Origin of the sequence: Vibrio sp. 99-8-1 (assembly GCF_013114595.1) — a bacterium.
Taxonomy (GTDB): Bacteria; Pseudomonadota; Gammaproteobacteria; order Enterobacterales; family Vibrionaceae; genus Vibrio.
This window is the reverse complement of the sequence record NZ_VTXE01000011.1, coordinates 1-57,671: the sequence shown is the minus strand read 5'-3', so window position 1 is coordinate 57,671 and position 57,671 is coordinate 1. Positions and strand designations below refer to the sequence as shown.

Below are 57,671 nucleotides of genomic sequence, written 5' to 3'. Positions count from 1 at the left end.
TGCACGGCCTAGAGGACCACGTGGTAACATACCTTTAACAGCAAGCTCAAGAACCATCTCTGGTTTCTTATCAATTAGTTTTTCAAACGTAATTGATTTAAGACCACCAGGGAACTCAGAGTGACGGTAATACACTTTACCTTTAGCCTTGTTACCTGTTACAGCAACTTTCTCAGCATTGATAACGATGATGTAATCACCAGTGTCAACGTGAGGAGTGTATTCAGCTTTATGTTTGCCACGTAGGCGAGATGCAATTTCACTTGCTAGACGGCCAAGAGTTTTACCTTCAGCGTCTACAACATACCAGTCACGTTTTACTGTAGCTGGTTTAGCAACGAAAGTTTTCATGCTAATAATAACCCGTTAATTTAATTTTACACTTAAGGAGCTTTCGCTCCCACTGTCTAAGAGCCCATATCATCACCCCTTCGAGTGTTGGCACTCTCGGTCATATTAAAAAAAATAGACCTGCAGTAACGGTGGGTCGCAGGATTATAGAGAAGTGTGAGGGAAAAATCATCTATTTTTTAAGGAAATTTATAAATAATTCATTCTAAGAATTCACATCGAGTCCTTGAGTATAAAGGAGTGGACAGATGTCTCCGGGCAGAGTCACCAAGGAGAGCTAACCATCACCAAGTTAACTCCCCTTCTATCGATAATTAGGCGAGGTGCTCTTTAGCCAAATACTCGTGACTTTGCATTTCAACCAAGCGAGACAGACAACGCTTAAACTCAAACGTAAGTCCACCTTGATCATAAAGCTCTTGCGCCGCAACTTCAGCCGAAATAATCAACTTAACATTTCGTTCGTAAAACTCATCCACTAAGGCGATAAAACGACGAGCTGCATCATCTTGTGTCGCTGTCATCTGAATCACATCGGATAAAAGTACCGTATGGTACAGGCGAGAGATCTCAATATAGTCATTTTGGCTACGGGCCGTTTGACAGAGCTGAGCAAACGTCGCGTACAAAACCCCATCACACGCTTTGTTAATGGCAATATCTCGATGATTGATCTCGATTGAATGAGCAACGACTTTGCACTCACTAGTCAGTTGAGAGTAGTATTTATCGAGGTTTTCTGTAGCGGATTGATCCAAAGGAGAGTGGTAAATTTCTGCTTGCTCTAATGTTCTTAAACGATAATCAACGCCACCATCAACATTGATCACTTGGCAGTGCTGCTCTATAAGTTCAATCGCAGGTAAAAAACGTGCCCTTTGCAAACCATTTCGATACAGATCCTTCGGCGGAATATTCGACGTTGCAACAAGTACAATTCCTCGTTGAAATAGTGCTTGGAACAACGTCCCCAGTATCATGGCATCTGTTATATCTGAAACAAAAAACTCATCAAAACAGATAATGTCGGCTTCAGCAGTAAATATATCTGCTATATGTTCCAACGGGTCTGAAACTTCGCCAACGGTTTTTAGCTCATCATGCACTCTAAGCATAAAGCGATGAAAATGTACCCGCATAACACGGCTATTCGGTAAGGTTTCGCAAAACGTATCCATTAAGTAGGTTTTACCACGCCCTACTCCACCCCACATATAAATCCCTTGAGGCAAGGTAGCTTGCTCCACTTTTTTCCCAAGCAGCTTCTGCATGGTGGATAACTTTGCCACAGGGGCATCCAGATACGCTTTATAAGCGTGATAAAGCGCATCTAAAGCGGTTACCGCATTTTTTTGAGCAGTATCGATTTGAAAATTAAATTCACGTAGATCGCTTTCGTACTTTCTTAATGGTGTCATTACTAAATACCCAAGTTCCCTCTAACACATTTCCCGTTAACACATTTTTTCACTAACACATTGGTCGAATCTGTTACGTAATATCTTTATCAGATTGCTCAGTCATAGTAACATGCGCAAGAAACATGTGGTAAACAACATGTTAACCGACTCTATAATTAAGGAGCTTTTATGCCTTGGATTTTTGGATTATCAGGCTTATTAGTAGGCGCAATATTCGGCATTATTATTGCCCGCATTAAAACCCCTCAGTACAAAAAGCACCAACAGATGAAAAAAGAGCTGGAAACAGCCAAGTTTGAATTAGAACAACAACGACAAGAATTAACCGATCATTTCTCACAAACAGCAGAGATGCTCGATGTACTTGGAAAAGATTACACTAAGCTGTATCAACATCTGGCTAAGACATCTTCGGAGCTATTACCTAATCTTCCAGAGCAGGATAAGCCGTTTTCTAAAATCGTCACGCCACAAGAAGAACAAACGGAAGATCTTAACCTGCAACCTAAGGATTACGCGAATGGTGCGACTGGGTTGTTAACCCCTGAGAAAAAAGAGATCATCAAAGCACCTGACGTTGTAAAAACAGCATAAGTAAAAAAATTTGAACTAGATATAGGTTTTTTAGTCATATTCATCATGAGTAAAACGAGGAACATATGATGAAAAAACCTATGCTTGCATTCACTGCATTAGCGCTAAGTCTCAGTACAACACTAGCGCCGATGCCTGCAACCGCAGCTCTTCCCCTAAGCGTCGACAGTCAACAACTTCCAAGTTTAGCCCCAATGCTTGAGCAAGTTACACCCGCCGTAGTTAGCATTGCGGTAGAAGGCAAACACGTATCAAAACAACGTATTCCCGAAGCATTTCGCTATTTCTTTGGCCCAGACATGCCAGCAGAACAGACTCAAGAAAGACCATTTAGAGGTTTGGGCTCTGGTGTAATCATTAATGCTGACAAAGGACATATTGTCACGAACTACCACGTCATTAATGGTGCCGACAAAATCAAAGTACAACTTCATGATGGTCGTGAATATGATGCAGAGTTGATAGGTGGCGATCAGATGTCTGATATCGCCTTACTAAAACTTGAGCAAGCCAAAAACTTAACCGCGATTAAACTTGCAGACTCAGATTCCATTCGCGTCGGCGACTTTAGCGTTGCTATTGGTAACCCATTCGGTCTAGGACAGACAGTCACATCAGGTATCGTTTCAGCATTAGGCAGAAGTGGCCTTAATATAGAGAATTTTGAAAACTTCATCCAAACCGATGCCGCCATTAACAGTGGTAACTCCGGTGGTGCGCTTGTCAACTTACGTGGTGAATTAATCGGTATTAACACCGCCATACTTGGGCCTAATGGCGGCAACATAGGAATTGGATTCGCTATTCCATCAAACATGATGAAAAACTTAACGGAACAAATTGTTGAGTTTGGAGAAGTCAAACGCGGAATGTTAGGCGTACAAGGTGGTGAAGTCACCTCCGAGCTAGCAGAAGCTCTTGGCTACGAAGCGAGCAAGGGTGCCTTTGTTAGCCAAGTCGTAGCCGATAGTGCCGCAGATAAAGCTGGATTAGCCGCTGGAGACATCATTGTTTCCATCAACAAAAAAGAGATTGCGACATTTGGTGAGCTTAGAGCCAAAATTGCCACTCTAGGTGCAGGCAAGAAAGTCGCCATCGGTATTGTGAGAGACGGCAAGGCGATGAGCTTTGATGTGGTGTTAGGTGAAGCGGGTGACAGCAAAACCAAAGCAGATAAACTGCATGATGGCCTACAAGGAGCAGAGCTCAGCAATACGACTTCAGAAGATGAAGCTGAAGGTATTAAGGTAACCAACATAGAAAAAGGCTCTGCCGCAGAAGCGTATCAGCTGCAAAGTGGCGATATTATTCTTGGAGTGAATCGTAAGCGCGTCCGTAATCTTGGCGAGTTAAGAGCGATTCTGGAAGATAAGCCGAGCGTGTTAGCATTAAATGTACAACGAGATGGCAGAACCATTTATTTAGTTGTTCGTTAACTGTAAAACATTGATCACAAAAAGGAGCACGTATATATTCATTTATACGTGCTCTTTTTTTGTCATTGGTATTAAAAAAAGCAAAATGGTATCCTTGCCTGTTATATACACCAAACGATACTTTTCTGTTCTCCAGCATTGAGGAATACATGCTGAATTTTTTATTACGCTCAATTGGTTTAGGATTGGTCACCGCATTAGTCGTGCTGCTGGCATTCCCCTCTTTACGCTCAAATATTCTTCCCAACAATATTAACCCAACAGCAAACAACATTAGCGAACTGCAGATCTCATTCAATAATGCAGTAAGGCTTGCAGCACCTGCTGTGGTGAATATCTACAGTAGAAAATACACCTCTGAAGGGCAAAAAAACCTTCAAGTTCAAGGGCTGGGCTCTGGCGTTATTGTTAGTGATAAAGGCTATATCATTACTAACTTTCATGTGATTGCTCAAGCAGATGAGATTACGGTCGCCCTTCAGGATGGCAGAATTGCCAGCGGGCAACTGGTTGGTAAAGATCAACGCACAGACATTGCTGTATTGAGAATAGAAGAAAGCAACTTACCGACCATTCCATTGGATCCTAACTATAAAGCCAAAGTTGGTGATGTTGTTTTGGCCATAGGTAACCCATATAACTTAGGACAAACCACAACATTTGGCATTATCTCCGCCACAAGCCGTTCATCCATTAGCGCAGGCGGCCGCCAAGCGTTTATTCAAACAGATGCGGCAATTAACCAAGGAAACTCTGGGGGCGCACTGGTCAACACACAAGGTCAATTAGTCGGCATTAATACGGCTTCCTTCCAACAAGCGACCGATCTAGAAACTTACGGTATCTCGTTTGCGATTCCCTATGCATTAGCAAATAAAATCATGAACAAGATTATCGCTGATGGACGAGTGATTAGAGGCTATATCGGCGTTGATGGACAAGACGTCACCGCAATGACATCACGAATGTTAGGTGGCGACTATATTGGCGCAATTATCGTTTTAGGTATTGATGAGCAAGGCCCTGCAGCGTTAGCCGGATTCCAAAAAAACGATGTTATTATCAAAATAAATGGTCATAAAATTAGTGGCCGACAAAGCGTCATGGATACCGTCACCGATCTTCGTCCCGGCACAACGGTGGACGTCGATATTGTTCGTGATGGAAAAAGCATGACCTTGCCGGTTACCGTTGCAGAACTGCCTAACCCATAAAAAAGCCTACAAAAATCCCGACTCATTGGTCGGGATTTTTTATTATCTAGTTAAATAAATACCGTTCAGTACTTACTCATCTTCTGGCTCTTCTTTGCTCGCAACACTCGCCTGTTCAATTTCAATACTGGTCACGCGCTGTAACCCTCTTGGCAGCAATCCACCACGACGTCCGCGCTCACCTCTAAAGTTATCCAGATCAGCCGGTTTAAGCCCAAGTTTACGCTTACCTGCAAACAGAGTCACTGACGCTCCTTGAGGAATGGACAATAGGTGACAAACCATCTCTTCCCGGGCCTTAGATTTTGCTGCCGGAATATTAATGATCTTGTTACCTTTACCTTTACTCAATTGAGGTAGATCTTTGATTGGGAACAGCAACATCCGGCCAAGATTTGTTATAGCCAAAATCTCGTCATTATCTAAGTCTGCAATAGGGTTAGGTGTAATAACTGAGGAGTTCTCAGGTAAATTCACTAATGCCTTACCGCTGCGATTTTTCGACAGTAAGTCACCACCTTTACAAACAAAGCCATAACCTGCATCGGAGCCAACAAGCCACAGTTGAGTCTCCTCTCCCATAATAACCTGTCTTACATTCGTCCCTTCAGCGATGTTTAAGCGGCCTGTTATTGGCTCTCCTTGGCTTCTTGCCGACGGTAAAGAGTGAGACTCTAAAGAGTAACTTCGTCCATCAGAACCTAAGAAAACCGCTTGCTGATTACTCTTACCACACGCATGAGCAAGATAACCATCACCCGACTTATAGTTTAAGGAAGAGGCATCAACATCATGGCCTTTCGCATGACGAATCCAACCTTTTTCGGAAAGAACCACGGTGATCGCTTCACTTGGGATCAGATCTCGCTCAGTCAGTGCTTTGGCTTCACTTCGCTCAACCAATGGTGAACGACGGTCATCACCATATTTTTCCGCATCAGCTTTAATCTCTTTCTTGAGCAGTGTATTCATGCGACGCTCAGAACCTAGCAGCAGTTCCAGCTTGTTGCGCTCTTTCTCTAATTCTGACTGTTCGCCACGAATCTTCATCTCTTCTAATTTAGCAAGATTACGAAGTTTGGTGTCTAAAATAGCATCCGCTTGAATGTCACTGATACCAAAGCGCTCCATCAAAACAGCTTTGGGATCATCTTCGGTACGAATAATTTCAATCACTTCATCTAGGTTAAGATAAGCGATCAACAAACCTTCTAAAATATGTAACCGTGCTAGGATCTTATCTAGACGATATTGAACACGACGACGAACGGTTGCACGTCTAAACTCAATCCACTCAGATAAAATCTTGACCAAGCCTTTTACTTGAGGACGGTTATCTAGGCCAATCATATTGATATTGACCCTGAAACTTTTCTCTAGATCCGTTGAGGCGAACAGGTGATTCATCAACTGCTCACAATCCACACGGTTTGAACGGGCAACTACGACAATTCTGGTTGGGTTTTCGTGATCAGATTCATCACGAAGGTCATCAACCATCGGCAGTTTCTTCGCTCGCATTTGTGCGGCTATCTGTTCCAATAACTTAGCACCGGAAACTTGATGAGGCAGCGCGGTAATCACAATGTCATTACCTTCTTTATGCCATACCGCACGGGCTTTAATGCTTCCTCGGCCCGTTCTATATATTTTTTCCAGTTCTGATTTTGGTGAAATTATCTCAGCTTCAGTTGGGTAATCAGGCCCTTGAACATAGTTCAAAATATCAGGCAGTTGAGCCGATGGATGATCAATCAGATGAATGGTCGCTTCTGCCACTTCACGAATATTATGAGGTGGAATGTCTGTTGCCATACCAACGGCAATACCAGTAATACCATTCAGCAATATATGTGGTAAACGTGCCGGCAACATTTGTGGCTCTTTCATAGTGCCATCAAAGTTGGGTTGCCATTCAACCGTTCCTTGGCCTAGTTCACCAAGCAGCACCTCGGCAAACTTAGAAAGCTTGGCTTCGGTATAACGCATTGCCGCGAATGACTTAGGATCATCTGGCGCCCCCCAGTTACCTTGTCCATCGACAAGAGGGTAGCGATAAGAAAATGGTTGAGCCATTAATACCATGGCTTCATAACACGCTGAGTCGCCATGTGGGTGGTACTTACCCAGAACATCACCAACCGTACGAGCAGATTTCTTATATTTGGCCGCAGCAGAAAGACCAAGCTCAGACATAGCGTAAATAATACGGCGCTGAACCGGTTTTAAACCATCACCAATATAAGGTAACGCCCTATCCATAATTACGTACATAGAGTAATTAAGGTAGGCGTCTTCGGTAAATTTTCTTAGTGGCAGCTGTTCAACACCATCAAATGACATTTCTGTAGACATCAATTAAACCTCTGCTAAATCGCCGTTTGTTTGTAACCACGTCCGTCTATCATCGGCACGTTTCTTACCTAACAACATATCCATCATTTCATTAGTCAATTCACAATCATCAATGGTTAGCTGTACTAAACGACGAGTATTAGGATCCATAGTAGTTTCGCGCAATTGCAGTGGGTTCATCTCACCCAAACCTTTAAATCGCTGAACATTTATTTTCGCTTTCTTCTTACTCAAGCGTTCCAATACCCCTTCTTTTTCTTCTTCATCTAGGGCATAGAAAACTTCTTTTCCACAATCAATTCTAAATAGTGGTGGCATAGCGACATAAACATGTCCCGCCTCAACCAGAGCTCTAAAGTGTTTAACAAATAGGGCGCAAAGAAGCGTAGCGATATGCAAACCATCGGAGTCCGCATCCGCGAGTATACAAACTTTTCCGTAACGTAAACTTTCTAGATCATCACTATCCGGATCAATACCCAGCGCAACCGAGATATTGTGCACTTCCTGAGACGCTAACACCTGATCGGCAGACACTTCCCATGTATTTAGGATCTTACCGCGCAGCGGCATAATAGCTTGGAACTCACGGTCTCTCGCTTGTTTCGCTGAGCCGCCCGCCGAATCCCCTTCCACTAAGAACAGTTCTGTTCGGTTTAAATCTTGTACTGAACAATCCGTCAGCTTTCCTGGTAATGCAGGGCCTGATGCGATTTTCTTACGCACCACTTTCTTACTGGCTCGCATGCGTCGATGAGCATTGGCAATACACATCTCAGCCATCAATTCAGCGATTTGTGGTCTTTCATTTAGCCACAAGCTAAAGGCATCTTTCACCACACCCGACACAAATGCAGCACATTGACGAGACGATAAACGCTCTTTTGTCTGCCCAGCAAACTGAGGATCTTGCATTTTAATCGACAAAACATAAGAACAGCGGTCAAAAACATCATCCCCTGTTAGCTTAACGCCACGAGGCAGCAAGTTACGGAACTCGCAAAACTCTCGCATGGCATCTAACAAGCCTTGTCTCAAGCCATTTACATGTGTGCCACCAAGAGCAGTAGGTATCAAGTTAACGTAGCTTTCTGTAATCAGTTCGCCACCTTCCGGCTGCCAGATAATGGCCCAGTTGGCCGCTTCTGTTTCTGCTTTAAACTCACCCGTAAATGGCTGTTCTGGCAGTACGGTATAACCTTTTACACCTTCAGCTAAGTAGTCTTTTAAACCATCTTCATAAAGCCATTTATGTTCATTACCATTCACTTTATCGGTAAAAACAATCTCTAAACCGGGGCATAGAACGGCTTTTGCTCTCAAATTATTGATTAAGCGCGAAACAGAAAACTTAGCTGAGTCGAAATACTTGGCTTCTGGCCAGAAATGAACACTGGTACCTTTGTTGCGACGACCGCAGGTACCGATCACTTCAAGATCCGACACCTTATCGCCATGCTCAAAAGCAATGCTGTAAACTTGGCCATCTCTTCTTACCACCACTTCTACACGTTTTGACAAGGCGTTAACTACGGAGATACCTACACCATGCAAACCACCTGAAAACTGATAGCTTTTATTGGAAAATTTGCCACCAGCATGGAGCTTACAAAGTATCAATTCCACACCGGAGATTTTCTCTTCCGGGTGGATATCAACAGGCATTCCTCGTCCATCATCAATGACTTCCAATGATTGATCAGCGTGAAGGATGACTTGCACTTTAGAGGCGTGACCAGCCAAGGCTTCATCGACACTGTTGTCGATAACTTCTTGGCCTAAGTGGTTAGGACGTACGGTATCCGTATACATCCCTGGTCTGCGACGTACCGGCTCTAAGCCATTAAGAACCTCAATGGCTCCAGCATTATATTGTTCAGTCATAATACGGAATTATACTTCTTCAATTAGGGTTACTTTACCGTGAGAATATGATGTTTAAAACTCGGTCAGTTTCGCATTTAGCAGAAATGAGATTTTCTGAATATCGTTATTTCACGGGAAACAAGGAGAACATAGTCTGGAACAAGGCCGCTGTTGTCAAGCGCGTTGCTCACGGGATGGATATTTTTATGACCCATCCCCAATGCTTTTCATTTTAAAGCTGTAAAAAATTAACAATTTGTTGAGGGAATCGCTCAAATCCTTGAAAACTGTGGTCTCCACCTTTTTCAACGGTTTGCTTCGCATCGGCAAATTTATCCACCGCTTGACGATAATCGAGCACTTCGTCCCCTTCTTGCTGCAACAACCAAAAATCTTCAGCAGATTTTAGCTCTACAACATCTAAGCTTTTTAACGTGTCTATATGCTGCGCTTTCAAAACATAACGCTCATGGGTATAAGGGTTAACTTGTTCCCCAAGATAATCTTCTAACAACTCATACGGTTTGACCGCAGGATTTATCAATACGGCCTTAAAACCATAAAGGCTATTTAACCAAGTAGAGAGGTAACCGCCCAATGAGCTTCCGACAAGACCAATACGATATTCATCCTGATACTTTTCGACCAAGCTTATCAGCAACTCGCTGGCTTGCTCTGGAAAGCAAGGAAGTTGTGGGATAACGACCTTAATATCACGTCGGTGAGTCTCACAATAGCTTTTCATCTCATTCGCTTTCAACGATAACGGAGAACTATTAAACCCATGAATATAAAGTAACAGGGATGGCTTCATTAATAACCACCTGAAGTAAAGTCAGGAGAGAAGCGACCATTTTGTAGTCGAAAAACCTCGGTTTCTAATCGACCATCATCAAACAAATTTAGCATTCTCCAACCGGGAGAAAGCGCATCTAGAGCAAAATCGTCAGAATCAGGTTTAAATTGAACACAAGTTGAGGGGGTCGTAATCACTCTAACGCCATTATGGCGTTCATCATAGTCTTGGTGAACATGCCCGCTTAAAAGTGCTTTAACGTTGCTGTGCTTCGCCAGTATGGCCCAAAGATCCTGCGCTTCTGTCAATGTATGCTGATCCAACCAAGCACTACCGACAGGAATAGGATGATGATGCAAAAGTACTAACGAATGTAAAGAAGGGTTTTCAGACAGCTTATTATCCAAAAATTCCAGCTGTGTTTCACTTAGTCTACCGTGAGGAACACCCACAACTTGGCTGTCTAGCAATATCACTTGCCAATGCTCACCAGCAAAGAAATGATTCTCAGAACGAATTTGTTCAGAAGGGATAACACTATGCATACTTGGTTTAAAATCATGATTACCCGGTAACCAAAAGCAAGGTTTCTCCAGCGGCTCTATACCTTGCTCAAAGCGTTGATAAGACTCTACGCTATGATCTTGTGAAATATCACCAGTGGCGAGTATCGCATCAAAACTCTGCTTATTAAGCACAATTTCATCAACAACTGCGCGAAAGCTATCAAAAGTATTCACGCTCAATAAGCAGCCGTTTTTATCAGAAAACAGGTGAGTATCTGTAATCTGTAAAAGCTGTACTTTGTGATTATTTTTGCTTGCTGATAGTTTCAAAATAGTAAACCTAATGTTCCTTCAATCATTATAAATGCTGTTCTAGTTACTGCTACTGGCACAGATAGCTGTTTTTGCGTTTACTTTATAACGCCTATATTTCTAAAAAATCGGTGCCCGACTGATGCCATTTTTTAAACAAAATGATAACCAGTCACTTAAAAAACGATTTAGCTGAAGTTTCTCATCCTTCTGCATCATTTTTTTGTTTGGGTAATCATATCGGGCTTGTACCCTAGAGATCTGCTCACTAGCACACACTTCCGCAACTCTAGCATCATGATATAGCCTTACCGTCATCTTCGGCAGTGGAAAAACTGGATTTTCATCACACTGGCTAACATCAATCAAGGTGGTGTATTTGGTCACTTCCACAACATCAAGTTGATAAGAAAGCGCAATCACTTGATAAGAGCGACTATCTCCAACACTCGGTTGGTTAGGCAAAAGTGCGTTTAACTTTGCATAATTTGTTTCATATATCCGCATCAACTCAGCGAGATCAACATGATACGGTTTGCTTGACGCTAAATTTGCCATTGCGATAATAATTCTTCTCTATTCAATTCAAGCCATTGCAATGCAATTATTGAGGCACCATTCTCAATTTTTCCATTTTTCACCATAGAATATGCTTGTTCACGGCTCATAACATGGACTTGAATATCTTCATTTTCATACTCTAAACCATGAACACCGCTCGCGGTTGATGCGTCAACTTGACCGACGAAAACATCTAATCGCTCAGAGCAACCTCCCGAAGAAGGGTAATAATTGGTAATTGGCGAAAGTTGACGTACCTCTACTCCTGCCTCTTCCATTGCTTCTCTTCTCACTAAGTCTTCAACACTCTCTTCTGCATCCATGATCCCGGCAACAATCTCAAACTGCCATGGATTTTCATGCTCAAGAGCGCCAACACGAACCTGCTCTATCAATACCACTTCATCGCGAATCGGGTCATAAGGCAACATAGCCGCGGCATGACCTCGCTCAAACAGCTCTCTTTCTATAGGCTCGCTCCAACCACCAGCAAATAGCTTGTGTCTAAATGTCAGCTTAACCATTTGAAAGAAACCTCGGAATAACCTCTCTTTTGAGATAATTTCTACATCGTTCGGTGTATATTGAGATTTCATGATGAGTGTTAGATCCTATAGTTCATAATTGAGTTATTTAATCATAGAGTATCTTTCCCACCAATGATAAGCCTCAACTTTTTTAATAAATACTAAAAATTTCTTTGGGTAAACAAGATATTTATTGCACAACCGGACAATAAAGTGTAAAAAAGCGCAAAGATTAACGCCAAAACATGACAGTTTAGGTTAAACTCTTGAAGATTCGACTATAAATAAGGCAGGAAAAAACCGATGAAAAAGCTGCTACCTTTGATTATCAGCGTCACACTCAGTAGTGTTGCTAGCTACTCTATGGCAGATGATCTTGCTGGTATCTATAACCTAGCAAAAGAAAATGACCCAACATTATTACGTACAGCTGCTCAAAAAGATGCGGCATTTGAAGCGATAACGTCTAGCCGTAGTTCACTTCTTCCACAAATCAATCTTACGGCAAACTATGACATCAACCGTAGTGATGTAAATAGCCGAGAAAGTAACCTATTTGGTGCTGGCGTAGGGTTTACTCAACAGTTGTATAAACGCTCTAGCTGGATCACATTAGACACAGCAGAAAAAACCGCTCGTAAAGCTGATGCTCAATATGCAGAAGAGCAACAGGGTTTGATTTTACGTGTTTCTACTGCGTACTTTGAAGTATTAAGAGCGCAAGATAGCCTAGAATTTGTTCGAGCAGAAAAAGCGGCGGTTGGACGCCAACTTGAACAGACTAAACAACGTTTTGAAGTTGGCCTATCTGCCATTACAGATGTGCACGATGCTCAAGCTCAGTTCGATACTGTATTAGCCAATGAAGTCGTAAGCGAAAACGCTTTAATCAACAGCTACGAAGCGTTACGTGAAATTACTGGGCAGGAACATACTGATCTAAACATTCTCGACACGAAGAGTTTCTCCGCTGAAAAAAGCCAAGAATCACCTCAACAGCTGTTAGAGATGGCTCAAACACAAAACTTAACGCTACTGCGTGCTCGTATCGCTCAAGATATCGCTCGAGACAACATCTCTCTAGCGAGCTCAGGTCATTTACCAGAGTTATCTCTGGACGGTTCATACAGACGCTCAGATCAAACAGAAAGCGCAAATGACTTTGATGCTAACGATTTCAATATCGGTCTAAACTTAGCGATTCCACTTTACACTGGTGGTAACGTTACTTCTCAGGTTAAACAAGCTGAGTACAACTACGTAGTAGAAAGTGAAAACCTAGAAGCGAGCTATCGTAAAGTTGTCACTTCGGTTCGCAGCACCAATAACGATATTAATGCTACCATTGGTACTATTCGAGCTTATGAGCAGTCGGTTGTTTCTGCTAGGTCTGCTTTAGAAGCAACAGAAGCAGGGTTTGATGTAGGTACTCGTACTATCGTTGATGTACTGGATTCAACAAGACGTCTATATGATGCTAACCGTAATCTAGCTAACGCTCGTTACAACTACATTATTAGCGTATTAAAGCTTCGTAATGCCGTTGGTTCACTGAGTGAACAAGATATCATTGATATCAACGCCAGCTTGATGAAAGCAAATTAAAAGCACTTTAAATAGAAAAGGGGCCAGATAACTTATCTGGCCCCTTCTTTTTTAACTAAAATCTGTGCCGTGTAACCATCTACTCTTTGCCACCTTTGATGGCTTTAATGATTTCAGTAGTAGAAACACCCTCTTCAAAGTTAAGCACCTTAACTTCACCGCCAGCGGCAATAACTTCGTCACCACCCGCAATTTCGTGAGGTTTATAATCGCCACCTTTCACTAGCAAGCTAGGCAATACTTCAGAAATAAGACGTTGTGGCGTATCTTCTTCAAAAGGCACCACCCAATCAACGGCACCCAAACCGGCTAGAACGGCCATTCGTCTTTCTGTTGGATTAACTGGACGACCCGGTCCTTTTAATCGCTTAACGGAATCGTCACTATTTACAGCAACAATCAAACGGTCACCAAGTTCAGCCGCATGATTAAGATAAGAGACATGTCCGGCATGTAAAATGTCAAAGCAGCCATTTGTCATAACCACTTTCTCACCTTTTGAACGGGCTTTCTTCACCGCTTCAATTAAAGCGCTTTCAGTAATCACACCATAGTCAGTATCCTGACTACCGTGAATGGCTTCCGCAAGCTCAATAGTCGATAGCGTAGAAGTACCGAGTTTTCCAACAACAACACCTGCAGCTGCATTGGCTAATGCACACGCTTCATCAAGAGGCTTACCTGCCGCTACCGAAGCAGCAAGAACGGAAATCACCGTATCACCGGCACCGGTCACATCAAAAACTTCTTTGGCTAATGTAGGCAGATGAAAAGGCTCTTCGCCTTTACGCAATAGCGTCATCCCATGTTCGCTACGAGTCACCAGTAAGGCTTCAAAATCGTAACGTTCGATCAGGTCCAGTCCTTTTTCAACCAGTTGCTGTTCATCTTCTACTTTACCGACAACTAACTCGAACTCGGCCATGTTAGGGGTCAACAATGTCGCGCCACGATAGCGTTCAAAGTCTGCCCCTTTCGGATCAATAAACACAGGTAAACCAGCTGCGCGTGCCTTTTGGATTAAAGCTTGAACGTGCTCTAATGCGCCTTTGGCATAGTCTGATAGCACAACCGATTGTACATTTGGTAGTGCCGTCTCCATTTGCGCTAACATAAGTTCCGGATCAACACCTGTAAACTTATCTTCAAAATCTAATCGAATCATCTGCTGTCCACGGCTCATCACTCGTAATTTAGTGATGGTTGGGAACTCAGCCAATGGTACAAACTGACAATTTACTTTTAGTGAACTTAAGGTGTTGGTGAGAACCTGTGCTGGCTCATCTTCACCAACCAAACCAATTACCGTTGCCTTACCACTGAGTGCAGCAATGTTCATTGCCACGTTAGCTGCACCACCCGGTCGCTCTTCATTATCTTCAACTTTAACTACAGGGACGGGAGCTTCAGGTGAGATACGTCCCGTTGGGCCGTACCAATACCTATCTAGCATGACATCACCAATAATAAGCACACCCGATTGACTGTAATCCGGCAATATCGGTTTCATAAGGTTCTCCAAAAATAATTTGTGCCAATGTTAACTTATATACCCAAGTAACCTCAAGGCGCAGAACTTAACGCTGCGCTGTCACAGGGCAAGCTTTATGCTTTTGATTTCATTAAACGTTGAGATAATGCAACGACAATCTAACTCATCCAACGTTGCCACTGTTGCGTCACACACTCTCTTTCTTCAACAAAGCGTGATTTATCAACATCCGCTTCTTGATTAAGTAGATTTCTATGATGAATTTCATCTCTCAAAGTTGTGTATGCATGGTTCAGTCGCTGCATATCTTGCTCGGATACGATCTCTTGCTGAGCAAGAGATTCAAAAATACGTACATTGTCAGACCACCGAGTAAGAGAAATGTTCTCCGAGCTGTAACGAAGAACCAGATATTGAGCTAAAAACTCAATATCTGTAATTCCTCCGGTGTCTTGTTTGAGCATAAAACGACCCGCCTTTTTACCACCAAGGTGATCACGCATTTTTTCTCGCATATCAACCACTTGTTTTTTAAGCTCGCTCTCTTCTCTTGGTAACGCCAATACTTTATTACGAATATTACTAAACGCTTTCACCAAAGAGTGGTCACCATAAATTAGACGAGTTCTGACCAATGCCTGATGTTCCCACGTCCAAGCGTCATTTAACTGATACTCTTCAAACGCTTCCACCGGGCTGACTAACAAACCAGACGCACCAGATGGACGAAGTCTTGTATCCACTTCATAAAGGATGCCCGATGCCGTTCGAATAGAGAATATATGAATAATTCGTTGCGCTAAGCGAAGATAAAACTGTCGACTATCAATCTGTTTCTTCCCTGTGGTATAGCTCGAAACAGGACAGTCATGCATAAACACAATGTCTAGATCGGAATTGTAGCCAAGTTCCCAGCCGCCAACTTTTCCGTAGCCAATAACCGCTAGCCCTTTGCTGTGACTATCCTTTAAGTAATCCGGCTCACCATATTTCTCACTCAGTTGTAGCCACGCTTGGTTGATGACCGCTTCTACAATGGCTTCCGCTAAATAGGTTAAATGGTCACTCACCTTCATCACTGGCAGAGCCCCGGCAATATCAGCCGCGGCAATACGTAAAATACATATCTGCTTAAACTGCCTTAATCCCTCGATCTGCTGCTCCATATCATCTTCAGGGATACGAGCAAGGAAATCTCGTAACTCCACTTTATAAGAATCAAGGGCAATAGGGTTATAGAGTTGCTGCGGATCAAGCAGCTCATCAAGCAGTATTGGATGGCGGCTCAATTGCTCAGAAATCATTGGGCTAGCAGTGCATAAACGCACTAACTGAGTTAACGCCGCCGTATGTTCATCCAGCAACTCGAGATAGGTTGTTCGTGTTGAAATCTTGTGCAGCAACTGCAACACCCTAGGCAAGCCATATTGAGCATCCTTGTGCGCAAAAATCGCCTGAAACACTTTTGGCATCAGCTTATTAAGTACGTCTCGTCCTCTTGGGCCTAAGGTTTTTTTCGCCAAATCGGCTTTAAATTGAATAATGGTGTTGGCGTCTTTCTCTGCATCTTGGCTGTTAATATCTTCGCGCAATACATCTTGAATAACGTCCTCTGAATGGGCCATATCCCACAGTTCAGAGAAGTGTTTATCAACAGGCGTACTCTCTTCTTCAACATCCCCTATTAGATTCTCAAAAACAGTATGAACATTTTCCATGTGCTTGGCTGTTTTCTCTCGCATGACCTGCCAATTGTCCTCTCCCATCGCACAGGCAAGCATGGCTTGTTCTTCTTCTCCATCAGGAAGCGTTTGAGTCTGTTTATCCGCCATAGCCTGCATAAGGTTCTCTAACTTACGCAAAAAACAGTATGCCGTGTGAAGTTGTGTCACATCCTCACTATCCAACAAATTTAGCTCATCAATAGCCTGTAACGTCTGCAATAAACCGCGTCCACGTAAAGACGGTTCTCTGCCGCCTCGGATAAGTTGGAATACTTGTGCGATAAACTCTATTTCTCTAATGCCCCCAGCTCCCAGCTTAATGTTGTTACTAAGCTGCCGGCGACGAACTTCACTAGAGATCATCGACTTCATTCTTCGCAATGACTGAATCGCACTAAAATCAATATAACGACGAAAAACAAATGGCCGTAACATCTGTCGCAACTCTTGGTATTCTGGGTACATCTCGCGCCCCATTACCCGAGCCTTAATCATCGCGTAGCGTTCCCAGTCTCTGCCTTGTTCTTGATAATAGTCTTCTAAAGCAGCAAAACTCATTACCAAGGGGCCACTTTCCCCAAAAGGTCGTAACCGCATATCTACCCGATAACAGAAACCATCAAACGTCTGTTGATCCAACGCTTTAATAATTCTCTGGCCTAAGCGGGTAAAAAATTGCGCGTTAGCAATGCTTCGTCTTGCCCCTTGAGTCTCACCATTTTCCGGGTAAGTAAATATAAGATCGATATCCGAAGAAAAGTTAAGTTCTCCCCCACCCAGTTTTCCCATACCGATGATCAGCATAGGTTGAGCGTCACCATTCTCGTTGCAAGGTGTTCCCCACTCGCCACAGCAGATCTGATATTGCCACTGATAAGTCTCAAAGATCATCGCTTCAGCCAGCATAGAGAGGTGACTAAGGCTCTGCTGCAAACTCCAACTAGCCGAAAAATCTCGCCACGCTATGTTGACCATTTCTCGTCGTCGAAACTGGCGAAGCACTTTAAGCCCTGCGGCTTCATCGCGACACTCTTGCAACTGCGTACTCAATGCTTGTCGGTATTGTGGTGAACGGTCACTGTCTGCCAGCATAGAAGGAAGAAGTGAACAGAGTTCTTCATCTTGGCTCAGTGATTCACACACAAAACGGCTCAGGGGTAATACCCGCTTTGACTCTTCAACTCTTAACGAGGGCCACTCATTTATCACTAACTGGCTCTGTTCTGGCAACTGGTCAAACGATTTTTGATATTGTTGGGAAAGGCTATCTGGTCGCTGCATTACACATCCTTGCTCTGCATCAGTTCTGTATTTAGCCTCAACTGGGGATAAGAAAGTCAAAACTCCATATTTAATAATAAGTTAAGCTTTAACTAGGCGCAGTGCTGCTACTTTAGATGGATGACAAGGCAAAATTATAAGTGATAGTTATTCTATCACGTTGATTTTAACGAAGTCAGACACTATAAGAGCAGTACTGAGCGGCTTAAATTATCCCGAGCTGAGGTTATTTAGTTAATCTCACCACTCTAACAATAAAAAACGCCCGCTTAAACTAAGCGGGCGTCGTATTTTGATATCAAAATAGTTTGTGTATTAATTACACCTTAAATGACTGAATTTTCCCGTCCAGTTCTTCCGCATTACTTTGCATGATCTCTGAAGTCTCTAACAACTCAGTCACCACCACAACCGAAGCTTCAACCAACTCTCTAACATTATTCAAGTTTTGGTTCATCTCTTCAGCCACACTACTTTGTTGATCGGCGGCTGTGGCGATTTGGAAGTTCATATCATTAATATTGTTCACTTGCTCAACAATGCCATTCAACTCTTCACCCGCATTGGTAACGAGCTCGGCACCATCCGCCGCTTCCACAACACTTTTTTCCATTAACTCTACTGCCGAGTTAGCACTGCTTTGCAGTTGAGAGATCATCTCTTGAATTTCAACCGTAGCGGTTTGTGTGCTCTGCGCTAGATTACGCACTTCGTCAGCCACCACAGCAAAGCCACGACCCGCTTCACCGGCTCTCGCCGCTTCAATGGCCGCATTCAGAGCCAACAAGTTGGTCTGTTCAGAAATGCCCTGAATAGTACCCACAACGCTACCAATAGCCTCAACTCGTTCTTCAACTTGGTTTACTGCATTAGCAGACTGGCTAATATCGGTGGAAAGCTCACGCATTTTTTGCACACTGTCTTGCACAAAATTCTGGCCTGTTTTCGCTTGTTGTGAGGCATTCTCTGTCACTGACGACGCATTTTTAGCGTGCTCAGCAACCGTTAGAACTGTGCTGGTCATCTCTCCCATCGCCGTCGCCAATGAATCAATTTCATTAAACTCTTCTTGAGAGGACTCTTTTGTTTCAGACATGCTGAGTGTCATGATTTCCGTCATTTCTGACAACTCTTGCGAAGAGTTCACCTGAGCCTTAATCACGTCTTGAAGTTGTACGCGAGTCTTCTCTAACTCACGGGCAAGATCACCATATTCGTCTTTACAATCTAGCTCAACGGGCACAGATAGATTCTTACTGGCCATCATTTTTATGCTTTCAATTATATAGTTAGTCTGACGTAACATGACATGTGCCGCCCCTAATAAGACACCAACAAAGATCACGATCATCGCTAACGTCTGCCATATAATTTCGGTAACATAAGCATCATAGTATGACTGTGCAATTTGTGAGCTTTGCGATACCACCACTAACCAATTTGCATCTGCTAGCTTTTCAGCATGGAATAATGATTCACCATCGTTCAGCTCAAAAGCGACGCTTTTGCTGTTACCAGATAACAGCTGAGATAAAGCTCGCCCGTCATCTGTATTGCCACTAAACCCGCTGACTGTTTTAATCTTTGGATGCCCAGACACTTTTCCACTATCAAGATCAATCAAAAAGGTAAACTGACCTTGTTGATGTTTCGCATCTAATATCGCGAACGCTTTATCTACATCTATTTCACTATTATCTATCGCTAGCACTTTATCTAATATGCGAGCCTCAGCCATAGCAAAGCTCGCCGTTTGGTCTTTTTGTACTGACAGTACCGACTGATAAAAGGTGTTGGCATCCCATAACTGCTTAGCAATAATTAGGACGGTACTCAATACCATTAAAATAACTAATTTTGGCACCAAACGAATGTCGGTAATTAGTCTTTCCCACGGTTTAATCTTTATGCTTGCCATTACAAATTCTCCACGTATTCTTTAAGTACTGGCGCGAACGTCAAATAGTGATTATTAAAATAAGGTCACTGTTTATTCACTTGTGTCGATACTTTATTCCATTTATTTCGAGCTGCGAATGAAAAACAATCATAACAAAAATGACTTAAAACCCATGAGTCTTATGTCACTGTTACTCTCTTTTTTATCGCTATTTGTGATCTCTGGGTTGTTATTTATGACACTGGAGCCAAACACATACCGTATTCTTCTCGGTTTAGATACGCTCATCTGCTGTTTATTTCTTTTTCAGCTCACTATTGACCTAATACGTTCTAACAACCGTCGCAAATACTTGCAATCACATTGGATAGATTTTGTCGCGAGCATCCCATTGATCGAACCACTTAGATATGGGCGGCTGATGCAAATATTTAGAGTATTAAGAATTATCCGTTCGGGTAAAGAAGTTTGGCGACTGCTACAAAGAAACCGAAAAGAGGCCACCATAGCCTCCATCTTGTTTTTGTTAGTCATGTTACTCACCGTCGCGTCAACGCTGATTATTGCCGTTGAAGCAACGGATCCCTCTGCCAATATAACATCCACTGGAGATGCACTATGGTGGGCTTTTGTGACCGTAAGTACCGTAGGTTACGGTGACTACTATCCCGTCACAACCGTCGGTAAGGTTATAGCGACAGTCGTTATCATTTGTGGGGTGGGTATTTTTGGCATGATATCAGGTTTGATGACGTCTATTATTACCACTCCGGCACATCAACATCATCGTCCTAAAAGTGAAGATAACCATCAGTTGTTAGAGCAGATCTTGCATCAGCAACAACAGCTAGAGAAAAAGCTCGATAAATTAGAACAATCTGTTTCTCAAATTAAAAATAGCCAATAGGTCAGTATTGGCTATTCATTTATAAACCCTAAAGCTCATTGACCTCAGCTCAGGCAGGTTGCTACCTCTTATTAGTATGGCTTTGTTAACGTCTAACTACGCCAATAAGGTTCCGCTTCCACACCCATCATTCTTGTTTGCTCCATAGCGTGAAGAATGGACGATTCTTGACGAGCGATCCAACGTTGCAACTGACCTTTGTCTTCCTCTTCTAACTCTTCTACCAAAGACTGTAATGGTTCTAAAGTGAGAAGATCATCAATACCACTGGACAAATCTGCCCAAGGAAGACGAAATGAGTTGCGCTGCTCAATATCATAAATCGCAGCAAAGCAGATACCAGTATACAAGTTACGCATTAATCGATAACGTTGGTCGATAAACTCCTGACGAGACAGCTCTCTTTCCGGAGGGAAAGCTTCCATCAACTCAGCCCAAGTTCTGTCTAACTGCTTTTGTGAGAAACGACTAATACCTCTTGCCATTTTCTCTCTAGCGCTGTCATCCAAAAATGGCTGCCATCCTCTTGCCAATAACCAACGGCTAAGATCCAACAGCAACCCTGTATAACGAGCGGAGGTAAGCAACGTTACGACATCCTCTTCATTAGGCAACTGCTCTTTTTGTTGTTGCAAGCGTTTCAGTAGCTGTTTACGCGCATCAAGTTTACGCAGTGCATGTCCCTTATCTTCACAAAGGTCATCAATATAGTCAGCAGTTTTAAGCCAAGCCAACTCTTCATCAAGCCATTTAAGCTCTTGACGTAATATCGCGCTCGCTCGTCTTGGTACAATACCGCCAAATACCGTGAGTATTTGACGAATAAATGAAATGGAGTAACTGATTTGGTGAAGCGCAGGTAGCGACGTTTGTTCAAAATAAATTTGTTCATGACGATGCCAGTGGGCCAACGCATGTTCTAGTGACTTAACAAAACAGACTTCTACCGAATCGGCTTTGTTGGCAGCAACTAATGCCAATGGTTTCACTTCATCACTGCTGCTGCCTTGCGCTAAACGGTAACCTCGTGCGGCTTTACTCAAATTGCCTAACCGCATTCCTCCGTCTTCGCTCAATGTTCTTGCTAAAGTAAATAACGCATCCGCCTGACCAGACTTGAGTTCCAATTCAACTTCACAAATAGGTTCTTCTTTATCACCGGCAACAACAACACCTTGATCAAATGCCACTTCCACTTGGCTACCATCAGCCATTCCCACTAGCCATTGCTCTCTAGTGAAGTTTGTTGAAAATATGGGACTTAGCTCACTTTGCAACTGTAAAACATCTTTACCTTTCGGCCAGATATCTTCTGGATGAAGAGACAATTCAGGCTCATTGCAATTGTGTTCAGCGTTGTATTCAGGGCGTTGATGTAATCCCGCAACGACTCGGCCGGAGGTTTTCACTGTCTGAACAAAAACCTCGTCAAAGCGTCGAATACGTAAACCTATATCATGTTTACGCAACCAGTTGTCTTGAGTGTCAAAGTAGGTATTGCCTAGCTCTCTACAACTGTTCTGAAGTACTTTTGTTTGTGCGATCTTCTGCGTTAATATCTCTGAAAAATCTGGGGCAACAAAGAACTTCAGTTCTATTTCGGTTTCCATAGTTTTACCTTAAAAAGACGATACAGACAGGATATTGCCTATTTTCCACCACGGCAAGCGCCAAATTTCACACAACTGATGATCTAAATCAGTTTTAATGAGTAATTTATTAGGTTACCATGCGCCACTTTATAGCCCTATGGACACCGTGATAATGAAACATGGTGTATGTTTAAATTAGGTTTATATTTTTTTGAGTTTGAATACTATGCCAGTAAATACGATCATGGGATTGTTTGCTAAGTCCCCTATAAAACCTCTACAACGACATGTTGCAGTTGTGGATCGCTGTTGTTTCCGCCTGATTGACTTTTTTGAAGCTTGTAATCAGGGAGATTGGGAAAAAGCAGAGACCATCCGCTCTACAATATCAGAGTTAGAAAAAGAGGCTGATGTACTGAAGCGAGAAATCCGCCTCAAACTTCCTAGTGGCTTGTTTATGCCCGTTAGTCGTACAGATATGCTAGATCTGTTAAGACAACAAGATATGTTAGCTAACTTAGCTAAAGATATCGCCGGACGTGCGTTAGGAAGAAAATTACAAGTCCCAACCCCTATCTATGAAAACTTTATCGAATACCTAAAACGTTGCCTAGATGCCGCTGCATTAGCGCACAAGGTTGTTCAGGAATTTGATGAGTTACTAGAAACCGGATTCAAAGGCCGAGAAGTTGAACTAGTGGCCGACATGATTCATCAGTTGGACGTAATTGAAGATGATACTGACTCTATGCAGATTCAGCTTCGTCAAGATCTTATGGCAATTGAGCATGAATACAGTCCGATAGACGTCATGTTTTTATACAAAATTTTAGAATGGGTTGGCGAAATAGCCGACCAGTCGCAGCGCGTCGGTGCTCGATTAGAAATAATGCTTTCTGATTCTTAAAATTTAAAGTCACTATGTTCGTTCAGAAAATATACGCTGAAATGAGGCGTAGAAGGTAGTTACCCTTCAAGAAACTGAACAACTCAACTACTTAGGTACTAAGATGGATATCCTCGCTAACTACGGCACTGTCCTAATTATTATTGCTGCACTGTTCGGATTTTTAATGGCCATTGGTATTGGCGCAAATGATGTTGCTAATGCCATGGGAACCTCTGTAGGTTCTAAAGCGATTACCGTTAAACAAGCGATAATTATCGCAATGATTTTCGAGTTCGCTGGTGCGTATCTTGCCGGCGGTGAAGTCACCGATACCATCCGAAAAGGTGTTATTGAAACGTCACTTTTTGCAGATAAGCCTGATGTTCTTGTCTTCGGAATGATGTCTGCACTATTAGCTGCGGGAACATGGTTATTACTGGCCTCTTTTATGGGTTGGCCTGTATCCACTACTCACTCAATCATTGGTGCAATCATTGGTTTTGCCCTTGTTTCTGTTGGTTCAGAAGCCATTGACTGGGGCTCAGTTCAAGGCATTGTTGGCAGTTGGATAGTTACCCCTCTCATATCCGGTATTATCGCCTACTACATATTTCTCAGTGCGCAACGGCTGATATTTAATACTGAATCACCACTACAAAACGCTAAGCGCTTTGTTCCTGTGTACATGTTTATCACCACAATGGTAATTGCACTGGTTACCATTAAAAAAGGTCTTAAGCATGTCGGGTTACATTTAACCGGTGTTGAAGCTTGGGGATGGGCGATTGCTGTTTCTGCTATGGTAATGGTGGGCGGTTATCTCTATATCGGTAAAAAGTTCGCTAAGCGTACTGAAGATCATAGTTTTGCTGGTGTTGAGAAAATTTTCAGCACGCTAATGGTGATTACCGCTTGTGCCATGGCCTTTGCTCATGGTTCAAATGACGTAGCTAACGCAATTGGGCCACTTTCTGCTATCGTTTCTACCATTCAAAATATGGGTGAAATTACAACGAAAAGCTCCATCGCATGGTGGATACTGCCACTAGGTGGGTTAGGCATCGTATTTGGTCTAGCGACTATGGGTCATAAAGTAATGGCAACCGTAGGCACAGGCATTACAGAACTCACACCAAGCCGTGGCTTTGCTGCGCAGTTAGCAACAGCTTCAACCGTTGTGTTGGCTTCGGGTACTGGGCTTCCAATTTCCACCACACAAACCCTTGTAGGGGCTGTATTAGGTGTTGGTTTTGCTCGTGGTATTGCGGCTCTTAATTTAGGTGTAGTACGCAACATTGTGGTTTCATGGGTGGTTACCCTACCCGCTGGTGCCATCTTATCTGTTGTTTTCTACTACATCATCAAAGCAGCATTTAGCTAAGCTTAGATCACTTATCTCCTTACCGATAATTGTCACTAGATAGCGGCAATTATCGGTAAATAATACCTAAGCTTTTTATTAAATATGGATTTTTGATTTTCTTATCCCGCGTTAAGGTTAATCAAGCTTCCTCTATGAAACTGCACTTAAGTTACCTTCACTCATAATTACCATCATATCGGTAGATTTCTATTAGATAATCAAATCCGTATTTAGCTAACTTATGTTAGAGTAGTGTCATATTTGACTCAATCGCACATAAAGGGGCGTTTTACCTCCCTCTTTTGTTGCACGACCAAAAGAAACTTCTTACTATTCCACCTATAAGCGAAAGGTTAACTCTATTAACCATAGTCTCACTAAAGGAACCATAAAGGGACACACTGTGAAAAAACTGTTTTCTATTGTTTTATTTGTCTGCTTAGCAACACCAAATGCATTTGCTGCTCAACGTTATATTGCTGACAATCTATTTACTTACATGCACGCTGGTCCAAACAACCAGTTTCGAATTATTGGTAGCGTCAACGCTGGTGATAAAGTCAACCTGGTTGATACCAACAAAGAATCAGGTTACAGCCAAGTGGTCGATAGCAAAGGGCGTAAAGGCTGGGTAGAAAGCCGCTTTGTAACTCGTCAAGCTAGCATGGCAGAGCGACTACCAAAGCTAGAAGAAGAACTCGCTAGCGTAAAAGAGCAGCTTTCTAACGCACGTAAAAACTCAGATGAAGAACAAGCTGGATTAATGCAATCTCTAGATAGCCGTAACGCTCAAATTAAAGAGCTGGAAAACAGCTATAGCGATATCAGCCAGAAACTCACTTCATCCCAAACTGAGATCCGTGAACTAAGAGCCAGACTGGATACTCAAAAAGAAGATCTACTGCTTAAATACTTTATGTACGGCGGTGGCGTTGCGGGTGGCGGCTTGTTACTTGGACTTATTCTTCCTGGTATTATGCCAAGAAGAAAAAAATCAAATAACGGCTGGGCTTAATACCCACACAAATATTAATGACATGTTAAATAAAAAGGCCAATGGATCTAACATTGGCTTTTTTATTGATAACGCCTGCTTAAAAACCTTTAGCTTACCCTGAAATAACCCTACAAAAAGTAGTTGATTCCATTAAACTTTTTATTCTGCCGCAAAAAACAATAACTATTCCCTATCATTAGCCTAGTCATTATGTGATCGTTATTTATGTTTTACATATTATTAACATTGACCTAGTGTTAAATTGATTCAAATCAAAACAACTCATTCCACTAATTCATTACCCTAGTGACCTAATTGCTAATTGGAGTTCAAAATGGGGAATACTTTAGAAAGACTAAAGACTTTAGTTGTGCTTATCTTTACGGTCTTAAGTTTATGTTACTCCCCACTGTCTCAGGCTCTGTTTGTTAGCCCGGCGAAAGATCCTTTACCCATCATTGAGGAGACATTTCCTCAAGCGACATCCATATCAGACAAGCAAGGCCCTCCACTGCTTAGAGTCATTAAAAAACAAGATGACATACTCGGCTATGCGTTTGAGACAAATGATATCGCTAAGATTCCCGCCTACTCAGGCGAGCCCGTCAACATGTTGGTGATCATCGACCCTGACGGCAATTACCTCGCATCAAAAGTACTTGAGCACCATGAACCCATTATTTTGGCTGGTATTCCAGAGAAAAAACTGTGGGATTTTAGCGATCAATATGTCGGCTTGTCTGTTAAAGACCGGATTAAAGTCGGTGGCAAGCCCAACCAAAATTACATTCCTATTGATGGTTTATCCGGAGCAACCGTGACCGTCATGGTCATGAACGTCGCCATTACTAAAGCGGCAACAAAAGCCGCTGAGTCTCTAGGTATCATTCAAGCAAAATCAAAAATCATTCAACCTATTTCCACCATTAAGAAAGATATTTTCTCTGACAAAAACTGGTTTGATTTAACCGGTGATGGCTCCATAAGAAAACTGTTCTTAGATAACAAAACCGTTCAACAAGCCTTTAATGGCACCGATGCGGAAAAGGTCGATACCGTTGCAGATAGCAAAAAAGACGACATGTTTGCTGAACTCTATTATGCCATCGCAGATATCCCAACGATCGGGAAAAACCTTTTTGGCGAGGCAGAGTATCAATGGCTAACAAAAGATCTAAAAGCCGGTGAGCACCTTATCGCGGTTTTCGGTAATGGATACTCCTACAAAGGGTCAGGCTACGTTCGTGGCGGTATATTTGACCGTATTCAAGTACACCAAAATGACAACGAAATATCATTTCGAGATTTAGACCACACTCGAATTACAGACTTGTACACCGATGGCACACCCAAGTTCAAAGAGATGTCGGTGTTTAAAGTGCCCGCCCATCACGACTTTGATCCGGGAGCCAGTTGGCAAATAGAATTATTAGTCCGTCGACAAACCGGGCCAATTGATAGTGTATTTACCAGTTTTAAAGGGCGTTACGACACATTAGAGCAGTACGTTGATACACCACCAGCCATTATTCCACCACCAGAACTAACACTGGCAGAGCAAGTGTGGAAAGAGCATCAAGTCACCGTCATTATATTAACCGCAATGCTTGCGTCCTTAATATTAATGCTATTTTTCCAAGATATTCTGGTTCGCCACCCCACATTTATGCATAGATTCCGTCATGGTTTCTTAGCCATTACGGTTATCTTTATCGGTTGGCAATGGGGTGGGCAGCTCTCTGTCGTTAACGTGTTCACCTTTCTTCACGCTTTAATGTCAGAATTCTCTTGGGATCTGTTCTTGCTCGATCCAGTGATCTTTATTTTATGGAGCGCAGCGGCAGTAACCATGCTGTTGTGGGGACGAGCGGTATACTGCGGTTGGCTATGCCCATTTGGTGCGCTTCAAGAGCTAATAAATCAGTTTGCCCGTTATATAAAAATCCCACAGTTCGAACTACCTTGGGCAGTCCACGAGCGCTTATGGGCCATTAAATATCTAATTTTACTGGCACTCTTTGCCTTATCTTTAGACTCATTAGCGCTAGCCGAACAGTTTGCGGAAATAGAACCGTTCAAAACTACCTTCTTACTCAAGTTTGACCGCGAATGGCCATTCATCGCATGGGCGGTCTTGCTATTGGTGATCAACATATTCAACCGCAAAACGTTTTGCCGCTATTTGTGCCCACTTGGAGCGGCTTTATCCGTCTCCAATAGCGTTCGTCTGTTCGACTGGCTAAAACGTCGCCCTGAATGTGGTTCCCCTTGCAAAATCTGCGCGAAAGAGTGTGAGATTCAAGCCATTCAGCCTGATGGCGTAATCAACATGCGTGAATGCCATTACTGCCTTGATTGCCAGATAACTTATTCAAATGACAAGAAATGTCCGCCACTGAAAAAGGCGGCATATAAAAAACGTAACACCGATATACCAATACAAGAGCTATAGAAAATACGCTTATCGCGTTAGATGAACCGCGTCTTACTGTAAGCAATTTCTAGAACGTCAGCACCCTACATCAAAAATGGAGACTCATTATGAGTGACGACAATAATGCACAGGACAACGATAACAGCCCAGTAAATAATGACCGACGCAAGTTCTTTGGAAAAAGTGCTGCGATTGGTCTAGGAGTAGCGGCGGCCCCAATGACGGCCGCAATGTTTGCTTCTATGGCGAAAGCGCAAGCTGAAGAGATCAGAAACAGCACCGTTGTTCATCCTGGCGAACTTGACGAATATTATGGATTTTGGAGTGGTGGCCACTCTGGAGAGGTTCGTATATTAGGCATTCCGTCTATGCGTGAACTGATGAGAATCCCGGTATTTAATACCGACAGCGCAACCGGCTGGGGATTAACAAACGAAAGTAAACGCATTAAAGGGGATAGTGCAAACATACTTCTTGGAGACTCTCATCACCCTCATATGAGTATGACAGACGGCCGCTACAACGGTAAATATGTCTTTATTAATGACAAAGCAAATTCACGAGTTGCTCGCATCCGCTGCGATGTAATGAAGTGCGATAAAATGCTAACAATCCCTAACGTTCAAGCCATACATGGTTTACGTGTACAGAAAGCCCCTTATACCAAGTATGTAATCTGTAATAGTGAGTTTGAAATTCCAATGAACAACGATGGCAAGTCATCACTAGAAGATGTCAGCACTTATCGTTCACTGTTCAATGTCATTGATGCAGAAACCATGGAAATGGCCTTTCAAGTTATGGTTGACGGCAACCTCGATAACACAGATGCTGATTTTGACGGCAAATATTTTGCCTCAACCTGTTACAACTCTGAAATGGGAATGAACCTTGGAGAGATGATCACGGCTGAACGCGATCATGTGGTCATCTTTAATCTTGCACGTTGTGAAGAAGCGATAAAAGCCGGCAATTTCAAAACCTATAATGGCAACAATGTTCCCGTTGTCGATGGCAGAAAGGGCTCCGAGCTGACCCGTTATATTCCTGTTCCTAAGTCACCTCACGGCATGAACACCTCTTCAGATGGCAAATACTTTGTTGCTAACGGTAAGCTATCTCCAACCGTTTCTGTTATTGCTATTGATAAGCTCGATGCTCTGTTCAATGACACCATTCAGCCTCGTGACACCATTGTTGCTGAGCCAGAACTGGGATTAGGGCCACTGCATACCGCCTTCGATAACCGCGGTAATGCTTATACGACACTCTTCTTAGATAGCCAAATCGCCAAGTGGAATGTAGAAGACGCCATCAAAGCGCACAACGGAGAGAAGGTAAACTACGTTAGACAAAAACTAGACGTACACTATCAGCCGGGCCATAACCATACATCAATGGGTGAAACCCGAGACGCCGATGGTAAATGGTTAGTCTCACTCTGTAAGTTTGCCAAAGACCGTTTCTTACCCGTTGGTCCACTTCACCCTGAGAACGATCAGTTAATTGATATCTCAGGCGATGAAATGAAACTGGTTCACGATGGGCCAACCTACGCAGAACCACATGACTGTATTATTGTTCACCGTAGCAAAGTGAAGCCAAACAAAGTCTGGTCTCGCGATGACTCAATATTTGCAGAAACCGTCGCCATCGCTAAGAAAGATGGTGTTGACGTAATGACAGAAAGCAAGGTTATAAGAGACGGAAATAAAGTCCGTGTTTATATGACCTCTGTCGCGCCGACATTTGGTTTAAATGAGTTCAAAGTGAAGTTGGGAGATGAGGTCACCATCATTATTACTAACCTTGATATGGTTGAAGATGTTAGCCACGGGTTCTGTATGACTAACTACGGCGTTCAAATGGAGATCAGTCCACAAGCCACCGCTTCGATTACATTTACCGCCGATAAACCTGGAGTTTATTGGTATTACTGTAACTGGTTCTGCCATGCTCTACATATGGAGATGCGTGGACGAATGTTTGTTGAGGCTTAACCCTTAGCAGATACAAGATTAAGGCTTCTTTATCGTATAAATTTGCTAGTTATATTGATAGAGAAGCCTTGCTTACCGGCTCAAGTGGCTTAATTGACTCATTAGGATATATGGATTGAACAAAACACTTTGCTTCACTCTGCTTGCTCTCAGTTTACTGCACACCGAACTAAGTGCCGCTGTATTCACCGTCACGAGTAACGACAACTTACAATCTCGTCTCGACAGCACAAACAATGGCGATACGGTTTTACTTGAACCGGGCACCTATGTGGGCAACTTTGTGGTTAACAACAGCATTACGCTCGCAGGGAAAGAAGGCGCCTTGATCGATGCAGGCGGGTACGGCAACGCCATTACACTACAACAATCTAATACCACCATAGAAAATCTCACCATTGTCAATTGGGGCAAAAACTTAACTGAGCAAAACGCCGCCATTTATCTCGATAAAAAAACAGACAATATCGTCATTAGAAATAACCACTTAACAGGGGATGGCTTTGGATTTTGGTTGCAAAAAACTCAGCATCTATTAGTAGAAAACAACACCATTAAGGGCAACCCTCAATTACGCTCAGCGGACAGAGGTAATGGTATTCAATTGTCTGCGGTTAAACATGCCAAAGTGATTGGCAATACCATCAGCAATACTCGTGATGGTTTATATATCATCTCCAGCCAAAACAGTGAACTTAGAAACAACCTGATGCGTGACATGCGGTATGGTGTTCACTATATGTACTCACATAGCAATACAGTGGTAGACAACCGAACTTATAACACTCGTGCCGGCTACGCTTTAATGAGTTCGAATCGACTAACCGTACATGGTAATCAAAGTAACGACAGTGAAGACTACGGTATGTTAATGAACTTCATTACCTACTCTGACATCAGTTACAACTCCATCAATCATGTTTGGACAAAGCCTGAAAACAAAGTGATGGGCCGTGAAGGTAAAGGGCTATTTATCTATAACTCCGCCTACAACACCATAAGTTACAACACTATTGATACCGCCGAGATCGGCATTCACCTCACTGCCGGGTCAGAAAATGGCAAAATATTTGCCAACAACTTTATCAACAACCCGGTTCAGGTGAAGTATGTATCAAATCGCAAACAAGAGTGGTCTCAACAAAATATTGGCAACTATTGGAGTAACTATTTAGGTTGGGATCTCGACAATGATCAAATTGGCGACACACCTTTTGAGCCTAATGACGGCATAGATAAAATGGTTTGGAAATACCCAGAGGCAAAAGTGCTTTTGGATAGCCCTTCAGTGTTGATGCTGCGCTGGATTCAAAAACAGTTTCCACTGCTTAAGCCCGCAGGCGTCAAAGATTCTAACCCTTTAATATCACCGACCAACTCCAAAGCCCAGTTTTTACAGTCCAGCAAATACGCTACGGACAATAAAGGAAAGAATTTATGAGCAATCCTGTCGTCGTATTGGAAAAGGTGACCAAGCAATACAAACAGCTCCTCGCTCTCAGCGAGATAGACTTAACTCTCGACAGCGGAGAAGTGCTCGGTCTATTTGGTCACAATGGTGCAGGTAAAACAACCATGATGAAGCTTATCTTGGGGATTATTCCTGCAACAAAAGGACACATCGAAGTATGTGGTGTCGACCCAAAAAGTAAACAAGCATGGCACAGCCGAAAAAGCATTGGCTACTTACCGGAAAATGTCAGTTTTTACGATCAACTCACTGGCCAAGAAGTACTAACCTACTTTTCTCGTTTAAAGTCCGAACCGACTAAACATATCCCTTCTCTACTGCAAAAAGTAGGCTTAGATCATGCTGCACAACGTCAAGTCAAAACATACTCAAAAGGGATGCGACAGCGGCTGGGGTTGGCTCAAGCATTTCTCGGTAAACCCAAATTACTGCTATTAGATGAACCAACGGTGGGGCTAGACCCTATTGCAACTCAAGAGTTTTACTCCAGTGTCGATCAACTAAAAAATGACGGTGCCAGCATTATATTATGCTCTCACGCCTTATCTGGCGTCGAGCAGCACATCGACAGAGCCATGATTCTATCTTCAGGACACCCCATTGCCATGGGCACGTTAGAGCAGCTAAGGCAACATGCTCAGTTGCCCGTTATCATTAAAGCGAAAGGGATAAACCGTGATTTAGCAAACGACCGTGCATTAGCACCTTATCTCGTCTCTACCGATCAATTACACATTCCTGAGCATTTAAAAATGACGACATTAAAAGCGCTGTTAACACACGCCGCACTGGAAGATGTTCAAATCGAAAACGCCAATCTAGAGCAGATCTACCAGCACTTTTTACAACAAGCTGAACAGCAAACGAACCATCAACGCGAGGGCCAATTATGAACCCTATCTTTGCCGTTGCATTAAAAGAGTTTCAAGATAGCCTTCGCAACCGTTGGTTTATTTCTATTACCTTCATATTTGCTTTGCTCTCCATTGGCCTTAGCTATTACGGAACAGTGGCGTCTGGACATATCTCCTCACCTTCCCTTTCTTCTACCATTGCCAGCCTATCAAGTTTGTCGGTATTTATTATTCCGTTGATCGCGCTGCTCCTTTGCTACGATAGCTTTGTAGGAGAGCAAGAGTCCGGCACCCTACTGTTGCTGATGACATACCCAATAAGCCACGGTCAACTCCTGCTAGGGAAATTTATAGGGCAAGGAGGCGTAATTGCGCTGGCAACCATTTTAGGTTTTGGTAGCGCCGCAGCGTTACTTCAATTAACCACTGACATGGTCGCCATCGGAGAAGCGTTCAGCCTATTTATCCTCACCTCAACCTTGCTGGGATTATGTTTTATCGCTCTTGCCTATGTCATTAGTTTACTGGTTTCAGAAAAATCAAAAGCAGCCGGTATTGCGCTAATACTGTGGCTGCTGTTCGTCATTATTTTTGATCTGGTTTTATTGGCACTATTAGTCGGTACCGATGAAATGGTCACTCAACATGGTTTAGTGCAGTTGATGATGTTTAACCCTGCCGATCTCTTCCGGCTGATCAATCTCTCTTCACTTAACAGTAGTGATGTTAACGGCGTGCTCTCTGTCGCCATCAACAGCAGTTATTCAACCTCGACATTGCTGCTAGTGATGCTCGCTTGGATTATTGCCCCGCTTAGCGTCGCGCTCATTATTTTTAAAAACAAAAACTTATAAGGCCCAAATATGAACAATTACCTACGGTCCAAGTGGCACTTTTTATTTGCTCTCTCTCTCTTTCTTGTTGGCTGCGGAGAAGCGCCGCAACAAACCATGTTAAAACAAGCCGTCGCGATCGAAAGTGCTGATGAGTGTCATTTATGTGGCATGATCATCGCGAATTTCCCCGGGCCTAAAGGGGAAGCCTATCAAAATGGAAACGACAACGTATTAAAGTTTTGCTCGACACGAGATCTGTTCAGCTACCTTTTGCAGCCAGAAAACCAACGTCAAGTGAGGCAAGTGTTTGTTCATGATATGAGCAAGGCGCCATGGCAAAAACCAGAAGACCAATATTTCATTGATGCGGAAAAAGCATGGTTTGTTATTGGCTCAAGTCAAAAAGGTGCGATGGGTAAAACATTAGCCAGCTTCGGCAAACAGGAAGACGCCAAAGCATTCAGCGAAAACTATGGCGGTACGATTTATCAATACCAAGATATTACTATCGATATTCTGTGATCTTGCTTCAGCCTTTTGTTAATAAAAACAAGAGGCTACCTTCCCCCAAATACTAAAAACAAATTGTCATTAAATTAATAGTTTTCAACCTATTAGCTCGCATTCTTCCCCTCTCACTTTCCCAAATATGGTCTATAATTAACTATAGCTATACAGATAAACATAATAAGTGAACAAACAACTGTACATAACAACAGTATTTTATTGACTTAAGCAATACCAACACTATACTACTGTATATAAATACAGCTTTATGGGAGGTTAGATATGTTTTCGTTATCTGAAAGGCTCGATAGAGTAAACAAACTTCGCAAACAAGCGATGTCTGATCCTGAGTTTATCCAAGCTGCCGAGGATCATAAGCTCGCTATTCAATCTGAATCTGAACTCACCCCTTGTAAATCAAAAAGCAAACCCAAAACCAAACGCTTTAAAGATGTCTATAAAGATATCTCTTTTGGTGCAGAACGAGCAGGTGATACGCACTAGTTTCTGTGTTAATTTTCAATCAAAAAAGGCTTCAACGTTCAATCGTTGAAGCCTTTGCGCATAATATAAAAAGTCGTTAATTTACTTTATATAATTATCCCTTCCACTCATACAAAGCAGGGATTTCAATAAACTTACCCTTGTATTCAATCACAACATTACGTGGGGAAATACTTACCAGCCTAATTTGGTTGTTTAACCAATCCCCCTCATAAAGCTCACGACCATTTATTTTTACCCAGCGACTATCTTTATTACTGGCGTACATATGCGTTTGTAGATTCATCGCGGGCAGTTGCCCTACAAACTGATTCTCATTATCCACCAGCTTAATCGCTGCTTTAGCGGCTCTATCTTGCTCAACTGAGTCGCTTATACTCTCAACACTAAAAGCTTGTTCAACACGTTTTGCCAGCTCTGGAGATAAACCGCTGAGATCAAGAGAATCAAGTTGAAACCCTTCGTCATTACTCACCGTGTTGTCATTAGTATGACTGCCACTCGCCAAATCCTTTGTCTCTTCACTCTCTTTCGCATTGGCGCTAATAGCGCTTGTCTCCTTGAGTGACGTCAGCTCTGTTTCTGTTGGCTTTTCTTCTTTTTCCACCACAATCTCAACTATTTTCGGCTTGTTATTTTTACCTAATCGCTGCCGAATCTCTGATAATGGTTCAAGAGATGAGGTATCTGGATAAGGCAACTCAACCGCAATAGTGCTATCAAGTGCCTTTTGTTCTGCCAACTGCTGTTGTTCAGCAAGACGTTGTTTCGTTAACTGCTGCCATTCACTGTTGCTGTTAACAAAATTAATCACCAACAAACCACAAGGTAAAATCAACGCCAAAAACAGATAAAAAAGCCAACCTGTCGACTTTGGCTGCTGCTGAGATAATGACGCCGAAGCCACCGAAGAGGGCTGACCCGCTTGATGATTCATCTCCGACTCTTGCAGTGCTTTCATTATTTGAGACATTATTTTGTCTCCTTAACTTCAATACGGTGCAAAGTAGGTGCTGAGGTATTGGTGAGCTTAGCTAAAATTTTCAAAGTATTACGCCCTACAACACCATCAGCATCAAGCCCTTGCCACTGCTGAAACGCTCGTACTTTTCTCTCTAACGATGCGTCAAACAACACACTGTCGTTAGCGGGTTCATTGAGTGCAGTTGAGAGCAAGCTATCCAACAGCAAAACTTGGTTGCCCCGGCTATTACGCTTCAATACCTGATCCACTTCGCTGTACCAAAGACCTTGATAGCCACCATTCCAGCGCTCTTTTAGCCACCAAATCGGCACCTGAATGCGTTGATTCTTATTTAAGAGTTCTGCGTACTCATCATTAATGGCGTACAACACCACATACGACAAACTATCCTGTTCACTCAACGGCAATATCACCGGCTGATTGGCTGAAACAATATGTTGCCAATCGGCAACGCCTGTATCGCACTGATACGGTGAGTTATCCGCCAAGCAGTTGCTGTTCAGGACAGATGCCCTAACCCCCCACAGTTCATACAGCACTTGCATGGCATCAACCGAGCTTTGACTCTGGTTGAGAAAACTCGCCAAAACTGGCTCAGTAGTATTGTCCGCGGTTTTTTCGTCAAGCTGAACCACAGGTAGAGGCGCTAATTGGCTTTGGATCAACCGACTAATGTCTGCTTTAAAATGATAAATCCCACCACTTAACAGAGCACTAACTAAAAACGTCACCAGCAGAGGAGAACCGCTGCGCTTTTTTTCCATAGTTGGCGCTGCAACCATGGGGGCTTGAAAGCTCATCACATCCTGACACGCTTTCTCTGCCTGACTGGCAGACACCTCTTTCTCTCCGCTGTAAAAGGTGTAGAGCAAAGCTTTGTCGCAAACAAGGTTAATTAACCTCGGTACACCTTTGGTTGTTTGCGCGATAATCTTAACCGCCTTAGAAGAGAAGTACTCTACGGGGCTGCCCGCAATACGCAGTCGAAACTGAATATACTGCTCGACCTCTTTTTCCCCTAATGGCAGCAAATGGTAGCGACCGGTGATCCTTTGAGCCAACTGTCTTAGCTCTGCGGTTTGTAATTTTTGTTGTAGCTCTGGTTGCCCGACAAGCAGCACTTTCAGTAATTTCTGACTGTCGGTTTCTAAATTTGTTAGCAGCCTAAGTTGCTCCAATACTTGAGCAGAGAGATGTTGTGCCTCATCAATTAGCAGTAATGTTTGAATGCCTTGGCTATGATTGGCCATTAAGTAGTGATAAATCCCTTTGGTCAGCTGCTTTAAGCTGGCGTTATCAGGGTATTTAATTTCAAACTCATCGCAAATGGCTTCGAGAAGATCCGAATCACTAAAGGTTGGGTTAAGAATTAAGCCCGCTTTTACATTGTCATTTAATGAGGCAAGCATGGCTTTAGATACGGTTGTTTTTCCCGTTCCCACTTCGCCGGTAAGCATAGCAAAGCCGCCACCCTCACCTAACCCCGCTTGCAAATGCCCCATCGCTTCCCGATGACGAGAACTTAAAAATAGGTATCTCGCACTGGGTACAATGGAAAACGGCAACTCTATAAATCCAAAGTAATCTTTGTACATCAACTCATCTCTCACTTAACAGTTCTGGAAAAGTACCATTGCCTGATAGAATGTAAAGGGATAACTATTCGATATTCACTGGAGTTCACTTTGCAAATCTATCTTGTTGGCGGTGCGGTTAGAGATAAACTACTTAACCTGCCTGTTTATGATAATGACTGGGTTGTGGTTGGCTCAACACCAGAACAGATGCTGTCACAAGGTTTTCAAGCCGTTGGAAAAGATTTTCCGGTCTTCTTGCACCCTAAAACCAAAGAAGAACATGCACTGGCGCGAACAGAAAAAAAAGTCGAGGCCGGCTATACAGGTTTTGAGTGTTATTTCTCTGCGGATGTGACATTAGAACAAGATCTCATGCGCCGAGATCTCACCATTAACGCCATCGCAATGGATGATAACGGGCAACTTATCGACCCATATCATGGTGAAAAAGACATTCAAGATAAGGTCATTCGCCACGTTTCATCCGCCTTTGTGGAAGATCCTTTGCGAGTACTTCGTGTGGCTCGCTTTGCCGCGAAGCTTCATCATCTGGGTTTTTCTGTTGCACAAGAAACCGTTTCGTTAATGCAAGAGATCAGCGACTCCGGCGAACTCGCCCATTTAACCCAAGAGCGCGTATGGCAAGAGTGGCAAAAGTCTCTACAGACTCCTCACCCAGAGCAGTTTATTGCCGTACTCAGACAGTGTGGCGCACTGAAAATAGTGCTACCTGAACTGGACGCCTTATTCGGTGTTCCTCAGCCAGAGCAGTGGCACCCAGAAATCGACACAGGCATTCATACCTTAATGGTTGCAGAACAGGCCGCAATAATCAGCTCCTCTCCACAAGTTCGTTTTGCCGCGCAAGTTCATGACCTCGGCAAAGGTGTCACACCATCAGAAGAGTGGCCCAGCCATAAAATGCATTGCCAAACAGGCATAGCCATTATTAAAGCCTTATGTGAACGCGTAAAAGTGCCCAATGATTATAAAGAGTTGGCTCTGGCAGTCTGCGCACAACACTCTAATATCCACCGCGCTGACGAACTGCGAGCGGCCACCTTTTTAAAAGTATTCAACAAACTTGATGTATGGCGTAAGCCGGAAAAATTGCCGCAAGTGTTGCTGTGCTGCGAAGCGGATCATCGGGGAAGAGAAGGTCACCAGCAGATGCCCTATCCTCAAAAAGAGCGCGTAGAGACCGCTTACAACGCAGCATTATCCATTGAGGTACAAGCCATCATTGCCGATGGGTTTACCGGAAAAGCAATAAGAGATGAGCTAGACAGCCGACGAGTTCATGCGGTGAAAATGGCACTGTTTTCCGATACTGAATAAGCCATTAAACACCCATGCCACAAAACCAAAACAGAGAGCCTGCAATAACATTACAGGCTCTCTGCTAACACTATTCGCTAAGGTTTTTTATACAAAAGAGTTATACCAACTCTCCTGCCCCCTGAACGGAACGCTCACTATTTTCCACCAAGAACACAGCGGCCGTCTGCTTTAGCTGTTGCCACTCTTCATCCTCGACAAACACACCATCTTGCCAAGATGCACTCTCCGCTTGGCTCAGTTCATCACCATTAATGTGAATAGAGTAGTGCTCAGTATGTTGCTCAACATTAAAATCATTAACTGAGAGCTCAATAGTCATGGTGTGATTGTCAGCTTCACCATTACCATCAAGTTTTTTGTTATCAGAGAAGAAAACCTCTGGAGCGATACAACCTCGTCCAAGCACATAAAGCACATGCTTAGGGCTACTGCCGTTTGACCAACGTGCACGACAAGCAATACCTTTTGCGGCAAGCCTAACCAACTCGCTATATCCCAACCATCGGTTATGACACTGTTTAAGTTCCAAAGTGATGGATTTGGCACCCACCATATTTTCTAGCGCATAATCTAAAACAGCTGGAAGGTGACAAGCCACGCTGCTATTTTTCAGGTCCACTTCAATGGTGTTATCCGGCAACTTGTTAATAGAGACCGCGCAGTCTGAGTCGAGGCCGATAAATCGACTGGCATTATTAAAGTGTTGAACACCACGTAAACCCACCATCTGTAAATCAGCAACCATGTTGGCAATAACATCCGCCTCACCAAAGCTACGTTGCATGCCAAAAAACGCTTTGTTTACTGCAGCGACCAGTTCATTGTGCGAAACGATCATTGTGCTAGCCCTCCACTCAATTGGTTGTCATTACTATTATTCGCTGGCATCAATGGAAAGATCCAGTTGTCCATATAGTCAGGACTCTTTATGTCATTCAATAAAGGAGCACCTTGGAAGAAGGTGACACGAACCCAGCGATCAGAGCGTGGATCAAATTTCGTTGCACCAAAAATCGCCAACTTACAACGCAGCAGATGCATCGGCAACGCATCTTCACGCAACACATTCATCTGAATATCACCCATTTCACGGTTACCCAAAGTCCATGCTCTACGAGTAATCGCTCTGTATTGTGAGTGACTAAGCAAAAACTCCGCTACAGACGCGTGTTCAGGGCACTGACACAGTGCGTGGTACAAGCGATTAATCTGTCGTCCAATATCAAGAGGTAACTCGCGATCTTCGCCTTGCTCTTCACCTCTAACACCAAGTCTTGGCTCTTCTTTATCCTGCGAGCGATACCAAAACCAGTAATTATTTTCTGCTAGAGAATAGTCAGCCTCTATCGCCCAGCGATATTTACTTTTCAATACTGCTAACAACTCTCCCACATTCTTACCACTTGGAATAGCCAAGGTTTCATTGCTATTCATCTCATTTTCAAAACCGTCAACCAACTCTGGATAAAGCTCAATCAAGCATGAGGTCAAAATCTCTTGCGCTTCTAAACTCATGTCACTTGTCTGTTGAGATAAATGGTTCCAATCAGGCTGATGCAGCATTAACTCTTTCAAATTTTCAGATAGCTGCTGTAAATCGGCTATCGCATCATGGTTCAGCTGATTTTGATGTTCATTAATCGTCACCACTTGCTGTAGATGACAAATGGCTTTGTTTAGCAAGCTTTGTAGAGGCTGATGCAGTGCACTATCACAAGGCATAGACAACGCCTGAGCAACGGCACGCTCACGAGCGGTCATCCACTGATCAACAATACATGGGTGATTAATAAGATAAGGAGCCATGCCTAACCCTGTTGCATTTCCGACCCCTAGATAGCGTTGAATGCCTTTATCTAAAGAGGTTGCCGAGTCTCCGCCCTTCTGCATAGCCAAGTAATTGACCCAGTCGAGACTGAACTCTCGCAATAGATAAACCGCACACATCTGAGCGCTAAACGACAAGTTAAAATCTGGGTTATCTTCAAGCAATTTAAAGTCGGCAATACCAAATTTGCCATTGCCATACACCGCCGTAGTGCGAAGGATATACCCCACTTCTGCTAGCTCAGAAGTGTCTGGCTGGGTACCTTTTGCTAACGCACTGACAATATGCTCAAACACCCGGACACTCTTATTTGCCCGCGCAAGAACCAATACGTTATTAGGGTTTCTGCCTGCTTCTTGTAGAGGCACATTTGCTCTTAGTTCTTCAAGTAAATCAACGTCAACATCACCATACACCAGTGCAAATGTCACATCCCACTTTTCAGCAATAACTCTATCGTTGCGTTCTTCATCGGCAATTTCGTCACAAAATACCACCAGATGATAGACATGCAGAGGCGTTTGCAACTTGTAAATAACGTGACCAAAGCCTTGAGGCGATAATTGCCATTGCTGTTTTGTCACCTGCCATTTCTGCTCCGCCATTTTACGGATCATACTGCGAACAAAGCTAATTCTGTTTTGATGCATAGCGCCTAATCTATCAGGCGCCATGACCATCTCTGCGTCACGCAACTTAATATCAGTGTAAGTAGAACGATGTAGGTTCATTTTCTTACCACCTATTTTCTATAAAAGTGGAGAGGAACTCTGTTTTTGAAATTGTCTGCAACACAAGCTCCTCTAGGTTATTGTCGTAATTATAGGTTCTGCTCTTTTGCCATTTTCATGGCTATTTGAGGGGCATTCCATAGCGACGGCAGCAGTATCAAAGAGACTGGAACTGCAGTAATAACAATGAAGGATTGCAGCGCCGAAATGCCACCCGATCCCAGCGAGATTAAGATCAACGCCGTTACACCCATCATCACACCCCAGAAGATACGAACAATCGCGTTTGGCTCTGTTTCGCCACTAATAACCACACTGATGGTGTACGTCATTGAGTCACCCGTTGTGACGATAAAAATGGTGGTTAAGATAAGAAACAGAATCGAAATCAGCATTGGATTAGGAAGCTGTTGAGTGATAGCAAGAAGCGCTCCCGGTAAATTAAACCCTTCAAATGCGGTACTCACGCTACCAGGATCGGCAATCTCGAACGCCAGACCAGTACCACCAACAATGGTGAACCAGAAACAGGTTGTAAGAGGCGCTACGATGCTAATTGTCGAGATAATTTGACGAATAGTACGACCACGAGAGATACGCGCAATAAAGATAGCCATCATTGGGCCATAGCCTAAGAACCAGCCCCAGAAGAACACCGTCCACCAGCTCAACCAACCTTCATCACCACGATAAGTAGCCATTGGGATAAAGTTATCCAGCATACTGCCAACACCTTGGATATAGCCGTTAAATATAAAGCCTGTTGGGCCAAATATCAGGATATAAACCATCAGCCCCACCGCGAGTATCACGTTGTAGCGACTCAGTAACTGCATGCCTCGGTTGATACCGCTCAATGCAGACAGGGTATACAGTACGATAGCAAATAGAATGATGATCAATTGAGTAGTGAAACCGTCTGGAATCTCAAACAGAGCATTTAAAGCATAGCTGACTTGCAAGCCAAGGAAACCAATAGGGCCAATGGTGCCCGCAGCAACCGCGATGATACAACAAGCATCAATTAACGCGCCCACATGGCCTTTTAGCGCTCGCTCTCCAAGCACAGGGTACAACAGAATACGCGGTTTCAGTGGAAGGCCTTTGTCGTAATGAAGGTGCATTACAACAATGGACGTTAAGCTACCTACAATCGCCCAAGCTAAGAAGCCCCAGTGCATATACGATTGTGACAATGCATTAATTGCACCCTGCACAACATCTTCCTGCGCACCGTATAGTGGCGGTGGGCTAACATAGTGAGCAAGAGGCTCAGCCGCGGCCCAAAAAACACCGCCACCAGCAAGTAAGGTACAGAAGATGATCGCTATCCAGCGGAATGAGTCCATCTCTGGTGTGCTAATGCCACCTAAAACAACTTTACCCGTTCGGCCAGCTGCCAGCCCTAACCCAATAAGGAAGGTGAGCAACAGAAGTAATTGCCAGTATGGACCAAATACCTGTACTGACCAGCCAAAACCGGCATTAACGATGGCAGAGAGTTTTTCTCCGTCATACAGAGCGACGGCAACAAACAGCGCGATAAATCCGCCGCTGTACCAAAATGCGGGATTACTTAATCCCAGTTTCTCCATCGATTTAGCATTGACCGGTTGAGCATCATGAGATGCTGTACTTTTTAACAATGTCGCCTCAGAGGGATCATTCATTGTTGATGCTTTCATGCTATTGCTTAAATCAGACATACTCTGACTCCAGAGGTTCTTTGCAGTAGATACCACCTGCTACAAAAGTTAACTTTAACACCTGCTCTGTTATTGTCTTATCAGCAGGTCGTTCCATGTTTGGGCTACAACTTATGAGATAGGCTCTAATCCTTCTTTTAAGAATTCGAACCAGTTCTCGCCCAGTATTTGTCCCGCTTCAGGTTCACTGAACCCATAGCGAATTAATCCGTTGTAAATATTCTCCATGCCTGAGCTGCCGTTAAACCATGGCAATGCATCAGGCCAACCGGAATTGCTTGCGGATCCTTCTCCGTAATCCATCGCTTTAGACCAACGTCCGTTTCTCATCCACTCCAATACTTGCTGTGGCTGGTTAAGACATAAATCACTGCCAATACCTAGGTGCTCAACGCCATACAGCTCAGCCGCTTTCGCCACCATCTGGCAAAAATCGTCCAGTGTGCATTGGCTGCCATTAGGAAGATGAAAGGGATACAAACTAAAACCGATCAATCCACCGCGGCTGGTTAGCGCTTTGATCACCGTGTCGGATTTATTACGTAATGCATCATGAGCAAAGGTTGGGTTAGCGTGGCTAATGCAGATTGGCCGCGTAGAGAGATCGATCGCCTCTAACGTTGAACGCTCAGCGCTGTGAGACATATCGATGATCATGCCCACTCGGTTCATCTCTTTAATTGCCTGCTGACCAAATCGAGTTATGCCGTTGTCATTTTGCTCGTAGCAGCCAGTGGCGAGTAAACTTTGGTTGTTATAGGTAAGCTGCATAATCAACAGCCCTTGCTTACGCATCACTTCAATAAGGCCAATCTCATCATCAATTGGCGAACAGTTTTGCGCCCCAAGAAATACCCCAACTTTTCCTAACTCTTTTGCTCTCTGAACATCTGCCATCGAATGAATCGGCATGATCAAGTCAGCGTTATTTTCAAATCGTTGATTCCACTCAGCAAAGCGAGTCAGCGTTTCACGGGCATTTTCATGGTAAACAACCGTTGCATGAACCGCAGTAATGCCGCTGACTTTCAAGGTTTGAAAATACTCTCGATCCCAGTTGCAGTACTGCAAGCCGTCGATCACTATCCTTTTCTGGTACATAACCACTCCCTATACAAATTCGTTGCGTTAAGTAATGGGTGGCAACACCACCCAATAGGCTTAGTAAGGACGTTGGTAAGCGGTTTTCACCACGGTATAAAACTCTTTGGCATATTGACCCTGCTCGCGAGGACCAAAGCTTGATTCTTTACGACCACCAAACGGGACGTGGTAATCAGTGCCTGCGGTTGGTAGATTGACCATCACACAACCGGTTTGAACCTGCTGTTTAAAGATGGCGCTGTTACGAAGGCTTTGAGTGATAATGCCGCCAGTTAAGCCGAAGCGCGTGTCATTTGCGACCGCGATTGCTTCGTCTAGGTCAGCCACTCGAATGACACACGCCATTGGTGCAAACACCTCTTCCTGATTCACTTCCCAGCTATTGTTACTGTTTAGGAATAGGGTTGGAGACATGTAGTAACCTTCATGTTTCAGAGATAATCTTTCACCACCAAAGCCAAGTTCCGCACCGCTTTGGCGGGCTTTCTCTATCCACTCAAAGTTAGAGCTAAGCTGTTTATCATCAACAACCGGCCCCATAAATATGCCGTCATCCAATGCATGCCCGACTTTTAAGTCACTCATGCGTTTGATCAGGGCGTCTACATAGCGGTCGTGGATTTTGTCCATCACAACAAGGCGAGATGAAGCGGTACATTTTTGTCCGGCACCGGAGAATGAACCGGCGATTGTCGCTTCAACAGCAATCTGAATATCGGCATCGTCCGCCACCACAAGGGCATTTTTACTGCCCATTTCTAACTGGCTGCGAACAAAGTTCGGCGCGGTTGCGGCGGCGACTTTTCGTCCCGTCTCTACAGAGCCCGTAAAGCTGACACCATTAACATCTTTTGAATTAATAAGCGTGTTACCCGCTTTGGAGCCACTGCCTAAAACAAGGTTAAATGTTCCCGCTGGTAGCCCTTGGCGATGGATGATTTCGGTAAGAGCAACGGCACTTGCAGGAGTAAGATTAGAGGGTTTCCAAACAACGCTGTTACCAAAAGCCAGAGCAGGCGCTATCTTCCACGCAGCAGTTGCCGTTGGGAAATTCCATGGCGAAATAATGGCAATCACTCCAACCGCTTCGCGTGTCACTTCGACAGAAACACCCGGTCTTACAGAGGCTGCATTGTCGCCAATTTGACGCAGTACTTCGGCGGCAAAATATTGAAAGAACTGGCCAGCGCGATAAATCTCACCACGCCCTTCCGCAAAAGGTTTGCCCTCTTCACGAGATAACAGCGTGCCAAGTTCATCACAACGAGCTATCAGCTCATCACCTATCGCTTGCAAAACACTCTGCTTACGTTCTAGAGGCGATTTTTCCCATTCAGGATGCGCTACTTTCGCGGCTTGAATCGCTTGCTCAACCTGAGAGTCACTCGCTTGCGAAAAGTCACCCAAATTTTCACTTATGTCTGACGGGTTAATATTCGCAACAGTACTCACACCCGCTTGCCATTCACCTGCGATGTAGAGCGATTTCTCTGTCTGAACGTTATTTATTAAAGTCATTGCGTTTTCCTTGTCTTTACTCAGTGCCAACCTTTTCCGTTAGCCTGTTAATATGGTTATCTGTTATTCCGGCTGCGTAGCCGAGGCATATACAACAAATTCAACCAACATCTCTTCACGCGCCAAGCCTGCCACAACCATGGCGGCACGGTTTGGATAAGGCGCGTTAAAATAATCTGCATATATTTCGTTCACCGTCTTCAAGTACGCTCGGTCGGTAACATAAATAAGAACTTGAAGCACTGAGTCCATCGACTCACCCGCGCACTCAAGGGTATGAACTAAATTGTTAAACGTTTGACGGGTTTGCGCTTCAATTCCCCCCGCTACAACCGCGCCAGTTTCATCGATTGGGATCTGTGCAGTATAAAGTGTGCCGTTGCCAACAACCGCCCACTCTAGAGGGGCTTTAGAGGCAAACAATTCTGTTTTTATCGGCTGTTTTTTAGTTTGAATACTCACAAGCACTTTGACCTTTTGTAATGTTAATGTTGCAATTTAGTTAAATGATGCACATTACTTAACGATAAATCTAACTATAAATTTTTTACAATTGATAAATTTAATTTATCGAACTACCCTAATTGCAGTAAATAAAGGGATTTAAGGGGAAGGACGTTGAGTATTAAGCTGCAACAATTAAGGCATTTTGTGATCGTCGTCGAAGAAGGAGGCTTTCGCGCCGCCTCAAATAGAGCCAATCGCTCTCAGGCAGCGCTATCAACCTCGATAAAGGAGTTAGAGAGAACCCTTGGACAGTCGCTGTTTGAAGGAGGAAACAAAGCCAAGCTCACCCCTTTTGGGGAGATTTGTTTACCCAAAATCATCCAGTTTCTCAACATATACAGTGCCTTGGATAACGACTTAAAAGCCGCCGCGGCAGGTCAGCAAGGAAGAGTTAAGATAGCGAGTGTGCCCTCCGTAGCGGCAAAGCTTATTCCTAGCGTGTTAGGTCACTTTTGCGAACAGCACCCAAATGTAGAAGTTAGCCTTATTGATGACAATGCCTCAGGCGTAGAAGCGCGGTTGTTATCGGGAGAGGTGGACTTAGCTCTTGGTAACCCATCTAGCCTAGAGGAAACAGGCATCGATTTTACGCCGCTGATTTCAGATCCTATTGGCGTTGTCTGTTTAAAAGATAATCCCATTGCCAAGCAAGTTGACGGTATTGAATGGCAGACACTTCTTAAGCAGCCTTTTATCCGCAATGGAACCTGTAAATTACTAGACCCGACACCAGCCGGGACACTGTCGCAGCAAGCACTCTATTCTGTCGAGAACATCACCTCTCTATTTTCTGTGTTAGAGCTAGGCATAGGCGTCACAACACTGCCCAAGTTGGCATTTCCAACTAATGACACGCCATTGGTATGGATACCTCTTATAGATCCCCCATTGGAGAGAGAAATCGGTATTTTCACTTTAAGTGACAGAACCATCTCTCCTCAGGCGAAAGCTTTTCAAGCCCTGTGCATCCAACAGCTGAGCACCACATCGGTTGAGCAGCATTAACAGGCAGTAAATAAAAAGGGCCATAGCCAGATTCAATAAAGATCGTGCTATAGCCCTAATTCAATTGAAGCCTTTACGCCTCAATGTGATGCTTAACCGTTGAAAATCAGTAGACCAAACAGGCCAAAACCAAGCAGTAAGCGATAGATAACAAAAGGAGTCATGCCCATTTTTGAGATAAGCTTCAGGAAGAAATAGATACAGATATAGGCACTGATAAACGAAGTAATCATCCCCGTGCCGAGCATCCCCAAGTGAACAGGCTCACCACTAGAGATCAGTTTTAAGCCAAGATATCCCCCTGCCAAGGTGATAATAGGGATCGACATTAAAAACGAAAAGCGAGCAGCCGCTTCACGACTAAAGCCAAGATACAACGCCGCAGTAATGGTGGCCCCCGAACGAGACGTACCAGGAATCATTGCTAACGCCTGAGCAACACCAATAAACAGTGATTTCTTCCAGTCCGCGCTGTACTCATCGTCAGCAAAACGGCCATGTTTATCTACCCACCATAGCAGTAACGCAAATATCACCGTGGTGGTCGCTATTACCCAAGCACTTCTTAAGTAGAGCTCAATTATGTCCTTCATAAACAAGCCGAACAGGCAGGCAGGAATGGTGGCAAGTATGATCATCCATGCCAGCTTAGACTCTTTGCTTTTCTCTTGACGAAAGATTGACCCCATTAGCGCAGTAAAGAGTGTCACTATCTCTTGTCTAAAATAGATCACCACGGCGGCTAATGTTCCTACATGCACCGCGACATCAAAGGCTAAGCCTTGATCTTCCCAGCCCAAAATAGCCGAAGGGAGAATAAGGTGCGCCGAGCTAGAAATAGGTAAAAACTCGGTAAGCCCTTGAATGAGAGCCAATATAAACGCTTCAAAATACGTCATTTAACAACCACTAAATTGAAAATCCGCTTTAGTAAGGGATTGAAGATTATCCATACTCAACCACACCTCTTTAACTAAACGGCCATCATCAGGAATACAAAGATCCGGAGATAAATCATAAAGTGGTTGAATCACAAATGGGTACTTAAAAATGTCCTTCCTTGGTATTTGAGGTGAAGCACTGGAGACCTCTTCACCAAATAGCAGAATATCGAGATCCAGCGTTCTATCTTGATATTTCTGAGCATCCTGCGCTCTGCCTGCTTTGAACTCAATCTCTCGTAACGCTTTAGAGAGTTGAGGCAAACTCATTGCCGTATCAAACTGCACGACAAAATTGAAAAAAGGGGCACTGTCAAAATCAACTGAAGCACAATCATATACGCTAGATATGACGATATTTTTACCAAGTTCAGATAACGCTTCAACCGCAAACTGAGAGTAATATTCTCGGTTTACGTTACTGCCAATGCCAATATAGGTGGTAATCATCGCGTTCCTCGTTCAATCACCACTCCAACCCCTTTTGCTTGAGGAACCGCACCGGGTTTAGTTAAACGAACTTTAATCCAAGGCACTGAAAAACGCTGCATAATTAAATGGGCAATCTCTTCCGCCACTCGTTCAACCAATAAAAAACGACCGTTTTCAATGTGCTCAAGCACCGCTTGACTCACTTTAGCATAGTCTAATGCATCTTCAACATCATCACTTTTGCCCGCTGGGCGGTTGTCGTGCGCCATTTCAATATCAAGCACCAGCTTCTGCTTAATCTCTTGTTCCCAATCATAAGCACCAATGGTGGTTATTACCTCTAGCTGCTCAATAAAAACTGTGTCTAAAGCCATTAATAAACTCCTATAAAATCATTCATACGAAGGAAAAATGTTACCTGCTTTGATAATAATGCTCGAACGAAGGCAAAATACACGAGCGAAGTCACCTTATTGAACAAAAAAAATGCGATAAGATACCAATCAGCAACAGGTCGGATACCAATACTCATTAAAAAGACGTATTATTTTTAAGCCGGACACTTTACCCCTTTTTTGCTTCATAGGATAGCCATGACGCCACTAGCACTTTGCATGATCATCTTTGCCTACTTACTAGGTTCGATCTCTAGTGCCATCTTGATCTGCCGATTATTTGATCTTCCGGATCCAAGAGAGACGGGTTCGCACAACCCCGGCGCCACTAACGTACTTAGAATTGGGGGGAAATGGTCGGCTCTCGCGGTTCTGATTTGCGACATGTTAAAAGGGACAATTCCGGTTTGGGGCAGTTACTATCTAGGTATTGAGCCATTAATGCTTGGCTTTATCGGCATCGCCGCCTGCCTCGGTCATATTTATCCGATCTTCTTCCATTTTAAAGGTGGCAAAGGCGTGGCCACGGCCATTGGTGCCATTGCCCCCATAGGTTGGGGCTTAACCGGATTACTCGCTGCGACTTGGATTGTAGCTGCGATTATTACCCGCTACTCTTCCCTTGCTGCCATTATTACTGCCTTAATCGCACCATTTTACGCTTGGGTATTTAAACCCCTCTACACGCTGCCTGTGGCCATGCTGTGCTGCTTAATTTTACTGCGCCACCATGAAAACGTCCGCCGATTAATTAAAGGCGACGAACCTAAAATCGGCACCAGTCAGCAGTAAAAACCTTTTTCCTTATTACCATAAGAAGCATCCTCATTATCACGCTCTCGCGTGGTAATGCATACCTGACCTTAACGAAACGCCCAACTGATTCTTTGCGCTGAAGGGTTTAGCAGCCCTTCGGTTATGGATTAACGTCGATATGCGTTCCCACGAGAATCATGGGAACGAGATAGATGAAAGGAACGTGCAAGGGGCTGCTAGGTTATATTACTCACTCTCTATTGGTGTGAGCTGATCAATCGGCCATCTTGGTTGTGCTTTAACCGATAAATCCGTTGTATCCCCATTTTTAAGCCTCTGCATTCCCGCATAAGCGATCATCGCGCCATTATCGGTACAGAACTCGGTTCTTGGGTAATACACTTCACCACCAATACGTTTCGCCAATGCTGCCAGCTCTGCGCGTAACTGTTTGTTCGCACTCACTCCGCCAGCAATAACAATACGCTTTAGTCCGGTTTGTTCTAATGCTCGTTTACACTTAATGGATAACGTTGAGCAGACCGCCTCTTGAAACGCATAAGCAATGTCTGCGCGAGTTTGATCATCGTTATCATTCGCTGCGATCGTATTCGCTGCAAATGTCTTCAGCCCGGAGAAGCTCATATCTAGCCCCGGTCTATCCGTCATCGGACGAGGAAACTTAAAACGACCTGCAGTGCCTTTTTCGGCTAAACGTGACAGCAATGGCCCACCGGGATAATCCAGCCCCATTAATTTAGCCGTTTTATCAAACGCTTCTCCTGCCGCATCATCAATAGATTCGCCAAGGATTTGGTAATCACCAATGCCCATCACCTGAACAATCATGGTGTGGCCACCAGAAACCAACAGAGCAATAAATGGAAATGGCGGTGGGTTATCTTCTAACATTGGCGCCAATAAATGCCCTTCCATATGGTGAACCGCCACCGCTGGAACATTCCATGCGTACGCTAAGCTGCGTCCGATAGTCGCACCAACCAATAGCGCCCCCACTAAACCCGGCCCTGCGGTATAAGCCACACCATCGATGTCATCAGAGGTTAAATTGGCCTCTTTCAATGCTTCTTTAATCAGTGGAATGGTTTTCTTGACATGATCCCTTGATGCCAGCTCAGGCACCACGCCACCGTAGTCGGCGTGCAGTTTTACTTGGCTGTAAAGTTGATGAGAAAGCAACCCTTTCTCATCGTCATAAATTGCTACGCCGGTTTCATCACACGACGTTTCTAACCCTAAAATGCGCATACTTTTCTCGGCGTCATCAACATTAAAAAATAAATTTGGCGCAATATTACCTAATCAAACAAAATTTGACCACGATAAAGCTTTACAAAGGTGTACTTCTCGGATTAAAATTCCGCACCATTTTTGATCAAGCTGGTTAATGCCAATCGCTAACGATTCGGCACAGAGGAACCAGCATTAACGAATAACCCCTGAGGTGAAAGGCATATGCCAGTAGTTAAAGTACGTGAAAACGAACCGTTCGACGTTGCACTTCGTCGTTTCAAGCGCTCTTGCGAAAAAGCAGGTATCTTATCTGAAGTACGTCGTCGTGAGCACTATGAAAAACCAACTACAGTTCGCAAACGCGCTAAAGCAGCTGCACAAAAGCGTCACGCTAAGAAGCTTGCTCGCGAAAACGCACGTCGCGTTCGCCTGTACTAATAACTGAATTCTTAAAGGAAATTAGTTATGGCTCTTATTGACCAACTCAAAGAAGAGCAAAAAATAGCGATGAAAGCCAAGGACAAACCGCGCCTTGGCACTATTCGTTTAGCCCTTTCTGCCATTAAGCAACGTGAAGTCGACGAGCGGATCACTCTGACCGACGACGACATAATTGCTGTCATGACAAAAATGGTTAAACAACGTCGCGATTCTGTCGCTCAATATGAAACTGCAAATCGTCATGATCTTGCTGATGTTGAGAAGGCTGAAATTACCGTACTTGAGGAATTTATGCCTCAACCGCTGACGGATGACGAAGTAACAGCACTTATTGAAAGTGCGATTACTGACTCTGGTGCTGCGGGCATGCAAGACATGGGTAAGGTAATGGGCGTTCTTAAACCTCAAATTCAAGGGCGTGCAGATATGGGCAAAGTAAGTGGGTTGGTTCGCGCTAAACTCGCTTAAGCTCAAAGAAATTTTAGCAAGCCGTGCTATCCTTTTTGGAATGCGCGGCTTGTTCGTATTCGCTATTCTCGATTATTTTAAAAGACCCTAGGATATATGGCTGGACTTATTCCACGTAATTTTATTGATGACCTACTCGCCAGAGTGGATGTCGTGGATATTGTCGACGCCCGGGTAAAGTTAAAAAAGAAAGGCAAAAACTACAGTGCTTGCTGCCCTTTTCATAACGAGAAAACCCCATCCTTTTCCGTTAGCCAAGAGAAACAGTTTTACCACTGTTTTGGTTGTGGTGCCCACGGAAACGCCATTGACTTCGTTATGGAGTTCGACAACCTCGATTTTGTTGAATCCATTGAAGAGCTGGCGAACGGTTTAGGCCTAGATGTCCCCCGAGAACAGCGGAGTGGTGAGATAAGCCACACACCACGAGCAAACAGCGAAGAGAAACGCAGCTTATATGACCTTATGGGCAGTATTTCTCAGTTTTACTCGTCACAGCTAAAAGTCGCCAGCAACAAACACGCCATTGAGTATTTACAACAGCGCGGACTATCCAGCGATGTTGTACAAAAATTTGGCATTGGTTACGTAGCCGATGAGTGGGACGCCATTCGCAAGAACTTTGGTCAGCAACCCAACATCCAAGAGATGCTGGTTACCGCTGGCATGCTTATCGAAAACGACAAAGGCAACCGCTACGACCGTTTTCGTGGTCGCGTTATGTTCCCTATTCGGGATCGACGTGGTCGAGTGATTGGCTTTGGTGGCCGCATTACAGGTGAAGGTACACCAAAATACCTTAACTCCCCTGAAACACCAATCTTTCACAAAGGCAAAGAGCTCTATGGCCTTTATGAAGTGCTTCAAGCTCACCGAGAGCCTCAACAAGTTTTAGTGGTTGAAGGCTATATGGATGTCGTGGCCTTAGCGCAATATGGGGTAGATTACTCCGTGGCGTCACTAGGCACTGCCACCACAGGTGACCATTTACAGATGCTATTTCGCCAAACCAACACCGTTGTGTGTTGTTACGATGGTGACCGAGCAGGTAAAGAAGCGGCATGGCGAGCATTAGAAAACGCACTTGGCTTTTTGAAAAGCGGCAACATCTTAAAGTTTCTGTTTTTACCCGATGGTGAAGACCCAGATAGCTTTATCCGCAAAAATGGCAAAGAAGCGTTTGAACAAGAGATACAAGATGCAGAGCCACTTTCGACTTACCTATTTAAAAACCTCACTAGTCAGGTTCAGGTAGGCAGTAACGAAGGTAAAGCCGCATTAGAAGCGTTAGCAAAACCACTAATAGAAAAAATACCGGACGACCACCTGCAAGCACAGCTATTTAAAATGCTTGGCGAAAAAACCGGACACTTTTTGGAGCATCAAGCCTCGTCAAAAAGAGCCGCAAAGCAGAACCACAGCGCGCCACAAAAAATAGCCAAAACCCCAATGCGGGTAGTCATAGCTTTGCTTGTACAAAATCCGAGCTATAGTGAATTTGTGCCAGATTTAACGGATGTTCGCGAAATTAACATTCCGGGTCTAAGTTTATTACATGATGTGCTTGATAAATGTAATGCTTATCCCCATATCAACACAGGCCAATTAATAGAGCATTGGCGCAATACGCAAAATGAGGCGCTATTATCTCGCCTAGCGAGTTGGGATATTCCACTCGAAGATGATAATCAACAAGATATATTTTTAGACTCACTGGACAATATTCTTGCCCAGTGCGTAGAAAAGCAGATAGAAAGCTTGCAGGCTAAGGCAAGAAGTATCGGTTTATCAACCGAAGAGAAACGGGAGCTACAAGCTTTAATGCTTGATTTAAAAGCGTAACCCATATTGATTAGTCAGCAAGGTTAAAATTTGTTATAATTGGCGGTTTGCGTTTCGCATACTTACACCATCACTCAGACCTGAAGTTGGGTATCGTCTATGGATCAAAATCCGCAGTCACAGCTAAAGTTACTTGTCATAAAAGGTAAGGAACAAGGCTATCTGACCTACGCCGAAGTAAATGACCACCTACCAGCAGAAATCGTAGATTCTGAACAGGTAGAAGACATCATTCAAATGATCAACGACATGGGTATTAAAGTCGTTGAAACTGCACCAGATGCAGATGAAATGTCGCTAAACGATGACAATGTCATCACCGATGAAGACGCAGCAGAAGCTGCGGCAGCTGCACTATCCAGTGTTGAGAACGAAATAGGTCGAACAACTGACCCAGTACGTATGTATATGCGTGAAATGGGTACAGTCGAGCTATTGACTCGCGAAGGCGAGATCGACATTGCAAAACGCATTGAAGATGGTATTAACCAAGTTCAATGTTCTGTTGCAGAGTATCCGGGCACCATCTCTTACATCCTTGAACAGTTTGATAAAGTTCAGGCTGAAGAGCTTCGTCTTACTGACATTATTTCAGGCTTTGTTGACCCGAACGATGATGGCACGGTAGCACCTACCGCCACTCACATCGGTTCTGAGCTTGCTGAGTCAGATCTAGAAGATGAAGACAAAGAAGATGCGGATAGCGATGAGGACGAGGAAGAAGAAGATACAGGTATTGATCCAGAGCTTGCTCTAGAGAAATTTACCGAGCTTCGTAACACCTATCAAAACATGCAACTTGCGATCAACGAACATGGTCGTGAAAGTAATGCAACCTCAGCGGCAAAAGAGAGCCTTCTGGAAGTATTCAGAGAGTTCCGTTTGATTCCAAAACAGTTTGATTACCTAGTAAACGAACTTCGTACTTCTATGGATCGTGTTCGTACACAAGAGCGTTTAATTATTCGCCAATGTGTTGAATACGGCAAAATGCCGAAGAAGACGTTTGTACAAGCATTTACTGGTAACGAATCGTCTGACGCTTGGCTAGACCAAGTACTTGCATCAGACAAACCTTATGCAGAAAAAATCAAACGTAACGAAGAGGACATTCGTCGTAGCATTCAAAAACTGGCTATGATCGAAAAAGAGACCTCTCTTCCAGTACAAAGCATTAAAGACATCAGCCGTCGTATGTCTATCGGTGAAGCGAAAGCACGCCGTGCCAAGAAAGAGATGGTTGAAGCGAATTTACGTCTGGTTATTTCTATCGCCAAGAAATACACCAACCGTGGCCTACAGTTCTTGGACTTGATTCAAGAAGGTAACATCGGCCTAATGAAAGCGGTAGATAAGTTTGAATATCGCCGTGGTTATAAGTTCTCTACTTATGCGACATGGTGGATCCGTCAGGCTATTACTCGCTCAATTGCTGACCAAGCACGTACTATTCGTATTCCGGTACACATGATCGAAACGATCAACAAGCTTAACCGTATCTCTCGCCAAATGCTGCAAGAGATGGGTCGTGAGCCGTTACCAGAAGAATTGGCTGAGCGCATGCAAATGCCTGAAGACAAGATCCGTAAAGTACTGAAAATTGCCAAAGAGCCAATCTCTATGGAGACACCAATTGGTGACGACGAAGATTCGCACTTAGGTGACTTTATTGAGGACACCACGCTAGAGCTACCTTTAGACTCTGCAACATCAGGCAGCCTGAAGATTGCAACTAAAGACGTACTAGCTGGCCTAACGCCTCGTGAAGCAAAAGTACTGCGTATGCGCTTTGGTATCGACATGAACACTGACCACACTCTAGAAGAGGTTGGTAAACAGTTCGACGTAACTCGTGAGCGTATCCGTCAGATTGAAGCAAAAGCACTGCGTAAACTTCGTCATCCTAGTCGTTCAGAAACTCTGCGCAGCTTCCTAGACGAATAAAATAGCAATTGAAAACAGTGTTAAAATTCAATATTTGATTAAAAGGTGAGCAAACGCTCACCTTTTTTATTGAAACTGATTTAAGTGGATAAAAACTAAGCGCAAATACCCCCATTACTCTCTAGACAGCAATGGGTTCATCCCCTATAATCTCCCTCCATTGGCCCCTTAGCTCAGTGGTTAGAGCAGTCGACTCATAATCGATTGGTCCGCAGTTCAAGTCTGCGAGGGGCCACCAGATACCATAAGGCCTGAGAGCATTTTCGCTTCTCAGGCCTTTTTCATTTCTGCTCTCTGTGTAGCAACTCAAATCCAATTGCTACACAGCATTCATAACAACTCTCTTTTCAGTCCTACTTTTAATAGTAATTCTCTTTTCCTCTAGGAATGATTTTATGACATAAAAATTGTAATTGATCATAGCAAGGAAAAATGACAGCTTATTAAGAAGAGACTTTCCAAAAGAGGTTATCCAATTTTCAATAGATGAGCGCTTCTGGCTAGTGTTAACGATAGTAAACTAGTCAACATGATCGAAACTGGGCGCTATAAGTTAGATAACACTGAAAGTAAACCTAAGTCTTAAGCGAAACGCTTAGCAAAACACACATGCCTTATTTGTCAATCTGAGTTCGTTTTACGAATAGCAAAAATTAATAAGCAAAAGGGCGTTCAGGATACTATGGCAGCTCTTCGTATCCAAAGTGCAGATTCACTTACAAAGCCAGTTAAAAATAATTATTTACAGGGTCAAAATAATCGTTACGTATTCGACTTTATGCTTTAGGCACATTTAAACTAATTTCATGACGATGTAAAAATCCAACTTTATCGTCTATTAATTTTTGATGTAAGGATGTTTCTACATTCATTCGCCCACTATCTTCAACCGTATAGAAATCTGGATACTTACTCCGTATCATCTCAGCAACACCACGACTAAATCCATTTTGGATCATAGTGATAGTTTTCTTATCTACAGTTCCATACTTAGCAAGTTTATAGTAATTATCATCCATTATATCTAGCTCATGTAGTATCTCAACAAATCGAAATAGCACATAATCAAAGAAATCTTCTTCCTCTTTAATCCTTACAATGGCTAAATTAATTTGCTCTGATTTACTTTTTCTAGATATATAAGTAAACACTTCTCTGTGAGAGTCCCCTTTCGTTGAGTCTCCCCAGCTTCCGGTAAATACAGGGGTATTATCAGGTAACTGATTCCAATAGTGAATAAAACGTCCAATCATTACGCCTAGTGGCGCATTTTCTATACTCCAGTCAAGAAACATAGCATAAAATGTTTGTGCTTTATCGCTCTCTAAGCGCAGCAAATTGTTTGTTTGATTAGTTGCACTTTTCTTAACGAATGAGATAAAAACTCGATATATAACAAGCATCAAAGTGTTAGAGTCGTTAATTAAGCCATATTCACTTTGGCATTGCTTTAGAACGTTATGTATTTCAACCTCATACTTAAATACATCGATATCAGAGATATTATGCTCTAGTAACTTCAAACCTACTGGAGTCTCAACTCTTGGAAGGTTTTTCATATCACTGATACCCTCTTCTAGATTTTCGAGTCTAGTCAATAACCTTTGATATTCATCTTTATTACTATCATTAATCTCTGAGCCATCAAGAAAAAGGTTTTCAACACTATCTTTCTCAACCTTATTCACATACATAACATTTTTAATAAATTTTTGTAAGTTTGCCCCTTTTCTTAAAAATCGGTCAGTTCCAACGATATGAATCTGTGGTTGAAGCTTCTGTAATGATTCCAAAGATGCGGCACCAAAGACTTCACTAAAACGGTTTACCCTACCAATTAGGTTTTTAAATTGAGAAGGGCTTAAACTTCTTAAGCCTTTTCTAACATCAAATAAAAACATCCTCTCTATTGGTAGGTTGACTCCCTCCAATAACGTTGAGCTAGAAACCAAAAATTTTATCTCATTACAACTTCGATATAAAAACTCTGCATAATTGCGCATGGAGTCTGTCATTGAGCCATGATGATACAAAACTCCTCTTTGTAAGCAATACAGTAAAAGGTATTGTTCATGGGTGCTTGCCTGTATTTCTTGAATAGCCAAACTTAACTCTTGGGATTGAACCATTGGAAGTGATTCTGCAAGCTCTTTGGCAAACTCTTGGATATGCTTAGGACGATTAAAATAGATGATATTCTTACAAAGTGAATTATCTAAAAGGTAACTAATAGAACTCTTGGAGTCATTAATACAATCGGTAAATTCATCCGTAAATTGGTCATACATTGTCACTTCAGGGACTGTAGGTCTATAGTCTGCAATATACAAACATTCTGATTTAACGTACTCTGTAACCTTATAGCTGACAGAGTCTTTGCTTGAATCTTTGAAGTCCAGACTGGAAGGATCTTGCAAGAATGGGGTTAAGAACTTGAATGCAGTCGATGAGTTTCTGTACTCTAGGACTTTAATTACTGATGCTAGAAGAGCATTTCTAGAGACTGTAATTTAATTTGTGTATCTGCTTATAATTAAGCCAGTCATGGCTAAGGATAAGCAACATGGATAAGAAAGCTCTAGAAGCATTTGCTCGTGAAGC

47 protein-coding genes and 1 tRNA gene (1 of these 48 running past the window's edge) are annotated in these 57,671 nt (G+C 43.4%); 23 read left to right on the top strand and 25 right to left on the bottom strand.

All coding sequences use genetic code 11. From position 1 onward, the window contains the following. On the bottom strand, positions 1-351 hold the 5' portion of the coding sequence (gene rplM, locus F0227_RS07840; protein ID WP_171752644.1) for a 50S ribosomal protein L13. 78 nt of this gene lie to the left of the window's left edge; the window shows 351 of its 429 coding nt (coding positions 1-351); it begins with the start codon at positions 349-351; its stop codon lies off the left edge, out of view. Positions 352-665: 314 nt separating this feature from the next. Beyond that, positions 666-1,769, bottom strand: a complete 1,104-nt coding sequence (gene zapE / locus F0227_RS07835; protein WP_171752643.1) for a cell division protein ZapE — start codon at positions 1,767-1,769, stop codon at positions 666-668. Between the two features lie 171 nt (positions 1,770-1,940). Here zapE and zapG point away from each other — a divergent pair, with 171 nt between their 5' ends. The 3 genes from zapG to degS all read left to right on the top strand — a co-directional run bounded on the left by zapG (position 1,941) and on the right by degS (position 5,016). Next, complete coding sequence (gene zapG, locus F0227_RS07830) at positions 1,941-2,366, top strand: Z-ring associated protein ZapG (RefSeq protein ID WP_171752642.1); 426 nt, start codon at positions 1,941-1,943, stop codon at positions 2,364-2,366. 68 nt (positions 2,367-2,434) lie between these two features. Further along, on the top strand, positions 2,435-3,802 hold the full coding sequence (locus tag F0227_RS07825; protein ID WP_171752641.1) for a Do family serine endopeptidase: 1,368 nt from the start codon (positions 2,435-2,437) through the stop codon (positions 3,800-3,802). A 149-nt stretch (positions 3,803-3,951) separates the two neighbouring features. Continuing rightward, the gene (gene degS / locus F0227_RS07820) at positions 3,952-5,016 is read left to right on the top strand and encodes an outer membrane-stress sensor serine endopeptidase DegS (protein WP_171752640.1); all 1,065 of its coding nucleotides are present in this window, start codon (positions 3,952-3,954) and stop codon (positions 5,014-5,016) included. A 72-nt stretch (positions 5,017-5,088) separates the two neighbouring features. On the opposite strand, the gene parC is transcribed toward degS, so the two are convergent. From parC to nudF, 6 genes are all read right to left on the bottom strand, one after another. Next, a complete protein-coding gene (gene parC / locus F0227_RS07815; protein WP_171752639.1) occupies positions 5,089-7,371 on the bottom strand; it encodes a DNA topoisomerase IV subunit A in 2,283 nt (760 codons plus the stop codon). Positions 7,372-7,374: 3 nt separating this feature from the next. Further along, positions 7,375-9,255, bottom strand: a complete 1,881-nt coding sequence (parE, locus tag F0227_RS07810) for a DNA topoisomerase IV subunit B (RefSeq protein WP_171752638.1) — start codon at positions 9,253-9,255, stop codon at positions 7,375-7,377. Positions 9,256-9,469: 214 nt separating this feature from the next. Next, positions 9,470-10,051 carry an esterase YqiA gene (yqiA, locus tag F0227_RS07805; protein WP_171752637.1) on the bottom strand — a complete coding sequence of 194 codons (582 nt, stop codon included), beginning with the start codon at positions 10,049-10,051 and terminating at the stop codon, positions 9,470-9,472. Next, positions 10,051-10,869: a 3',5'-cyclic-AMP phosphodiesterase gene (gene cpdA, locus F0227_RS07800; protein ID WP_171752636.1), complete on the bottom strand. Its 819-nt coding sequence runs from the start codon at positions 10,867-10,869 to the stop codon at positions 10,051-10,053. Before cpdA ends, yqiA begins: the two co-directional genes overlap by 1 nt. Before the next feature lie 102 nt (positions 10,870-10,971). Beyond that, positions 10,972-11,409, bottom strand: coding sequence for a DUF1249 family protein (locus tag F0227_RS07795; RefSeq protein WP_171752635.1), 438 nt, complete (start codon positions 11,407-11,409; stop codon positions 10,972-10,974). Beyond that, positions 11,397-12,008, bottom strand: a complete 612-nt coding sequence (gene nudF, locus F0227_RS07790) for an ADP-ribose diphosphatase (RefSeq protein ID WP_171752634.1) — start codon at positions 12,006-12,008, stop codon at positions 11,397-11,399. The genes F0227_RS07795 and nudF overlap by 13 nt, the downstream gene beginning before the upstream one ends. Before the next feature lie 234 nt (positions 12,009-12,242). Between nudF and tolC the strand changes: the two genes are divergently transcribed. Beyond that, entirely contained in the window at positions 12,243-13,544 is a 1,302-nt protein-coding gene (gene tolC, locus F0227_RS07785) for an outer membrane channel protein TolC (RefSeq protein WP_171752633.1), read from the top strand. Between the two features lie 79 nt (positions 13,545-13,623). On the opposite strand, the gene hldE is transcribed toward tolC, so the two are convergent. The 3 genes from hldE to F0227_RS07770 form a co-directional block, all read right to left on the bottom strand. Beyond that, positions 13,624-15,054, bottom strand: a complete 1,431-nt coding sequence (gene hldE, locus F0227_RS07780; RefSeq protein WP_171752632.1) for a bifunctional D-glycero-beta-D-manno-heptose-7-phosphate kinase/D-glycero-beta-D-manno-heptose 1-phosphate adenylyltransferase HldE — start codon at positions 15,052-15,054, stop codon at positions 13,624-13,626. A 140-nt stretch (positions 15,055-15,194) separates the two neighbouring features. Further along, positions 15,195-18,041 carry a bifunctional [glutamate--ammonia ligase]-adenylyl-L-tyrosine phosphorylase/[glutamate--ammonia-ligase] adenylyltransferase gene (gene glnE / locus F0227_RS07775; RefSeq protein WP_171752631.1) on the bottom strand — a complete coding sequence of 949 codons (2,847 nt, stop codon included), beginning with the start codon at positions 18,039-18,041 and terminating at the stop codon, positions 15,195-15,197. A gap of 319 nt (positions 18,042-18,360) precedes the next feature. Then, positions 18,361-19,959, bottom strand: a complete 1,599-nt coding sequence (locus tag F0227_RS07770) for a methyl-accepting chemotaxis protein (protein WP_171752630.1) — start codon at positions 19,957-19,959, stop codon at positions 18,361-18,363. Positions 19,960-20,077: 118 nt separating this feature from the next. Between F0227_RS07770 and F0227_RS07765 the strand changes: the two genes are divergently transcribed. Then, on the top strand, positions 20,078-20,848 hold the full coding sequence (locus F0227_RS07765; protein WP_171752629.1) for an ion transporter: 771 nt from the start codon (positions 20,078-20,080) through the stop codon (positions 20,846-20,848). Positions 20,849-20,940: 92 nt separating this feature from the next. Here the strand turns inward: F0227_RS07765 and F0227_RS07760 are convergent, their stop codons facing one another. After that, complete coding sequence (locus F0227_RS07760; RefSeq protein ID WP_171752628.1) at positions 20,941-22,458, bottom strand: inorganic triphosphatase; 1,518 nt, start codon at positions 22,456-22,458, stop codon at positions 20,941-20,943. A 208-nt stretch (positions 22,459-22,666) separates the two neighbouring features. Here F0227_RS07760 and F0227_RS07755 point away from each other — a divergent pair, with 208 nt between their 5' ends. The 10 genes from F0227_RS07755 (at position 22,667) to F0227_RS07710 (ending at position 34,295) form a co-directional block, all read left to right on the top strand. After that, the gene (locus F0227_RS07755; protein ID WP_171752627.1) at positions 22,667-23,347 is read left to right on the top strand and encodes a TIGR00153 family protein; all 681 of its coding nucleotides are present in this window, start codon (positions 22,667-22,669) and stop codon (positions 23,345-23,347) included. 103 nt (positions 23,348-23,450) lie between these two features. Then, positions 23,451-24,710, top strand: a complete 1,260-nt coding sequence (locus tag F0227_RS07750) for an inorganic phosphate transporter (RefSeq protein ID WP_171752626.1) — start codon at positions 23,451-23,453, stop codon at positions 24,708-24,710. Positions 24,711-25,095: 385 nt separating this feature from the next. After that, positions 25,096-25,707 carry a TIGR04211 family SH3 domain-containing protein gene (locus F0227_RS07745; protein ID WP_171752625.1) on the top strand — a complete coding sequence of 204 codons (612 nt, stop codon included), beginning with the start codon at positions 25,096-25,098 and terminating at the stop codon, positions 25,705-25,707. 316 nt (positions 25,708-26,023) lie between these two features. Next, positions 26,024-28,141, top strand: a complete 2,118-nt coding sequence (locus F0227_RS07740; protein WP_171752624.1) for a NosR/NirI family protein — start codon at positions 26,024-26,026, stop codon at positions 28,139-28,141. Between the two features lie 89 nt (positions 28,142-28,230). Beyond that, positions 28,231-30,123 carry a TAT-dependent nitrous-oxide reductase gene (gene nosZ, locus F0227_RS07735; protein WP_171752623.1) on the top strand — a complete coding sequence of 631 codons (1,893 nt, stop codon included), beginning with the start codon at positions 28,231-28,233 and terminating at the stop codon, positions 30,121-30,123. Positions 30,124-30,238: 115 nt separating this feature from the next. Beyond that, entirely contained in the window at positions 30,239-31,564 is a 1,326-nt protein-coding gene (locus F0227_RS07730; protein WP_171752622.1) for a nitrous oxide reductase family maturation protein NosD, read from the top strand. Beyond that, on the top strand, positions 31,561-32,487 hold the full coding sequence (locus tag F0227_RS07725) for an ABC transporter ATP-binding protein (RefSeq protein ID WP_171752621.1): 927 nt from the start codon (positions 31,561-31,563) through the stop codon (positions 32,485-32,487). The genes F0227_RS07730 and F0227_RS07725 overlap by 4 nt, the downstream gene beginning before the upstream one ends. After that, the gene (locus tag F0227_RS07720; RefSeq protein WP_171752620.1) at positions 32,484-33,302 is read left to right on the top strand and encodes an ABC transporter permease subunit; all 819 of its coding nucleotides are present in this window, start codon (positions 32,484-32,486) and stop codon (positions 33,300-33,302) included. Before F0227_RS07725 ends, F0227_RS07720 begins: the two co-directional genes overlap by 4 nt. Before the next feature lie 9 nt (positions 33,303-33,311). Next, positions 33,312-33,806 carry a nitrous oxide reductase accessory protein NosL gene (locus tag F0227_RS07715; RefSeq protein ID WP_171752619.1) on the top strand — a complete coding sequence of 165 codons (495 nt, stop codon included), beginning with the start codon at positions 33,312-33,314 and terminating at the stop codon, positions 33,804-33,806. Positions 33,807-34,073: 267 nt separating this feature from the next. After that, positions 34,074-34,295, top strand: a complete 222-nt coding sequence (locus F0227_RS07710; RefSeq protein WP_171752618.1) for a hypothetical protein — start codon at positions 34,074-34,076, stop codon at positions 34,293-34,295. 94 nt (positions 34,296-34,389) lie between these two features. On the opposite strand, the gene F0227_RS07705 is transcribed toward F0227_RS07710, so the two are convergent. Together F0227_RS07705 and F0227_RS07700 are read right to left on the bottom strand one after the other, a co-directional pair. Continuing rightward, positions 34,390-35,268, bottom strand: coding sequence for a general secretion pathway protein GspB (locus F0227_RS07705; RefSeq protein ID WP_171752617.1), 879 nt, complete (start codon positions 35,266-35,268; stop codon positions 34,390-34,392). Further along, positions 35,268-36,875 (bottom strand): ExeA family protein, encoded by a 1,608-nt coding sequence (locus F0227_RS07700; RefSeq protein ID WP_171752616.1) that lies wholly within the window; start codon positions 36,873-36,875, stop codon positions 35,268-35,270. Before F0227_RS07700 ends, F0227_RS07705 begins: the two co-directional genes overlap by 1 nt. 90 nt (positions 36,876-36,965) lie before the next feature. Here F0227_RS07700 and F0227_RS07695 point away from each other — a divergent pair, with 90 nt between their 5' ends. Continuing rightward, positions 36,966-38,195, top strand: coding sequence for a multifunctional CCA addition/repair protein (locus F0227_RS07695; RefSeq protein ID WP_171752615.1), 1,230 nt, complete (start codon positions 36,966-36,968; stop codon positions 38,193-38,195). Between the two features lie 100 nt (positions 38,196-38,295). Here F0227_RS07695 and F0227_RS07690 read toward each other — a convergent pair whose 3' ends face one another. The 6 genes from F0227_RS07690 to F0227_RS07665 form a co-directional block, all read right to left on the bottom strand. Beyond that, the gene (locus F0227_RS07690; protein ID WP_171752614.1) at positions 38,296-39,036 is read right to left on the bottom strand and encodes a DUF3726 domain-containing protein; all 741 of its coding nucleotides are present in this window, start codon (positions 39,034-39,036) and stop codon (positions 38,296-38,298) included. After that, entirely contained in the window at positions 39,033-40,757 is a 1,725-nt protein-coding gene (locus F0227_RS07685; RefSeq protein ID WP_171752613.1) for a hypothetical protein, read from the bottom strand. The genes F0227_RS07690 and F0227_RS07685 overlap by 4 nt, the downstream gene beginning before the upstream one ends. Before the next feature lie 89 nt (positions 40,758-40,846). Then, positions 40,847-42,463 (bottom strand): BCCT family transporter, encoded by a 1,617-nt coding sequence (locus F0227_RS07680; protein WP_171752612.1) that lies wholly within the window; start codon positions 42,461-42,463, stop codon positions 40,847-40,849. A gap of 111 nt (positions 42,464-42,574) precedes the next feature. Then, positions 42,575-43,564 (bottom strand): membrane dipeptidase, encoded by a 990-nt coding sequence (locus tag F0227_RS07675; protein WP_171752611.1) that lies wholly within the window; start codon positions 43,562-43,564, stop codon positions 42,575-42,577. 60 nt (positions 43,565-43,624) lie between these two features. After that, entirely contained in the window at positions 43,625-45,085 is a 1,461-nt protein-coding gene (locus F0227_RS07670) for an aldehyde dehydrogenase family protein (protein WP_171752610.1), read from the bottom strand. Positions 45,086-45,148: 63 nt separating this feature from the next. After that, positions 45,149-45,547, bottom strand: coding sequence for a Rid family hydrolase (locus tag F0227_RS07665; protein WP_171752609.1), 399 nt, complete (start codon positions 45,545-45,547; stop codon positions 45,149-45,151). 156 nt (positions 45,548-45,703) lie between these two features. Here F0227_RS07665 and F0227_RS07660 point away from each other — a divergent pair, with 156 nt between their 5' ends. Continuing rightward, entirely contained in the window at positions 45,704-46,597 is an 894-nt protein-coding gene (locus F0227_RS07660) for a LysR family transcriptional regulator (protein ID WP_171752608.1), read from the top strand. Between the two features lie 92 nt (positions 46,598-46,689). On the opposite strand, the gene F0227_RS07655 is transcribed toward F0227_RS07660, so the two are convergent. Genes F0227_RS07655 through folB form a run of 3 tightly spaced genes read right to left on the bottom strand, consistent with a single transcriptional unit; the run spans position 46,690 to position 48,344 of the window. Next, entirely contained in the window at positions 46,690-47,496 is an 807-nt protein-coding gene (locus F0227_RS07655; protein ID WP_171752607.1) for an undecaprenyl-diphosphate phosphatase, read from the bottom strand. Then, positions 47,497-47,988 (bottom strand): 2-amino-4-hydroxy-6-hydroxymethyldihydropteridine diphosphokinase, encoded by a 492-nt coding sequence (folK, locus tag F0227_RS07650; RefSeq protein ID WP_171752606.1) that lies wholly within the window; start codon positions 47,986-47,988, stop codon positions 47,497-47,499. Continuing rightward, positions 47,985-48,344, bottom strand: coding sequence for a bifunctional dihydroneopterin aldolase/7,8-dihydroneopterin epimerase (folB, locus tag F0227_RS07645; protein ID WP_171752605.1), 360 nt, complete (start codon positions 48,342-48,344; stop codon positions 47,985-47,987). The genes folK and folB overlap by 4 nt, the downstream gene beginning before the upstream one ends. Positions 48,345-48,563: 219 nt before the next feature. Here folB and plsY point away from each other — a divergent pair, with 219 nt between their 5' ends. Next, complete coding sequence (plsY, locus tag F0227_RS07640) at positions 48,564-49,157, top strand: glycerol-3-phosphate 1-O-acyltransferase PlsY (RefSeq protein WP_171752604.1); 594 nt, start codon at positions 48,564-48,566, stop codon at positions 49,155-49,157. A gap of 210 nt (positions 49,158-49,367) precedes the next feature. Here the strand turns inward: plsY and tsaD are convergent, their stop codons facing one another. After that, a complete protein-coding gene (tsaD, locus tag F0227_RS07635) occupies positions 49,368-50,390 on the bottom strand; it encodes a tRNA (adenosine(37)-N6)-threonylcarbamoyltransferase complex transferase subunit TsaD (protein ID WP_171752603.1) in 1,023 nt (340 codons plus the stop codon). 207 nt (positions 50,391-50,597) lie between these two features. Here tsaD and rpsU point away from each other — a divergent pair, with 207 nt between their 5' ends. The 5 genes from rpsU (at position 50,598) to F0227_RS07610 (ending at position 55,308) form a co-directional block, all read left to right on the top strand. Beyond that, positions 50,598-50,813, top strand: coding sequence for a 30S ribosomal protein S21 (gene rpsU / locus F0227_RS07630; protein WP_001145625.1), 216 nt, complete (start codon positions 50,598-50,600; stop codon positions 50,811-50,813). Positions 50,814-50,840: 27 nt separating this feature from the next. Continuing rightward, entirely contained in the window at positions 50,841-51,284 is a 444-nt protein-coding gene (locus F0227_RS07625; protein WP_171752602.1) for a GatB/YqeY domain-containing protein, read from the top strand. 96 nt (positions 51,285-51,380) lie between these two features. Beyond that, the gene (gene dnaG, locus F0227_RS07620; RefSeq protein ID WP_171752601.1) at positions 51,381-53,126 is read left to right on the top strand and encodes a DNA primase; all 1,746 of its coding nucleotides are present in this window, start codon (positions 51,381-51,383) and stop codon (positions 53,124-53,126) included. 99 nt (positions 53,127-53,225) lie between these two features. Beyond that, the gene (gene rpoD, locus F0227_RS07615; protein ID WP_171752600.1) at positions 53,226-55,070 is read left to right on the top strand and encodes an RNA polymerase sigma factor RpoD; all 1,845 of its coding nucleotides are present in this window, start codon (positions 53,226-53,228) and stop codon (positions 55,068-55,070) included. Positions 55,071-55,232: 162 nt separating this feature from the next. After that, a tRNA-Ile gene (locus tag F0227_RS07610) sits at positions 55,233-55,308 on the top strand. Positions 55,309-55,846: 538 nt separating this feature from the next. Here F0227_RS07610 and F0227_RS07605 read toward each other — a convergent pair. Continuing rightward, a complete protein-coding gene (locus F0227_RS07605; RefSeq protein ID WP_171752599.1) occupies positions 55,847-57,358 on the bottom strand; it encodes a helicase-related protein in 1,512 nt (503 codons plus the stop codon). Positions 57,359-57,671 lie beyond the last annotated feature (313 nt).

Bases quoted from the DNA above. Each gene is read 5' to 3' on its own strand.
- zapE (WP_171752643.1), bottom strand. From the start codon at position 1,769: ATGACACCATTAAGAAAGTACGAAAGCGATCTACGTGAATTTAATTTT.
- zapG (WP_171752642.1), top strand. From the start codon at position 1,941: ATGCCTTGGATTTTTGGATTATCAGGCTTATTAGTAGGCGCAATATTC.
- F0227_RS07825 (WP_171752641.1), top strand. From the start codon at position 2,435: ATGAAAAAACCTATGCTTGCATTCACTGCATTAGCGCTAAGTCTCAGT.
- degS (WP_171752640.1), top strand. From the start codon at position 3,952: ATGCTGAATTTTTTATTACGCTCAATTGGTTTAGGATTGGTCACCGCA.
- parC (WP_171752639.1), bottom strand. From the start codon at position 7,371: ATGTCTACAGAAATGTCATTTGATGGTGTTGAACAGCTGCCACTAAGA.
- parE (WP_171752638.1), bottom strand. From the start codon at position 9,255: ATGACTGAACAATATAATGCTGGAGCCATTGAGGTTCTTAATGGCTTA.
- yqiA (WP_171752637.1), bottom strand. From the start codon at position 10,051: ATGAAGCCATCCCTGTTACTTTATATTCATGGGTTTAATAGTTCTCCG.
- F0227_RS07795 (WP_171752635.1), bottom strand. From the start codon at position 11,409: ATGGCAAATTTAGCGTCAAGCAAACCGTATCATGTTGATCTCGCTGAG.
- nudF (WP_171752634.1), bottom strand. From the start codon at position 12,008: ATGAAATCTCAATATACACCGAACGATGTAGAAATTATCTCAAAAGAG.
- tolC (WP_171752633.1), top strand. From the start codon at position 12,243: ATGAAAAAGCTGCTACCTTTGATTATCAGCGTCACACTCAGTAGTGTT.
- hldE (WP_171752632.1), bottom strand. From the start codon at position 15,054: ATGAAACCGATATTGCCGGATTACAGTCAATCGGGTGTGCTTATTATT.
- glnE (WP_171752631.1), bottom strand. From the start codon at position 18,041: ATGCAGCGACCAGATAGCCTTTCCCAACAATATCAAAAATCGTTTGAC.
- F0227_RS07770 (WP_171752630.1), bottom strand. From the start codon at position 19,959: ATGGCAAGCATAAAGATTAAACCGTGGGAAAGACTAATTACCGACATT.
- F0227_RS07765 (WP_171752629.1), top strand. From the start codon at position 20,078: ATGAAAAACAATCATAACAAAAATGACTTAAAACCCATGAGTCTTATG.
- F0227_RS07760 (WP_171752628.1), bottom strand. From the start codon at position 22,458: ATGGAAACCGAAATAGAACTGAAGTTCTTTGTTGCCCCAGATTTTTCA.
- F0227_RS07755 (WP_171752627.1), top strand. From the start codon at position 22,667: ATGCCAGTAAATACGATCATGGGATTGTTTGCTAAGTCCCCTATAAAA.
- F0227_RS07750 (WP_171752626.1), top strand. From the start codon at position 23,451: ATGGATATCCTCGCTAACTACGGCACTGTCCTAATTATTATTGCTGCA.
- F0227_RS07740 (WP_171752624.1), top strand. From the start codon at position 26,024: ATGGGGAATACTTTAGAAAGACTAAAGACTTTAGTTGTGCTTATCTTT.
- nosZ (WP_171752623.1), top strand. From the start codon at position 28,231: ATGAGTGACGACAATAATGCACAGGACAACGATAACAGCCCAGTAAAT.
- F0227_RS07725 (WP_171752621.1), top strand. From the start codon at position 31,561: ATGAGCAATCCTGTCGTCGTATTGGAAAAGGTGACCAAGCAATACAAA.
- F0227_RS07720 (WP_171752620.1), top strand. From the start codon at position 32,484: ATGAACCCTATCTTTGCCGTTGCATTAAAAGAGTTTCAAGATAGCCTT.
- F0227_RS07715 (WP_171752619.1), top strand. From the start codon at position 33,312: ATGAACAATTACCTACGGTCCAAGTGGCACTTTTTATTTGCTCTCTCT.
- F0227_RS07710 (WP_171752618.1), top strand. From the start codon at position 34,074: ATGTTTTCGTTATCTGAAAGGCTCGATAGAGTAAACAAACTTCGCAAA.
- F0227_RS07705 (WP_171752617.1), bottom strand. From the start codon at position 35,268: ATGTCTCAAATAATGAAAGCACTGCAAGAGTCGGAGATGAATCATCAA.
- F0227_RS07700 (WP_171752616.1), bottom strand. From the start codon at position 36,875: ATGTACAAAGATTACTTTGGATTTATAGAGTTGCCGTTTTCCATTGTA.
- F0227_RS07690 (WP_171752614.1), bottom strand. From the start codon at position 39,036: ATGATCGTTTCGCACAATGAACTGGTCGCTGCAGTAAACAAAGCGTTT.
- F0227_RS07685 (WP_171752613.1), bottom strand. From the start codon at position 40,757: ATGAACCTACATCGTTCTACTTACACTGATATTAAGTTGCGTGACGCA.
- F0227_RS07680 (WP_171752612.1), bottom strand. From the start codon at position 42,463: ATGTCTGATTTAAGCAATAGCATGAAAGCATCAACAATGAATGATCCC.
- F0227_RS07675 (WP_171752611.1), bottom strand. From the start codon at position 43,564: ATGTACCAGAAAAGGATAGTGATCGACGGCTTGCAGTACTGCAACTGG.
- F0227_RS07670 (WP_171752610.1), bottom strand. From the start codon at position 45,085: ATGACTTTAATAAATAACGTTCAGACAGAGAAATCGCTCTACATCGCA.
- F0227_RS07655 (WP_171752607.1), bottom strand. From the start codon at position 47,496: ATGACGTATTTTGAAGCGTTTATATTGGCTCTCATTCAAGGGCTTACC.
- folK (WP_171752606.1), bottom strand. From the start codon at position 47,988: ATGATTACCACCTATATTGGCATTGGCAGTAACGTAAACCGAGAATAT.
- folB (WP_171752605.1), bottom strand. From the start codon at position 48,344: ATGGCTTTAGACACAGTTTTTATTGAGCAGCTAGAGGTAATAACCACC.
- plsY (WP_171752604.1), top strand. From the start codon at position 48,564: ATGACGCCACTAGCACTTTGCATGATCATCTTTGCCTACTTACTAGGT.
- tsaD (WP_171752603.1), bottom strand. From the start codon at position 50,390: ATGCGCATTTTAGGGTTAGAAACGTCGTGTGATGAAACCGGCGTAGCA.
- rpsU (WP_001145625.1), top strand. From the start codon at position 50,598: ATGCCAGTAGTTAAAGTACGTGAAAACGAACCGTTCGACGTTGCACTT.
- F0227_RS07625 (WP_171752602.1), top strand. From the start codon at position 50,841: ATGGCTCTTATTGACCAACTCAAAGAAGAGCAAAAAATAGCGATGAAA.
- dnaG (WP_171752601.1), top strand. From the start codon at position 51,381: ATGGCTGGACTTATTCCACGTAATTTTATTGATGACCTACTCGCCAGA.
- rpoD (WP_171752600.1), top strand. From the start codon at position 53,226: ATGGATCAAAATCCGCAGTCACAGCTAAAGTTACTTGTCATAAAAGGT.
- F0227_RS07605 (WP_171752599.1), bottom strand. From the start codon at position 57,358: ATGTATGACCAATTTACGGATGAATTTACCGATTGTATTAATGACTCC.